Annotated in this window: 54 protein-coding genes and 3 pseudogenes; 27 read left to right on the top strand and 30 right to left on the bottom strand. The window is 62.8% G+C overall.

Features of this window, described 5'->3' with window-relative positions; all coding sequences use genetic code 11:
* Nucleotides 1-131 precede the first annotated feature (131 nt).
* Complete coding sequence (locus AC1DZU_RS29875) at nucleotides 132-2,228, top strand: EAL domain-containing protein (RefSeq protein ID WP_477290318.1); 2,097 nt, start codon at nucleotides 132-134, stop codon at nucleotides 2,226-2,228.
* Nucleotides 2,229-2,297: 69 nt separating this feature from the next.
* Here AC1DZU_RS29875 and AC1DZU_RS29870 read toward each other — a convergent pair whose 3' ends face one another.
* The gene (locus AC1DZU_RS29870; protein WP_246461984.1) at nucleotides 2,298-2,492 is read right to left on the bottom strand and encodes a hypothetical protein; all 195 of its coding nucleotides are present in this window, start codon (nucleotides 2,490-2,492) and stop codon (nucleotides 2,298-2,300) included.
* Nucleotides 2,493-2,675: 183 nt separating this feature from the next.
* Between AC1DZU_RS29870 and AC1DZU_RS29865 the strand changes: the two genes are divergently transcribed.
* Nucleotides 2,676-3,398 carry a 3-keto-5-aminohexanoate cleavage protein gene (locus tag AC1DZU_RS29865; RefSeq protein WP_477290349.1) on the top strand — a complete coding sequence of 241 codons (723 nt, stop codon included), beginning with the start codon at nucleotides 2,676-2,678 and terminating at the stop codon, nucleotides 3,396-3,398.
* A gap of 13 nt (nucleotides 3,399-3,411) precedes the next feature.
* Here the strand turns inward: AC1DZU_RS29865 and AC1DZU_RS29860 are convergent, their stop codons facing one another.
* Both AC1DZU_RS29860 and AC1DZU_RS29855 read right to left on the bottom strand, forming a co-directional pair.
* Nucleotides 3,412-4,932 (bottom strand): AMP-binding protein, encoded by a 1,521-nt coding sequence (locus tag AC1DZU_RS29860; protein WP_477290315.1) that lies wholly within the window; start codon nucleotides 4,930-4,932, stop codon nucleotides 3,412-3,414.
* A gap of 32 nt (nucleotides 4,933-4,964) precedes the next feature.
* The gene (locus AC1DZU_RS29855; protein WP_477290313.1) at nucleotides 4,965-5,780 is read right to left on the bottom strand and encodes a p-hydroxycinnamoyl CoA hydratase/lyase; all 816 of its coding nucleotides are present in this window, start codon (nucleotides 5,778-5,780) and stop codon (nucleotides 4,965-4,967) included.
* 125 nt (nucleotides 5,781-5,905) lie between these two features.
* On the opposite strand from AC1DZU_RS29855, the gene AC1DZU_RS29850 reads away from it, so the two are divergent.
* Nucleotides 5,906-6,376, top strand: a complete 471-nt coding sequence (locus AC1DZU_RS29850) for a MarR family winged helix-turn-helix transcriptional regulator (protein ID WP_477290311.1) — start codon at nucleotides 5,906-5,908, stop codon at nucleotides 6,374-6,376.
* Here the strand turns inward: AC1DZU_RS29850 and AC1DZU_RS29845 are convergent.
* Nucleotides 6,373-7,056 carry a YoaK family protein gene (locus tag AC1DZU_RS29845; RefSeq protein ID WP_477290309.1) on the bottom strand — a complete coding sequence of 228 codons (684 nt, stop codon included), beginning with the start codon at nucleotides 7,054-7,056 and terminating at the stop codon, nucleotides 6,373-6,375. The genes AC1DZU_RS29850 and AC1DZU_RS29845 overlap by 4 nt on opposite strands.
* A gap of 193 nt (nucleotides 7,057-7,249) precedes the next feature.
* Here AC1DZU_RS29845 and AC1DZU_RS29840 point away from each other — a divergent pair, with 193 nt between their 5' ends.
* Nucleotides 7,250-7,804 carry a cytochrome b gene (locus AC1DZU_RS29840; protein WP_477290307.1) on the top strand — a complete coding sequence of 185 codons (555 nt, stop codon included), beginning with the start codon at nucleotides 7,250-7,252 and terminating at the stop codon, nucleotides 7,802-7,804.
* A 74-nt stretch (nucleotides 7,805-7,878) separates the two neighbouring features.
* On the opposite strand, the gene AC1DZU_RS29835 is transcribed toward AC1DZU_RS29840, so the two are convergent.
* Nucleotides 7,879-8,874, bottom strand: coding sequence for an ornithine cyclodeaminase family protein (locus tag AC1DZU_RS29835; RefSeq protein WP_477290305.1), 996 nt, complete (start codon nucleotides 8,872-8,874; stop codon nucleotides 7,879-7,881).
* A 132-nt stretch (nucleotides 8,875-9,006) separates the two neighbouring features.
* Between AC1DZU_RS29835 and AC1DZU_RS29830 the strand changes: the two genes are divergently transcribed.
* The 4 genes from AC1DZU_RS29830 to AC1DZU_RS29815 all read left to right on the top strand — a co-directional run bounded on the left by AC1DZU_RS29830 (nucleotide 9,007) and on the right by AC1DZU_RS29815 (nucleotide 11,866).
* A complete protein-coding gene (locus AC1DZU_RS29830; protein ID WP_095091332.1) occupies nucleotides 9,007-9,468 on the top strand; it encodes an Lrp/AsnC ligand binding domain-containing protein in 462 nt (153 codons plus the stop codon).
* A 127-nt stretch (nucleotides 9,469-9,595) separates the two neighbouring features.
* On the top strand, nucleotides 9,596-10,300 hold the full coding sequence (locus tag AC1DZU_RS29825) for an SDR family oxidoreductase (RefSeq protein WP_477290303.1): 705 nt from the start codon (nucleotides 9,596-9,598) through the stop codon (nucleotides 10,298-10,300).
* A gap of 23 nt (nucleotides 10,301-10,323) precedes the next feature.
* Complete coding sequence (locus tag AC1DZU_RS29820; RefSeq protein WP_477290301.1) at nucleotides 10,324-10,773, top strand: hypothetical protein; 450 nt, start codon at nucleotides 10,324-10,326, stop codon at nucleotides 10,771-10,773.
* Nucleotides 10,774-10,807: 34 nt separating this feature from the next.
* A complete protein-coding gene (locus AC1DZU_RS29815) occupies nucleotides 10,808-11,866 on the top strand; it encodes a Gfo/Idh/MocA family protein (RefSeq protein WP_477290299.1) in 1,059 nt (352 codons plus the stop codon).
* Nucleotides 11,867-12,074: 208 nt separating this feature from the next.
* On the opposite strand, the gene AC1DZU_RS29810 is transcribed toward AC1DZU_RS29815, so the two are convergent.
* The gene (locus tag AC1DZU_RS29810) at nucleotides 12,075-14,486 is read right to left on the bottom strand and encodes a putative bifunctional diguanylate cyclase/phosphodiesterase (RefSeq protein ID WP_477290297.1); all 2,412 of its coding nucleotides are present in this window, start codon (nucleotides 14,484-14,486) and stop codon (nucleotides 12,075-12,077) included.
* Nucleotides 14,487-14,696: 210 nt separating this feature from the next.
* Complete coding sequence (locus AC1DZU_RS29805; RefSeq protein ID WP_477290347.1) at nucleotides 14,697-15,929, bottom strand: cytochrome-c peroxidase; 1,233 nt, start codon at nucleotides 15,927-15,929, stop codon at nucleotides 14,697-14,699.
* 252 nt (nucleotides 15,930-16,181) lie between these two features.
* Here AC1DZU_RS29805 and AC1DZU_RS29800 point away from each other — a divergent pair, with 252 nt between their 5' ends.
* The gene (locus tag AC1DZU_RS29800) at nucleotides 16,182-17,720 is read left to right on the top strand and encodes an acid phosphatase (RefSeq protein ID WP_477290295.1); all 1,539 of its coding nucleotides are present in this window, start codon (nucleotides 16,182-16,184) and stop codon (nucleotides 17,718-17,720) included.
* 38 nt (nucleotides 17,721-17,758) lie between these two features.
* Here AC1DZU_RS29800 and AC1DZU_RS29795 read toward each other — a convergent pair whose 3' ends face one another.
* On the bottom strand, nucleotides 17,759-18,238 hold the full coding sequence (locus AC1DZU_RS29795; protein ID WP_477290293.1) for an Lrp/AsnC family transcriptional regulator: 480 nt from the start codon (nucleotides 18,236-18,238) through the stop codon (nucleotides 17,759-17,761).
* A 108-nt stretch (nucleotides 18,239-18,346) separates the two neighbouring features.
* On the opposite strand from AC1DZU_RS29795, the gene AC1DZU_RS29790 reads away from it, so the two are divergent.
* Complete coding sequence (locus tag AC1DZU_RS29790; protein ID WP_477290291.1) at nucleotides 18,347-18,910, top strand: RBBP9/YdeN family alpha/beta hydrolase; 564 nt, start codon at nucleotides 18,347-18,349, stop codon at nucleotides 18,908-18,910.
* On the opposite strand, the gene AC1DZU_RS29785 is transcribed toward AC1DZU_RS29790, so the two are convergent.
* A complete protein-coding gene (locus AC1DZU_RS29785; protein ID WP_477290289.1) occupies nucleotides 18,882-19,478 on the bottom strand; it encodes a DUF922 domain-containing Zn-dependent protease in 597 nt (198 codons plus the stop codon). The two genes, AC1DZU_RS29790 and AC1DZU_RS29785, sit on opposite strands and share 29 nt — an antisense overlap.
* A 109-nt stretch (nucleotides 19,479-19,587) precedes the next feature.
* On the opposite strand from AC1DZU_RS29785, the gene AC1DZU_RS29780 reads away from it, so the two are divergent.
* From AC1DZU_RS29780 to AC1DZU_RS29765, 4 genes and pseudogenes are all read left to right on the top strand, one after another.
* Nucleotides 19,588-20,076 carry a hypothetical protein gene (locus tag AC1DZU_RS29780; RefSeq protein WP_477290287.1) on the top strand — a complete coding sequence of 163 codons (489 nt, stop codon included), beginning with the start codon at nucleotides 19,588-19,590 and terminating at the stop codon, nucleotides 20,074-20,076.
* A 189-nt stretch (nucleotides 20,077-20,265) separates the two neighbouring features.
* Nucleotides 20,266-20,553, top strand: a pseudogene (locus tag AC1DZU_RS29775) (GIY-YIG nuclease family protein).
* A gap of 169 nt (nucleotides 20,554-20,722) precedes the next feature.
* Complete coding sequence (locus tag AC1DZU_RS29770) at nucleotides 20,723-21,175, top strand: N-acetyltransferase family protein (protein ID WP_477290285.1); 453 nt, start codon at nucleotides 20,723-20,725, stop codon at nucleotides 21,173-21,175.
* A gap of 142 nt (nucleotides 21,176-21,317) precedes the next feature.
* Nucleotides 21,318-22,517, top strand: coding sequence for an aminotransferase-like domain-containing protein (locus tag AC1DZU_RS29765; protein WP_477290345.1), 1,200 nt, complete (start codon nucleotides 21,318-21,320; stop codon nucleotides 22,515-22,517).
* 18 nt (nucleotides 22,518-22,535) lie between these two features.
* Here the strand turns inward: AC1DZU_RS29765 and AC1DZU_RS29760 are convergent, their stop codons facing one another.
* On the bottom strand, nucleotides 22,536-22,790 hold the full coding sequence (locus AC1DZU_RS29760) for a hypothetical protein (RefSeq protein WP_477290283.1): 255 nt from the start codon (nucleotides 22,788-22,790) through the stop codon (nucleotides 22,536-22,538).
* A gap of 377 nt (nucleotides 22,791-23,167) precedes the next feature.
* Between AC1DZU_RS29760 and AC1DZU_RS29755 the strand changes: the two genes are divergently transcribed.
* The 3 genes and pseudogenes from AC1DZU_RS29755 to AC1DZU_RS29745 all read left to right on the top strand — a co-directional run bounded on the left by AC1DZU_RS29755 (nucleotide 23,168) and on the right by AC1DZU_RS29745 (nucleotide 25,487).
* On the top strand, nucleotides 23,168-23,587 hold the full coding sequence (locus AC1DZU_RS29755) for a VOC family protein (protein ID WP_477290281.1): 420 nt from the start codon (nucleotides 23,168-23,170) through the stop codon (nucleotides 23,585-23,587).
* Between the two features lie 198 nt (nucleotides 23,588-23,785).
* Nucleotides 23,786-24,393, top strand: a pseudogene (locus AC1DZU_RS29750) (C39 family peptidase).
* Nucleotides 24,394-24,416: 23 nt separating this feature from the next.
* The gene (locus AC1DZU_RS29745; RefSeq protein WP_477290279.1) at nucleotides 24,417-25,487 is read left to right on the top strand and encodes a D-alanine--D-alanine ligase family protein; all 1,071 of its coding nucleotides are present in this window, start codon (nucleotides 24,417-24,419) and stop codon (nucleotides 25,485-25,487) included.
* Between the two features lie 88 nt (nucleotides 25,488-25,575).
* Here AC1DZU_RS29745 and AC1DZU_RS29740 read toward each other — a convergent pair whose 3' ends face one another.
* The 3 genes from AC1DZU_RS29740 to AC1DZU_RS29730 form a co-directional block, all read right to left on the bottom strand.
* Nucleotides 25,576-25,809, bottom strand: coding sequence for a DUF378 domain-containing protein (locus AC1DZU_RS29740; protein WP_095091343.1), 234 nt, complete (start codon nucleotides 25,807-25,809; stop codon nucleotides 25,576-25,578).
* A 133-nt stretch (nucleotides 25,810-25,942) separates the two neighbouring features.
* Nucleotides 25,943-26,188: a DUF982 domain-containing protein gene (locus tag AC1DZU_RS29735; protein WP_095091344.1), complete on the bottom strand. Its 246-nt coding sequence runs from the start codon at nucleotides 26,186-26,188 to the stop codon at nucleotides 25,943-25,945.
* Between the two features lie 97 nt (nucleotides 26,189-26,285).
* Complete coding sequence (locus AC1DZU_RS29730) at nucleotides 26,286-26,639, bottom strand: hypothetical protein (RefSeq protein WP_477290276.1); 354 nt, start codon at nucleotides 26,637-26,639, stop codon at nucleotides 26,286-26,288.
* Nucleotides 26,640-26,983: 344 nt separating this feature from the next.
* On the opposite strand from AC1DZU_RS29730, the gene AC1DZU_RS29725 reads away from it, so the two are divergent.
* Nucleotides 26,984-28,972, top strand: coding sequence for an AI-2E family transporter (locus tag AC1DZU_RS29725; protein ID WP_477290274.1), 1,989 nt, complete (start codon nucleotides 26,984-26,986; stop codon nucleotides 28,970-28,972).
* Nucleotides 28,973-29,120: 148 nt separating this feature from the next.
* Here the strand turns inward: AC1DZU_RS29725 and AC1DZU_RS29720 are convergent, their stop codons facing one another.
* Nucleotides 29,121-29,498, bottom strand: coding sequence for a hypothetical protein (locus AC1DZU_RS29720; protein ID WP_477290272.1), 378 nt, complete (start codon nucleotides 29,496-29,498; stop codon nucleotides 29,121-29,123).
* Nucleotides 29,499-29,587: 89 nt separating this feature from the next.
* On the opposite strand from AC1DZU_RS29720, the gene AC1DZU_RS29715 reads away from it, so the two are divergent.
* Both AC1DZU_RS29715 and AC1DZU_RS29710 read left to right on the top strand, forming a co-directional pair.
* Nucleotides 29,588-31,261, top strand: coding sequence for a winged helix-turn-helix domain-containing tetratricopeptide repeat protein (locus AC1DZU_RS29715; RefSeq protein ID WP_477290270.1), 1,674 nt, complete (start codon nucleotides 29,588-29,590; stop codon nucleotides 31,259-31,261).
* Between the two features lie 336 nt (nucleotides 31,262-31,597).
* Entirely contained in the window at nucleotides 31,598-31,930 is a 333-nt protein-coding gene (locus AC1DZU_RS29710; RefSeq protein WP_143748947.1) for a hypothetical protein, read from the top strand.
* 79 nt (nucleotides 31,931-32,009) lie between these two features.
* On the opposite strand, the gene AC1DZU_RS29705 is transcribed toward AC1DZU_RS29710, so the two are convergent.
* From AC1DZU_RS29705 to AC1DZU_RS29660, 10 genes are all read right to left on the bottom strand, one after another.
* Nucleotides 32,010-35,213 carry an efflux RND transporter permease subunit gene (locus AC1DZU_RS29705; protein WP_477290268.1) on the bottom strand — a complete coding sequence of 1,068 codons (3,204 nt, stop codon included), beginning with the start codon at nucleotides 35,211-35,213 and terminating at the stop codon, nucleotides 32,010-32,012.
* The gene (locus AC1DZU_RS29700) at nucleotides 35,210-36,316 is read right to left on the bottom strand and encodes an efflux RND transporter periplasmic adaptor subunit (RefSeq protein WP_477290343.1); all 1,107 of its coding nucleotides are present in this window, start codon (nucleotides 36,314-36,316) and stop codon (nucleotides 35,210-35,212) included. Before AC1DZU_RS29700 ends, AC1DZU_RS29705 begins: the two co-directional genes overlap by 4 nt.
* Before the next feature lie 438 nt (nucleotides 36,317-36,754).
* A complete protein-coding gene (locus tag AC1DZU_RS29695) occupies nucleotides 36,755-37,714 on the bottom strand; it encodes a DMT family transporter (RefSeq protein WP_477290266.1) in 960 nt (319 codons plus the stop codon).
* Nucleotides 37,715-37,987: 273 nt separating this feature from the next.
* A complete protein-coding gene (locus AC1DZU_RS29690) occupies nucleotides 37,988-39,283 on the bottom strand; it encodes a patatin-like phospholipase family protein (RefSeq protein ID WP_477290264.1) in 1,296 nt (431 codons plus the stop codon).
* Nucleotides 39,284-39,301: 18 nt separating this feature from the next.
* Nucleotides 39,302-39,799, bottom strand: a complete 498-nt coding sequence (locus AC1DZU_RS29685; RefSeq protein WP_477290262.1) for a hypothetical protein — start codon at nucleotides 39,797-39,799, stop codon at nucleotides 39,302-39,304.
* Between the two features lie 240 nt (nucleotides 39,800-40,039).
* Complete coding sequence (locus AC1DZU_RS29680) at nucleotides 40,040-43,138, bottom strand: efflux RND transporter permease subunit (protein ID WP_477290260.1); 3,099 nt, start codon at nucleotides 43,136-43,138, stop codon at nucleotides 40,040-40,042.
* Nucleotides 43,138-44,103 (bottom strand): efflux RND transporter periplasmic adaptor subunit, encoded by a 966-nt coding sequence (locus AC1DZU_RS29675; protein WP_477290258.1) that lies wholly within the window; start codon nucleotides 44,101-44,103, stop codon nucleotides 43,138-43,140. The genes AC1DZU_RS29680 and AC1DZU_RS29675 overlap by 1 nt, the downstream gene beginning before the upstream one ends.
* Nucleotides 44,104-44,449: 346 nt before the next feature.
* The gene (locus AC1DZU_RS29670) at nucleotides 44,450-45,220 is read right to left on the bottom strand and encodes a 3-hydroxybutyrate dehydrogenase (RefSeq protein WP_477290256.1); all 771 of its coding nucleotides are present in this window, start codon (nucleotides 45,218-45,220) and stop codon (nucleotides 44,450-44,452) included.
* A 43-nt stretch (nucleotides 45,221-45,263) separates the two neighbouring features.
* The gene (locus AC1DZU_RS29665) at nucleotides 45,264-46,049 is read right to left on the bottom strand and encodes an acetoacetate decarboxylase (protein ID WP_477290254.1); all 786 of its coding nucleotides are present in this window, start codon (nucleotides 46,047-46,049) and stop codon (nucleotides 45,264-45,266) included.
* Between the two features lie 106 nt (nucleotides 46,050-46,155).
* Nucleotides 46,156-47,328 (bottom strand): patatin-like phospholipase family protein, encoded by a 1,173-nt coding sequence (locus AC1DZU_RS29660; RefSeq protein WP_477290252.1) that lies wholly within the window; start codon nucleotides 47,326-47,328, stop codon nucleotides 46,156-46,158.
* A gap of 149 nt (nucleotides 47,329-47,477) precedes the next feature.
* Here AC1DZU_RS29660 and AC1DZU_RS29655 point away from each other — a divergent pair, with 149 nt between their 5' ends.
* Complete coding sequence (locus AC1DZU_RS29655) at nucleotides 47,478-48,095, top strand: TetR/AcrR family transcriptional regulator (protein WP_477290250.1); 618 nt, start codon at nucleotides 47,478-47,480, stop codon at nucleotides 48,093-48,095.
* A pseudogene (locus tag AC1DZU_RS29650) lies at nucleotides 48,053-48,358 on the top strand (hypothetical protein); the annotation flags it as partial. The gene AC1DZU_RS29655 and the pseudogene AC1DZU_RS29650, both read left to right, overlap by 43 nt.
* A 140-nt stretch (nucleotides 48,359-48,498) precedes the next feature.
* Here the strand turns inward: AC1DZU_RS29650 and AC1DZU_RS29645 are convergent.
* The 3 genes from AC1DZU_RS29645 to AC1DZU_RS29635 all read right to left on the bottom strand — a co-directional run bounded on the left by AC1DZU_RS29645 (nucleotide 48,499) and on the right by AC1DZU_RS29635 (nucleotide 50,370).
* Complete coding sequence (locus tag AC1DZU_RS29645) at nucleotides 48,499-49,503, bottom strand: aldo/keto reductase (protein WP_457154401.1); 1,005 nt, start codon at nucleotides 49,501-49,503, stop codon at nucleotides 48,499-48,501.
* 81 nt (nucleotides 49,504-49,584) lie between these two features.
* Nucleotides 49,585-49,800, bottom strand: coding sequence for a hypothetical protein (locus AC1DZU_RS29640; protein ID WP_477290247.1), 216 nt, complete (start codon nucleotides 49,798-49,800; stop codon nucleotides 49,585-49,587).
* A 417-nt stretch (nucleotides 49,801-50,217) separates the two neighbouring features.
* Complete coding sequence (locus AC1DZU_RS29635; RefSeq protein ID WP_477226852.1) at nucleotides 50,218-50,370, bottom strand: hypothetical protein; 153 nt, start codon at nucleotides 50,368-50,370, stop codon at nucleotides 50,218-50,220.
* 389 nt (nucleotides 50,371-50,759) lie between these two features.
* Between AC1DZU_RS29635 and AC1DZU_RS29630 the strand changes: the two genes are divergently transcribed.
* From AC1DZU_RS29630 to AC1DZU_RS29610, 5 genes are all read left to right on the top strand, one after another.
* On the top strand, nucleotides 50,760-51,068 hold the full coding sequence (locus AC1DZU_RS29630) for a DUF1236 domain-containing protein (protein ID WP_477290245.1): 309 nt from the start codon (nucleotides 50,760-50,762) through the stop codon (nucleotides 51,066-51,068).
* 273 nt (nucleotides 51,069-51,341) lie between these two features.
* Entirely contained in the window at nucleotides 51,342-51,683 is a 342-nt protein-coding gene (locus AC1DZU_RS29625) for a low affinity iron permease family protein (RefSeq protein ID WP_477290243.1), read from the top strand.
* Nucleotides 51,684-51,750: 67 nt separating this feature from the next.
* The gene (locus AC1DZU_RS29620) at nucleotides 51,751-52,008 is read left to right on the top strand and encodes a PilZ domain-containing protein (RefSeq protein WP_477290241.1); all 258 of its coding nucleotides are present in this window, start codon (nucleotides 51,751-51,753) and stop codon (nucleotides 52,006-52,008) included.
* Between the two features lie 268 nt (nucleotides 52,009-52,276).
* Nucleotides 52,277-52,732, top strand: coding sequence for a hypothetical protein (locus AC1DZU_RS29615; protein ID WP_477290239.1), 456 nt, complete (start codon nucleotides 52,277-52,279; stop codon nucleotides 52,730-52,732).
* A 312-nt stretch (nucleotides 52,733-53,044) separates the two neighbouring features.
* Nucleotides 53,045-53,284 carry a hypothetical protein gene (locus AC1DZU_RS29610; RefSeq protein ID WP_477290237.1) on the top strand — a complete coding sequence of 80 codons (240 nt, stop codon included), beginning with the start codon at nucleotides 53,045-53,047 and terminating at the stop codon, nucleotides 53,282-53,284.
* A 78-nt stretch (nucleotides 53,285-53,362) separates the two neighbouring features.
* Here AC1DZU_RS29610 and AC1DZU_RS29605 read toward each other — a convergent pair whose 3' ends face one another.
* The 3 genes from AC1DZU_RS29605 to AC1DZU_RS29595 form a co-directional block, all read right to left on the bottom strand.
* A complete protein-coding gene (locus tag AC1DZU_RS29605) occupies nucleotides 53,363-53,569 on the bottom strand; it encodes a hypothetical protein (protein ID WP_477290235.1) in 207 nt (68 codons plus the stop codon).
* 279 nt (nucleotides 53,570-53,848) lie between these two features.
* Nucleotides 53,849-54,082 carry a hypothetical protein gene (locus AC1DZU_RS29600; protein WP_477290233.1) on the bottom strand — a complete coding sequence of 78 codons (234 nt, stop codon included), beginning with the start codon at nucleotides 54,080-54,082 and terminating at the stop codon, nucleotides 53,849-53,851.
* Between the two features lie 216 nt (nucleotides 54,083-54,298).
* Nucleotides 54,299-54,820: J domain-containing protein (locus AC1DZU_RS29595; protein ID WP_477290231.1), on the bottom strand; the 522-nt coding region annotated here is incomplete at its 5' end.

The following is a 54,820-nucleotide window of genomic DNA, read 5'->3' as shown; positions in this document are numbered from 1 at the left end:
GGGAGGTGCCGGCAACGCTCACGCAAGCTGGCAACGCAGGATCGCCGCCCTGGGCAGTCTTCCTTCGGTAACTGTTTCTTCTCTGGTTTTGCTGCAGATTGCCCCGCGGGTGGGGATGAGCGAAACAGACGATGGCGCGTCAGGACAAGAAAAGTCGCAATGGAACGTTCTGGGCCAAGGCCCTGGAACGCGCCCATCTTGGCGTCTGGGACTGGGATCTTGCGACCGGTGACTGCTTCTATTCCGCGACCTGGGCGCGGATGCTGGGCTATGATGAAAGCGAACTTGCCAACACCAGCGACCTGTGGCTGCAACTGACCCATCCCGACGATCGCGAGCGGGCGCTGGCCAGCGGCGACCGCCACATTGCCGGACAGACCGACGCCATCGAGACCGAACTCAGGCTGAAGCACAAGCAGGGGCACTGGGTGTGGGTGCTCGATCGCGGCGGCATCGTCGAGCGCGACGCGTCCGGAAAGCCGCTGCGGCTGATGGGCGTGCAGACCGACATCACCAAGCAGAAGGCGGCCGAAGCCGAGCTCGAAAAGGTCAATGTGCGCTTCCGCCTGGCGCTCGCCGCCAGCGGCACCGGCATCTGGCACTACGACATCGCCACCAACAAGAGCTATTGGGACACCCGCACCAGGGACATGTTCGGACTCGTCGCCGACACCGACGAGGTGACGGCCGACCTTTGGCACAGCTATCTGCATCCCGAAGACAAGGAAGCCACCGAGCGTGCGCACCGGGCACCCATGGGAACGGACGCCGTCATCGCCAATCAATACCGTATCATCAGGCGCGACGGCGAGATCCGCCACATCGAATCCCTGGTCCGCTTCGTCGCCGCCGCGGGTGCCGCGGGCCAAATCCTTGGCACGGTGCGCGACATCACCGAGGAAAAGCTGCGCGAGCAGGAGCTCGCCTATGCGGCCCGCCATGACGCGCTGACCGGGCTGTGGAACCGCTCCGCCTTCGACCGGCTGCTCGCCGACCATATCGCGGCGGGTGCGCCGCTCGCCGTGTTCTATGTCGATCTCGACTACTTCAAGGCGCTCAACGATTTTGCCGGCCATGCCGCCGGCGACCTGGCATTGAAGAGCGTTGCCGCCGGCATCCGCGCTTGTCTGCCGCCATCGGCGCAAGCGGCGCGGCTCGGTGGCGACGAATTCGCGCTGGTGGTGCCGCACTGCGATGCCGCGCAGGCCGAGCGGATCGCCACTGCGGTGCTTGGCGCGGTGCGCGAAGCCGATCTCGGCCCGGCCGCATCGACGCGCAAGCTGGCGGCCTCGATCGGTATCGCCTTCGTCGATGACGCCGGCACCACGGTGGCCGACGCGCTGGCGTGCGCGGACGATGCCTGCTACGCGGCCAAGGCTGCCGGGCGAAACCGTTTCGCGGTGTTCTCCGTCAAGACGGCATCGGGGTCGGGCGGGCTGAATGCGGCGCGGATCGCCGCCGACACCGTCGATGCCATGGAAGACGGACGGCTGAAACTGTTTGGCCAGGAAATCCATCTGCTGGGCAGGCCGTGGCAAGAGAGCCGCCATGTCGAAGTGTTGGCGAGGCTTGCCGCGCGCAATGGCCGCCTGGTGCCACCCGGCGAGTTCATTCCGGTGGCCGAGCGGTTCGGCATCGCTTCCAGGCTCGACCGCTGGATCATCCGCACCGCGCTGTCGCGGCACGGCGCGGCCTTGCGCTCGGGCGCGCTGACGCTCGGCTTCAACCTGTCGGCGCAGACGTTGAGCGATCCGCAATTGTGGGCGTTCGTCGACAGCGTCATCGAGGAGACCGGGGCGCCGCATTCGGGCATCGGCTTCGAGATTACCGAGACCGCCGCGGTCACGAATTTCGACGCCGCGGAACAATTCGTGCGCAAGGCGCGCGAGCGGCACTGCCGGGTCAGCCTCGACGATTTCGGCGCCGGCATGAGTTCGTTCGAATATCTCAGGCGGTTCCCCGTCGACACGATCAAGATCGACGGTTCCTTCATCGAACACATCACGCAAAGCCGCTTCGACCGCGAGATCGTGCTGGCTATCACCAGCATTGCCCGCAGCCTGGGCTGCGCTGTGGTGGGCGAGAAGATCGAACGGCAGGACACGTTGACGATGCTGAGCGACATGGGCGTCGCCTTCGGCCAGGGCTTCTTGCTGCACCGGCCGGAACCGCTGGAGGCGATTGTTTCGCGCGCGACCGAAGTGGTGGCAGCCCGAAAGGCATCGTGATCCAGGTATGTTGAGATTCAGGTGTGTTGAGATTCAGGCCGGGCCAGCCGGCCTGAGTCTCAAAACATCTTAGGCGGTTCGCCGCGCCGTCGATTGCGGAAATTCCAGCACTCCAGCCTCGGATGGCCTGTGCTGTGCCTCTGCCACCGTTTCGATCAACAGATCGAGGGCGTCACATGCCATGCGGCTCGTCTCGTCACTGCCTTGCAGATAGTGATAGGCGCGTTCGAGGTGGATGCGGGCCGCCGAAAAATCACTGGTCAATGGTCTCTCCATGATCCCGCCCTAATGTATTTTGCCGGGCCTGGCGGAATTCGGGGTAAATATCCACAGGCGGCTTTTATTCAAATGCCGTCGAATGCCGCGCGCGTTGTCAGGAGCGAGTCTCCAGCTCTTTGCCGCGTCTTGCTGCGCGGCTAGACTGCGACCTCCTTGTCCGAGGTGAGATTGATCGTCCAGGCCTGCATCAACGGCGCGCGTCCACGCGATTTCCACCCCAGGCTGCCGCTCGATGCACAGGCGATGGCCAAGGACGCCGCGGCTTGTGTCGCCGCCGGTGCGGCCGAACTGCACATCCATCCGCGCATTGACGAACGCGAAAGCCTGGCGGCGGTCGACGCCACCGTGCTGGCCGTGCGCCGGGCCTGCCCGGGCACGCTCATTGGCGTGTCGACCGGCGCCTGGATCGAGAACGATGTCGAGCGGACCCGCGCCGCGATCGGCGCGTGGAAGGAACTGCCCGACTATGCATCGGTCAATTTGTCGGAGGTCGATGCGCCCGCCGTAATGGAGCTGCTGCGCAATCGTGGCGTCGGCGTCGAGGCGGGGCTTGCCACAACACCCGACGCCGAGCGCTTCGTCGGTCTTGCCGACCAAAGTCGCGTGCTGCGCATCCTGATCGAGATCGACATCCAGGACCTGCCGGCAGCGCTGGACGAGGCGAATGGTATCGCCGCCGTGCTTGAGCGCGCCGGGGTGCGGCGGCCGATCCTGCTGCACGGCGTCGACGCCACGGTATGGCCATTCGTCGCGCTTGCGCATCGCAAGCGCTGGTCGACGCGGGTCGGCCTGGAGGACGGCAAGACGCTCGCCGATGGCAGCGTTGCGAGGGACAATGCGGACATCGTTGCGGCGGCCGTGGCGATTTTTCGGTCCGCGCCTGCGGGCTGAAAGGCGGTATGCCTCAGGCTTGCCCGCGGGCAGCTCCTATCCAGCCGCGTAAAATGTGTTTCTGGATCTTGCCGGACGCGGTGCGCGGCAGCGTATCGGTGAGCAAGAACTCCTTCGGCACCTTGTAGCGGGCGATGCGGGCGCCGCAGTGGCTTGCCAGATCGGCCGGGTCGACAACGCGACCCGGTTTGACCACCACGAAGGCGCGCCCGACTTCGCCCCAGCGCTGGTCGGCGACGCCGATCACTGCCGCTTCGGCAATATCGGGATGATCGAGCAGCGCCATCTCGACTTCGACCGGAAAGACGTTCTCGCCGCCGGAAATGAACATGTCCTTGCGGCGGTCGACGAGGGTGACGAAGCCTTCGTCGTCCTGCCGCGCGATGTCGCCGGTGCGAAACCAGCCATCGGCGGTGAAGGCGCGCGCCGTCTCTTCCGGCCGGTTCCAGTAGCCTGATGTGATGCCGGGGCCGGACAGCCAGATCTCGCCTGGTTCGCCGGCGGCGACGTCGCGGCCATCGTCGTCGACGATGCGCAGGCCGATTGCCGGCGCCGCAAGACCGGCCGAGCCCGCCTTGCGGGCGATCTGGGCGGTCTCGACCGGCATGCCGAGTACGGTGCCGGCTTCCGTCATGCCGAAGCCGTCTACCATGCACACACCTTGCGCCAGCCACCAGTTGATATCGGCGGCGGGGTTTGGCGCGCCGCCGGTGAAGATGGCGGTGAGCGAAGTCCAGTTCGCCGGCGCAAAATCCGGATGGTCGCGCAGCATTCTGGCCATCTGCGGCACACAGAAATAGTGGGTGACGCCAAGTGCGGGATCGGCCAGGCGACGGTTGGTGAGGCCGGCGTCGAAGCCGGGCGAGATCAGCACCGTGCCACCCTGAAGCAGAGGTGGCCGCAGGTTGGTGATGAGGCCGATGACATGGAACATGGGCGCGTCGCAGAGGAAGATGCTGGCGTTGCCGACCCGCCCCAGCACGCCGAAATTGACCGCGGTGGCCAGGGCATTGCGCTCGGTGACGATAACCCCTTTCGGCCGGCCCGACGTGCCGGATGTGTAGAGGATGATCGACGGCGTGGCGTCCGCCGGCAACGGGCGGCGCGCTGCCGGCGCATGCGCCTCGACCGCCGCCGCGAAGGCCGCGACTTCGACCGGCCTGCATCCTTTGAGCAGCGCCATATCGAGGGCCGAGTCATGCAACAGAAGTAACGGATCGCAATCCTCAAGGATCGTCTTCTGCTCGGCGCTGGCAAGCCGCCAGTTGAGCGGCACGAAGATGGCGCCGAGCCGCATCGTGGCCTGCTGCAGGATCAAGAGATCGGCGCTGTTACGGGCTATCGTCGCGATCCGTTGCCCGGCCGCGATGCCATGGCCGGCTTCGAGAACGCCGACGGCACGCTGGATGGCTTCGTCCAGCGCGAAATAGGTCCAGCGCCGGCCGGTCGCCAGGTCGACACAAGCGAGACGATCCGGCTGCGCCCTGGCGTGCAGGGCCACGGGGTCTGATGTCGTCCAGGCCGGCATCTGCATCTCCTCCCCAGGATTGCCTGTGCTTTGCGGGATCACCTTGCCTTGTCGTAGGCGCCGAGACCCGGCTTGTAGCTCTTTTCGTCGATGAACTGGCGAATGCCTTCCTTGCGGCCCTCATTGTCGTGGGAATTGGCCGCCTCCTGCGCCCGCACGAGATAGTCCTCGGCGTTGTCGTAGGTCATATCGGCGACGCGGCGGATGGCGTCCTTGGTCGCCTTCAGGGCAATCGGGTTCTTCTTCAGCAAGAGGGTGGCGACCTCGGTGACACGCGCCTTCAGATCCGCCAGTGGCAGGCTTTCATTGACCAGCTTCCAGGCGGCGGCCTTCCTGCCGTCGATGAGCTCGCCGGTCAGCGCGTGGTACATGGCGTCGCGCATCGACAAGAGGTCGACCACCACCTTGGTGGCGCCGCCGCCAGGCAGGATGCCCCAGTTGATCTCGGACAGGGCGAACTGCGCCTCGTCGGCGGCGAAGGCGAGGTCGCAAGCGAAGAGCGGGCCATAGCCGCCGCCGAAGCACCAGCCATTGACCATGGCGATGGTCGGCTTGCCGTACCAGCGCAGCCGCCGCCACCAGCCATAGGCTTCGGACTGCGCCTTGCGGATGGCGCCCAGGCCCTTGGCTTCGGTCTCGCGAAAATACTCCTTGAGGTCCATGCCCGCCGACCAGGCGCTGCCTTCGCCCGACAGCACCAGCACGCCGACGTCGTCGCGGAATTCCAACTCGTCGAGAACCTCCATCATTCGCCGGTTGAGCGCCGGGTTCATGCAATTGCGTTTGTCCGGACGGTTGAAGCGCACCCAGGCGATGCCGTTCTCGACGTCGAAGGCAACGGTCTCTTCGGTCATGGTCAGGTCCTCCCGTTTCGCTGCTGCATTGTTGAAAATTGCTATGCAGCATAGCGATCATATTTGCTATGTCGCATAGTCTTTTTCGCTTGACAAGGGTCTTGATCGCGGCGATCGGTTGCACCATGGACGAGGCTCACATCAGTAGCAGTGCGCCAGGCGCGGCACCCGAAGACGCGCTTGACGCGCAGATCGGCTACAATCTCAAACGCGCCTCGGCCGTTGCGCTCAACGATTTCGCGGTCGAGCTGGCCGAGGCGGCGCTGCGCCCGGTGACCTATGGCATGCTGGCGCTGATCGACGAGAGCCCCGGCATCCGCGCCGCCGAGCTCTGCCGCCGGCTCGGCATGAAGAGCGCCAACATGGCGCCGCTGCTTGCCGAACTGGAAGAGCGCGGGCTGGTCGAACGTGACGACCATGCCGGCGACAAGCGCGTGCAGATGCTCGCCCTGACCCCGGCCGCGAGGGAGGCCATGCCCGGATGGCGGCGGCAGGTTCGCCGGCATGAGGACCGGTTCCTGCAGCGGCTGACAAAAAAGGAGCGGGCAACGCTGCTGCGTCTGCTGCGCCTGATCTGGACGGACGAAGAGGGCTAGCTGGTTTCCCCGTCCTGCGCGCCAAGCCGCAGCAGCAGGGCGAAGAACGCAATCACCGGCGGCACGACGAAGCACCAGACATTGGCGAAGGCAAACCCGAGTGCGGCGGCGGCGCAGCCGGCCGCGAACACGGCGACCGCCACCGACATGCGCCGCAGGCGCGCAATGAGGGCAGGGCGGGCCTCTGGCTTCACGCCGCCCAGAAGATCGCTGACGTCGATCATGATCTGGGTGGTGGTGCCGGTCATCAGCGTGGAGGGTGGCGCTGCCGCGAGATGAACGCGGTGCACCGCGTTCTGGATCGCCATGGCGGCGACCAGCACCATGCCGGTGACGATCGCCGCCGCGCCGTCGCCACTGGCGAAGGGGCCAAAGCGGATTGCCAGCGCGGCACCCGCGATCAACAGCGCCAGCTTGGCCGCCAGAAGCGGCCCGAGCGCCGGCCGGCCCCGCCTGCGCAAGCGCTCGCCGGCCAGCCGGGTCAGGACGACGACGATGCAGAACACCGGCAACGCCAAAAGCTTTGCCAGCACGCCCGAGATGCCGAGCACCAGCGAGGCGCCCAGGGTGACGAAATTTCCCGTCACATGCGCCGTGAACAGGCCCTGCAGTGCCAGGAAGCCGGCCGTATCGACATAGCCGCCATTGAGGCTCAACAACAGCGGCAGTGTGGGTTTCATCGTTGCATCTCCTGGCCAGGCTTGGCGGTCAGCGTCTCATATCCCGGCGGAGCGTTCCACCTCCGCGCGGCCGCCGCCCGTGCGGCCCTTTGCCGTCGCCAGCGCGGCATCTTTGCCGTCGCGGGGTCGCCGCCACATGAACGGCAAACTCGGATGTTCACTTGACGACAATTGTGTCCAACGGAGCTTTTGCATGTCGCTGTCCGGTACGACAACACGCTACGGAAGCCTTGCCCAGGCATTTCACTGGCTGACGGCACTGCTTGTGCTGATCGCCTTCCTGGTCTCCGAAGGTGGCCCGCCGGCGCGCGTCTATTCCGAGGCCCGCGCTTCGACCCTGTTGCTTCACGAGTCGCTCGGGTTCACCGTCTTCTGGCTGCTGATCGCTCGTCTGATCTGGCGCGTGTTCGACCGCGTTCCCGATGCACCGCCGATGCCCGCATGGATGGCCGTCACCTCCAAGGTGACGCACTGGGCGCTCTATGCGCTTCTGTTCGCGGTTCCGGTGACCGCCATGCTCGGCGCATGGTTCGGCGGCCACCCGGTGACGGTCTACGGTGTCGGTGCCATCGGTCCGTTTTTCGAACCGTGGGGCGCTGGCGCATCGCTGGCGGACATCCACGGCACGCTTGGCGATATCATCCTCTGGCTCGCCGGCCTGCACGCCGCCGCGGCCATCTTCCATCACGTCTTCCTTGGCGATCGCGTGCTAAGCCAGATGCTGCCTGGCTTGCCCAAGGCGCGTTGATATCCAACCCGCCTGCCCATCGTACGGGCTATGAGGGGCAGCGCCCGACCTAAACGATGAGCCCGGCCAACTCGCTACAACGCAACAGCCCGCCCCAATCCCCGTCGAACCGCTTCGCGATAGGCGAGGTCGGCCGCCACCATGTCTTCCATGGCAACGCCCATCGCCTTGTAGACGGTGATCTGGTCGGCGCTGGCGCGTCCCGGTCGCAGCCCGAGCAGCATTTCGCCGAGTTCGGTTCCGGTTTGCGGATCGAGACCGGCGAGTTCGCACGAGCCGACCGGGGACGGGGCGAAGGCTTCGCTTGTCTCGACGAACAGGCTGGCCCGCCTGATGAGGTCGACCGGCAGTTCGCCGCCGGGCGGTGCGACGCCCACCGAAGAGACATGGGTGCCGGGCCGCACCCAGTCGGTCGAGATCACCGGTGCGTAGGAATGCGTCGCCAGGCAGACGACATCCGACGAGCGTACCGCGGCTTCGAGATCGCTGACGGCGACGACACCGGGATGCTGCGCGGCAAGCGCCTGCGCATCGGCGAATTCCTTCGAGACGACGCGGATCTCAGCGAAATCGCGCACCAGCGGCAGAAGGTGCAAGTGCTGGCCGGCCTGCACGCCGGCGCCCACCACCGTCACTACCTTGGCGTCGCGCCGGGCGAGTTCGCGAACCGACAGCACGGCCGAGCCGGAGGTGCGCACGGCGGTGATGTAGGTGCCGTCCATGACGCTGACCGGCATGCCGGTCTGCGGGTCGAACAGATGGATGGTGGCGAGGTGGCTGGGGATGCCTTTGGCGATGTTGCCCTCGAACACGTTGACGATCTTCACCGTCAGATGCATGCCCGCCATCCAGGCCGGCATCGCCAGCGAATAGCCTGCATCAGGGATATCGAGCTGCGGCCGCGCCGGATTGATGACCTTGCCATCGGACAGCGCCTTGAAGCCGCCGGCCAGCGCGTCGAGAAGCTGGCGAAGGTCGATGCAGGTTTTCACCTCGGCTTCGCTCAAGAAGAGCACTGGTGTATCGCCCTTGACCTGGGCGCTGCGGGAGATCGATAGGGCTGTTGTCATGGGATCCGCTTTCGTTGTCGGCTGGAGTGCACGGCAACGGTATTGCGATCTGACGGCGTGATGAAATATGCTGTTTTCGCGATTTCGGCGTGACTATCACGCTTACTCCGGCTCAAAAGTGTGAATCCTGAAATGGATGATCTCGACCGCATCGACCGCTCGCTGCTGCGCTTGTTGCAGGAGGATGGCCGCCGCACGACGCTCGATCTGGCGCGGCGGGTTGGGTTGTCGCCGACAGGGGCGGCGCAGCGCGTCAAGCGGCTGTTCGCCGAAGGGTTCATCCGCGCGGTGCGCGCCATTCTCGACCCGGCCAGGATCGGGCAGGCACAGCTCGTCTTCATCGAGGTGCGGCTCGACCATACGGCGCCGCAAGTCTTTGACCGCTTCGCCGAGGCGGTGTTGCGGGCGCCGGAGATCATCGAATGCCACATGGTGGTCGGCGGTTTCGACTATCTGGTCAAGGCGCGCATCGCCGACATGGCGGTGTTCCAGGATTTCCTGCAGCGGGTCATCCTGCCGCTGCCCGGCGTCAGGGAAACGCACACCTACGCCTCAATCGCCAATGTGAAGCCCGACGCCCTGTTGCCCGTCTGAATCGCAGCGACATAGGAGAGTTTTTCTGCATGCTGGTTCAGGCTTTCTGGTTCGAACTGGCTGACGAAACCGGCTATACACCGCCAACTGCCAAGGCCCGTCCGCCAACCCAAGAAGGAAAAATCAGATGAGTTCAGAAAAAACAGCTGTCGTCGTGGCTGGCGGCAGCGGCATGGGTGCGGCGGCAGCGAAGCGCCTGGCGGCGGATGGCTTCAAGGTCGCCATCCTGTCCTCGTCCGGCAAGGGCGAGGCGCTGGCGAAAGAGCTTGGCGGGCTCGGCGTCACCGGCTCCAACCAGTCGAATGACGATCTGCAACGCCTCGTCGACCTGACGCTGGAGCGCTATGGCCGCATCGACGTGCTGGTCAACAGCGGCGGCCACGGGCCGCGCGCGCCGATCCTCGAGATCACGGACGAGCAGTGGCACATCGGCATGGACGTCTATCTGCTGAACGTCATCCGGCCGGTGCGCATCGTGGCACCGCAGATGGTCAAGCAGAAGGGCGGCGCCATCATCAACATCTCGACCGCCTGGGTGGTCGAGCCAAGCCCGATGTTCCCGACCTCGGCGGTGTTCCGCGCCGGGCTTGCCGCCTACACCAAGATCTTCGCCAACACCTATGCATCAGACAATGTGCGCATGAACAACGTGCTTCCCGGCTGGATCGACAGCATTGCCCCTACCGAGGAGCGCCGCGACAGCGTTCCGATGCAGCGCTACGGCACCTCGGAAGAGATCGCCGCGACCATCGCCTTCCTGGCATCCGAAGGCGCCGGTTACATCACCGGCCAGAACATCCGCGTCGACGGCGGCATCATCCGCGCTATCTGAGGCGCCCACCGGGAGGAGGAGCCATGTCCGACACTTATCTGCGCCTGGTGCCTCATGATCCGCACTGGCACCCTGATGAGCCGGCTGCCGCTGCTGCCGTGAATGTTGCGCGCGGACTGTTCCCGCAGGCCGAGCATGTCGCAATCGAATACGAAGAAAGCGTGACGTTCTTCGACGCAGGAGCAAATACGGAAAGCATCCATTGCCCGCTTTGCGACAGCGATCTGGAGGAATGGTGGGGCGACGCGATGGACCAGGCCGCCGCGTCACGCTTCGAGGACCTGTCTGTCACCACGCCGTGCTGCCATAAGCCCACATCGCTGAACGACCTGCGCTATGTCTGGCCGGCGGCGTTCGGTGTCTGCGCGTTGACGGTCGTCAATCCGGGTGTGACCTCCTTGGCCGGTGAGCAATTGCGGGCGATCGAGCAAGCCATGCGCTCGCCGCTGAAGGCGATCTGGCAGCGCCTCTGAGACCACGGATTCTGAATATTCCAAGGAGTAAGAAATGCGGCTTTTGATACTCGGCACCGGCTGGATGGCGCAGGAACATGCAAGGCGGTTCGGTGCCATCGAAGGCGTCGACATCGTCGGTGCCGTCGATGTCGATGCGGCGCGCGTCGGCGAATTCGCCGATGGCTTCAACATCCCCAACCGCTTCACCTCGCTGGAGGAGGCGCTGCAATGGGGCGGCTTCGACGCGGTGGCCAATGTCACGCCGGACCGCATTCATCATCCGACCACCATGGCGCTGATCGCCGCCGGCAAGCCGGTGCTGTGCGAGAAGCCGCTGGCCGAGAATTTTGGCAAGGCCACCGAGATGGCCGATGCCGCCGAGGCGGCCGGCATCGTCAACATGGTGAACCTCACCTATCGCAATGTCGCGGCGCTGCAGAAGGCTCGCCAGATGGTGCAGGCGGGCGAAATCGGCACGGTCAGGCATGTCGAGGCGTCCTATCTGCAAAGCTGGCTGGTGTCGAAATTCTGGGGCGACTGGCACACCGATCCGAAATGGCTCTGGCGCCTGTCGCGCGGCCACGGCTCGAATGGCGTGCTCGGCGATGTCGGCATCCACATCCTCGATTTCGCCAGCTATGGTGCGGCTCTCGACATCGACCATGTCTTCTGCCGGCTGCGCGCCTTCGACAAGGCGCCCGGCAACCGCATCGGCGACTACGAACTCGACGCCAATGACAGCTTCGCCATGACGCTGGATTTCTCCAACGGCGCCTTCGGTGTGGTGCATGCCAGCCGCTGGGCGACCGGCCATCTCAACGAACTGCGCCTGCGCATCTATGGCAACAAGGGTGGCATCGAGGTGGTGCACAATCTCGACGGCTCGGCGCTCAAGGCCTGCGTCGGTGAGAATGTCGAGAACGCCAAATGGGAAGAGCTCGACCCCGGCACGGTGCCAACCAACTACCAGCGTTTCGTCGACGCCGTCACCAGCGGCGTGCAGAGCGAACCCAGCTTTCGCCACGCCGCTGGTCTGCAGAAGGTGCTCGACCTAGCCGTGGTGTCGGACGAGAAGCGGGCGGAGTTGAGGGCGCACGCGGACACGCAGTAGGGGTGTGTTGATATTCAGGTGATGCCGGCCTGCAATCGACGGTTCCCTGCGCTTCCCGTGCTTACGTACTTTAAGTACGCTCCGCTCCGGTTCTCGGAAACCACCTTGTTTGGTCGCTTCGCGCCCGTCTTCGACTCCGGCTCAGCCTAATCTGAATCTCAACACACCCCTAGAACCGGTTGGCGCTTCACGGCCCCGCTGGTGCTGCCTACGCGGTCAAGGCGCCTCGCTGTTCCGGCTGTTCGAAAAGCGTATGAAGCTCGGATGCCGGCATTGGACGGCCAAAGAACCAGCCCTGGACATCCGTGCAGCCATTCTCCCTGACCAGCCTGAACTGGTCCTCGGTCTCGACGCCTTCCGCGGTCGTGGTCATGCCGAGCGTTGCGCCGAGTTCGGCAACGGCCTTGACGATTGCCCGGCTTTCGCCGCTCTCGCACATCAGGCTGACGAAGCTGCGATCGATCTTGATGCGGTTGAACGGGAACGACCTGAGATAGCTCAGCGAGGAATAGCCGGTGCCGAAATCGTCCATGGCGATGCTGATGCCGAGGTCGCGCAGACTGTACAGCGTCTTTATGGTGTTTTCATTGTGCGCCAGCAGCACCGATTCGGTGATTTCCAGCTCGAGCCGTGACGGCAGCAGGTTCGAAGCCGCGAGCGCCGCGGCAACCTGAAGCGGCAGCCCCTGCTGTTTGAACTGGGCGGGCGAGAGATTGACCGCGACCTTGACGGGCAGGGGCCATTTGGCGGCGTCGGCGCAAGCACGCTGCATGATCCACTCACCAAGCGTGTCGATGACGCCCGTCTCCTCGGCCATGGGGATGAATTCCGACGGCGGCAGCAGGCCGAGGCGCGGATGGTTCCATCGCACCAGGGCTTCGAAGCCGGTGAGTTTCGAGGTCTTTGCGTCGTGCAGCGGTTGATAATACACGACGAACTGCTCGTTTGTGACGCCGAGAGCCAGTTCGGATTCGAGTTGGCGCCGCTCCTGCAGCCTTGCGTCCATTCCCGGCTCGAACGACCTGCAGGTCCCGCGGCCTTCCATCTTGGCTTTGTACAAGGCAAGGTCGGCATTGCGGATGAGGATTTCCGAACTTTGTCCGTCGTCCGGGAAGACAGCGATGCCGATGCTGCTGCCGATGTTGATCTTGTGGCCCTGGATCAAAAACTCGCCGGCCAAAGCGTGAATGACCCGGCTCGCCAGCACACCCGCCTCTTCGTCGCCATCGATCAGGAGCTGGAGGATGACGAACTCGTCGCCCCCGGTTCTCGCGACCATGGCGGTTTCACCCGCCTGCTGCTTCAGGCGCCTCGCCACCGCACCGAGAACCTCATCGCCGATCGGATGGCCGAGCGTGTCATTGACCGGTTTGAAACGGTCGAGATCGACGCAATGGACGGCCAGCTTCTCGCCGTCCCTGAGGCTTCTCAGCGCCTCGTCCATCGTGTCGGCCAGGAGGCCCCGGTTGGGCAGCCCGGTGAGAATGTCATGCGTGGCAAGGTGCTGGATCTCGGCGGTGCGTTCCTCGACCCGCCGCTCCAAAGTCTCGGCGGCATTGGTCTGCATCATCATCGTGCGTCCGATCGCATACCAGCAGGCCAGCGCCAGCAGCGTGACTACCGCGACCGCCGCATAACCGGCCAGTTCGAATTGCCGCACGGACAGGGTGTCCATGTTGCTGTCGTATCTGCCGTTGGGAAAACCGGCCCAGAGGCGCCAGGCGCTTCTGGGATCGTTGAGCGAGAGCGGGATGACTTCGGAATAGATCAGATTGGGATCGGCCGCCGTGAAGGCACGGGAATCCGCCGCCAGGGCCGTCGACATCTTGTGCTGGTCGGATTCAAATCCGTAGCCTGAATTGACGATGACATAGTCGCTGCTCGGCAACAGTTTCCTCAGCGCCGAGGTGAGCATGATTGCCGAGACGGAGCCGCGCAGGCTGCCATCCTGGCCGAAGACCGGGACCGAAAGGATGAAACCGGAGCGGTCCGCGTCATTGCCGGTGTGGATGAAATCGGTGTTGTCGCAGGTGATGAGCTCCTTCGTGCCGATGATCGGCACATTCAGCCCGTCAATGGCGCTCGAATTCGGATAGTTCGCCTTCAGCCAGGCGAGCTGTTTGGCCAGTTCCTGGTACTCATAGGTCTCGACCTCTTCGGCGGGCCGGGTCAGGGTGTTCTGGTCAAGCTTTGCGGACTTTGCGCCTGCGGCGGCATCGGACCTCGCCCTGGCATTCACGATCAGCTGGTCGAACTGGAGGATCGGCTCCTCGAGCTTTCCTGTCACGGCATCAAAGCGGTCGGGGTCGAAATCCAGCGGCAGGAAGTAGACTTCGGAAATGGAGACGTTGTTGGCGAGGTTGTTGTAGATCTGCTGGATTGTCGCGCGGCCCTCGTCGCCGAGGTTGGTGCCATGCCGGTCGAGGTTTCGGACGCTTGGCAGATAGCTCAGCGTGCGCACATTCTCGTAGACGGCCCGCAAGGCGTCTTCGACGGTCTTGGCGGTTGTCCTGGCTGCCGCCTGGGAGTTCTCGATATAGCGTTCCCTGGCAAGCGCGAAGTTTCGCTGGGCGTCGATATGCAAGGCCGCCAGCATCGCTGCGCCGGTCACAAGGATCACAACAAATCCGACTGCTCGCCAGAATGCGTTCATCGGCGTCCCACCATCAATTGGTAAGGGATACCCCAGAGCAGTTTAGGAAGCGCTAATGAGGAAGCGCCATTGCAAATGTCGGTCCTTGCTGCCCCAGCGCCGCCGCACACCAAATCCGGCAAGATCCAGAAACCTGTTTTGCGGGTGCGAGACTGGCCTGCGCAAGGCCCGGGGGGATCATTTCGCCGGCACAGCCCCGCCCTGCTGATCCGCATCGGTCAGCGTTTGCAGGAAGGCGACGATGTCGTCGATTTCGGGGTCGGTCAGCGCCGGCTTGTCGCCCGGCTTCTTGCCAAAGGGCGGGTCCTGGTTGAGGTTGGCCCAATAAGCCTTTGGCAAATCGTCATTTTTCCTGATCGTACCGTCGGCATTCTTGGGATACCAGTGGCCTGGATCGCTGTCGCGGCTGGCATAGAAGGCGACCGCGTCGCGCAGCGTGTGGAAATAGCCATTGTGGAAGAAGCTTTTGCGGAGCGCGACATTGCGCAGCGTCGGCGTGCGAAACAGGCCGCAATAATCAGCCCGGCCATGGAAGTCGGTGCGCAGCGGCCCGCAGAGGCCGAGATCGAAATAGGCGGGGTCGGCATTGGCCGGGATGGCCAGGTTGCGCGGTACGGCGACGGCGATCAGGCCGAAATCGGTGAACTGCGGCGGCTCGCCGTCATTGGCGGGTTCGCTCAGGTGGCAGCTGGCGCAATTGCCCTTGGCCTCGCCCTCGAACAGCGCGCGGCCGCGCAATTCCTGCGCCGACAGCGTCGCCTTGCCGGCGAGAAAGGCGTCGTAACGGCTGGAGTAGGGATAGAAGTCGGCGGCGCTCTGTTCAAAGGTGCCGAGCGCCTCGGCGGCGGCGTCGAAGGCGTCGTCTGGATGATCGAACACGGTGTCGCCGAAGGCTGCCCTGAATTCATCGGCATATGCCGACCTGCGCAATCCGGCGGTGACGGCGGCGGCATCCTTGTTGGCCATCTCGAATGGCGACAGCAGCGGGATCTTGGCCTGGTCGCGGCCACGGTCTGCGCGGCCGTCCCAGGTCAGGCCGCCGGTCGAGCCGTTGTCGACGCTTTCGTCGCCTTCATCCTCGGAATCGTAGAAGTGCTCGGTGAAGGCGGGCACCGCCTGGAGGTAACGTAGCGACGGTACGGCGCGCAATCCGGGCTGGTTCAGCTTCGGCCCGCCCATCTCGACCGGTGCGGCCGAGATCGGGCCGAAGGCATGGTGCGGATCATGGCAGGACGAGCAGGATTGTTTGCCTGAAGCCGACAGCGACGGGTCGAAGAACATCTTGCGGCCAAGCGCTGTCAGCGCTTGCGCCCGCGCGAAGGCATCCGCGCGCGACATCGGTCCGGGGTGGACGCTGCCGCTTCCGGCGCTGACGGCGTTGCCGGGCAGGATCGTGGCGAGGCCAAACATCGATGCCGCGGCGGCCGCGGTCATCAGGCCTTTCCATCGTCTTGCCGTCATAAGGTTCAGCCCGGTTTGTTCCGGAATTAGGTCCGCACTGCAACGGATTGATGACCGGTCCACCCGCTCACGCAACCGTGTTCGGATGGGCGATAAATGTCACAAAGGTGACAAGGCATCGACCTAGCGTCTGCAGCCATGGCTCGTCGCCCCGAGCCATGCACTGCCCTCTAGCCATCACCCTAGCCATGAGGACCTCCCATGACGCGGTTCACGCTTTTCACCTCGCTTTGCCTGACCGGCACGGCGCTGGCCTCGATTCCGGCTACAGCCATCGCCGCCCCTCCCGGCTATGACAAGATCGACACGGTCGTCGTCATCTATGCCGAAAACCGCAGCTTCGATAATCTCTATGGCGGCTTCCCCGGCGCCAACGGCCTGGCCAACCTTTCGGCCGGCCAGGTGCGCCAGCTCGACCGCGACGGCAAGCCGCTGACCGAACTGCCGCCGGCCTGGGGCGGCCTGACCGCCAAAGGGGTAACGCCGCCGGTGACCGAGGCGCAGTCGGCGCATCTCAGCAATGCCAGCTTCGCCATCGACGACGCCAGCGGCTTCAACGAGAAGACCTCCGTCATCACGCGCGACCTCTGGCACCGCTTCTATCAGGAGCAGATGCAGATCGACGGCGGGAAGAACGACAAGTTCGTCGCTTGGGCCGATTCCGGCGGCCTGGTGATGGGCCATTATGACGGCTCGGTGCTGCCGATGTGGGCGGTGGCGAAGAAATACGTTTTGGCCGACAATTTCTTCCAGGGCGCCTTCGGCGGCTCCTTCCTCAACCACATCATGCTCGCCTGCGCCTGCGTGCCGGTCTATCCCAACGCCGACACCAGCCCGGTCAAGGGGCAGATCGCCGTGGTCGAGGCCGATGGCACGACGCTGAAGGTTGCCGACAATTCGCCGGCCTCGGCGCTCGGCGGCGCGCCGAAATTCGTCAATGACGGCGCCATCACCCCAGACTTTTACGCCGTCAATACAATGCAGCCGCCTTACCAGCCGAGCGCCAACAAGCCGGCCGAAGGCGGCGACAAGGCACTTGCCGATCCGGCGCAGCCGACCACGCTGCCGCCGCAGCACGACATCACCATCGGCGACCTGTTGTCGCTGAAGGGCGTCAGCTGGGCCTGGTACTCCGGCGCCTGGCAGGCAGCGCTCGACGGCAAGAACGCGACGCCGGTGCCGAACTTCCAGTTCCATCACCAGCCATTCAACTATTTCGCGGCTTACGCGCCCGGCACGGCCGCGCGGGCCGAACATCTTAGGGATGGCGGCCTCGACGGGGCCGAATTCATCAAGGCGATCGACGACGGCAAGCTGCCGGCGGTGAGTTTCTACAAGCCGCAAGGCAATCTCAACGAGCATGGCGGCTACGCCGATGTGGCGAGCGGCGACCAGCATCTCGCCGACGTCGTCTCGCACCTGGAGAAAAGCCCGCAATGGAGCCATATGCTGGTGGTCGTCACCTATGACGAGAATGGCGGGTTCTGGGACCATGTCGCGCCACCGAAGGCCGACCGCTGGGGGCCGGGCAACCGCATCCCGGCCTTCATCATCTCGCCGTATGCGAAGATGGGCACGGTCGACCACACCCAATACGACACGACGTCGATCCTGCGCTTCATCACTGCGCGCTACGATTTGCCGGTTCTGCCCGGCATCGTCGCCCGCGACAAGGCGCTGCGCAACAACGACCAGCCGCCGATGGGCGATTTGAGCGCGGCTCTCGATCTCAGCCGCTAGGGCAGCTCAGGACCTCGGTGCGGCGCGATCTCATTGCTCTAGCCGCCTGATCTCCGGATCAGGTCGCGGCCGATCGGCTTTGGCGCCTCGCTGCGCAGCACCAGCGCCGTGGTGACAGCGCCGTGGCGGGCCACCGCGTCGACGATGGTTTCAAGCTGCGCCGGCGAGGGAACGACCACTTTCAGGATGAAGCAATCCTCGCCGGTCAGCCGGTGCACCTCGGTGATCTGCGGCATCTCGGCGAACTGCTTCAGGCAGGGCCGGATGTGCTCATGCGTGGTGCGCACCCGGATGATCGCCATCATGCCAAGGCCAAGTGCGACGGGATCGATCACCGCGGTGTAACCGGCTATGATGCCGCGCTCCTCCAGCCGTTTCACCCGCTCGGAGGTCGCCGGCTGCGACAGGCCGACCCGGCGGCCAAGCTCGGACATGCCGATGCGGCCGTTTTCCTGCATGGCTTCGACAATGGCGATATCGGTCGGGTCGAGCGGCGCGCGCTCATCGTTGTTTTTCATGGCCACCTTGAATCCATCGGAAATGCCGCGACTTTTCCGATGTTTTCCCATTCCCGGGATTGTGGCAAGACACCACCATGCTCCTTCAAAAGATAGGAGCAAGGCGACATGACGCATTTCATCATCCTGCCAGGCAGCGGCGGTTCGGGCCCGGCGCACTGGCAATCCCGTTGGGAAAGCGCCAATCCAGCGATGCGGCGGTTCCAGCCGTCGAGCTGGGACCTGCCGGATTTCACCGACTGGCTGGCGGCGCTGGAGGCTGCCGTGATCGAGGCGCCCGAGCCGCCGGTGCTGGTCGCGCACAGCCTGTCCTGCCTGCTGATCGCGCATTGGCAAAAGATCTCGCGGCGCCCGGTCAAGGCGGCGTTGCTGGTCGGTGTTCCCGATCCGGCGACGGCCGTGTTCCCGGCCTACGGCATGGCCTTTGCCAAAATTCCCGAGGGCCGGCTGCGCTTTGCCTCGCTGGTGGTGACGAGCACCAACGATCCCTATGGCGCGCCGGACTATGCCGAGGCGAGGGCGAAGCAGTGGGGCAGCGGCATGGCCATCATTGGCGCGTTCGGCCACATCAATGCGCAGAGTGACCTGGGCGACTGGCCGGAAGGTTTTGCGCTTCTCGACGGTCTGGTTTCTGAGGCTAGCGTCAGCCGCCATTCACCAGGGCAAGGATGAGTTTTTGCAGATTGCCGCCCTGGCCGAGTTCGATGCGGTCGAAATCGCGGCTGGCCTGCCGCTGTGCCTGAGACAGTTCGGACAGGCGCTTCGTCATCTCGGTGCGGATCTTGCTGCATTTGGGATCATCGGCGACGCTGAGGCCGACGGTCGCCGCCTCGATCTTGCGCACCATGTCGACGATGGTGGCGCCATGCACTTTTTCGTGGGCGCTGACGCCGGCGATGAAAACCTCCCAGTTCTTCTGGATTGCTGGCGGCAGCGGCGAGGAGGGGCTGGGCAAGGTGTAGGTGATGATGAGCTTCGGCCGTGCCGAGACCAGCACGCAGGCTCCGGCCCGCGCCTGATAGTCCCTGGTCCAGGTCAGCTTGAAATTGGTATGGGCGATGGCGCGGGCAATGCCGACCTTCGGTCCGTTGTCGCCGATTGCGCGATAGAGTTCCGGCCCGGACTGGCCTGATATGGCGTAGGTCTCGACCTTCTCGACCGGCTTCCAGTCGGCATGGGCGGCGAGCGGCAAGGCCAGCAGGGCGGCCAGCGACAGACACAGACGAACACAGGCTCTCAACACCGCTCTCCGCACAATCAGGACTGGACGCCGCGACGGGCGATGCCACGGAACCGCTTTTCCTATAGAATGCCGATGGGTGCGGCCGCAAATGCCTGAGGGGGAAGTCATGAGATATCTGATCGTCGCGGGTATGGTGGCGGCCTTGCAGGCCGTACAGCCGGCGTTGGCCGCGTCCTGCGGCGGCTGGAGCGCTGAGATGGAGGAGGACGAGGGCGGCAGCGTGCTGACCGCCTCGGTCTGCGGCGGGCCGAAAGGCGATGCGCATCTGATGCTGGCCTGTTTCGACACGCCGGTGCTGAGCTACGACCTCGGCGCCACCGGCCAGCAGCTGGAGCCCGGCATTAGCGGCCCGTTCGACTTCAAGGCCGACGGCAAGACGGTAACCAAGACGCTGCAGCTCGAAGCCATGTACAACTACTTCGTGGTGAACCTGGCCAAAGCCGATCCGCTGCTCGACCTGCTGCGCGGGAAAGGCGATGTGCTGGTCAGCGCCGCCAAATACGGCCAGACCAGTTTCCCGCTGAAGGGCTCGAGCGCGGCAATAGGCAAGGTGCTGGCGCAGTGCGGCAAGGCTAAGCCTGGGGATGCGGATTGAGGCTGATGCTGGCGGCGCATTGGCTCCGACATCTGCGATTGGCCTTCAGACCCCCAAACCTTCGTCATCCTAGGGCGGAGCAGGAGCGAAGCGACGTCGCGGAGACCCTAGGATCCATGCCGTGACGCCGGCCGAAGAATGCAACGGATCAGGATGTTCGGCTGAAGAATTGCCCGGTAGCCTTGGCCTATGACCGGCTATGTCTACATGACTGCAAGCCAGAAGGGCGGCACCATCTATATCGGTGTTACCAACGATCTCGGCCGCCGCATGCCAGAACACAAATCCGGCGAGGGTTCGCGTTTCACCAGCCGCTACGGCGTGCAGCGGCTGGTCTGGTACGAAGAATATTTCGATATCACCGATGCCATCCAGCGCGAGAAATCGCTGAAGCGCTAGTCTCGTCAATGGAAGATCGAACTGATCAAAAAGCCCAATCCGGAGTGGTTCGAGCTGTTTCGTGGCACGGGGTGGTAGGGCGCTCGATCTTGGACCGCTTTGGTCCATCGCAGGCGTCACGGTATGGATCCTAGGGTCTCCGCGACGTCGCTTCGCTCCTGCTCCGCCCTAGGATGACGAAGGCCTTCTCCCAGGGGGAGAAGGAGAGCCCGCTTGCCGCTGCCGGCAGCTCGCGATATCTCGACGCATGATCGAATTCCGCCGAGCGCAAGCGTCAGACGTCCCCGCGATCGTCGCCATGCTGGCCGACGATCCGCTGGGCGCCGGCCGCGAGGACGCCTCGCTGCCGTTGGCGCGGGGCTATGTCGATGCCTTCAATGCCATTGACGCCGATTCCAATCAGCTGCTGGCGGTGGCCGTGGACGGCAGCGAGGTGATCGGCACGTTGCAGATCACCTTTCTTGCCGGCCTCTCGCGCAGGGGCGCCTGGCGTGGGCAGATCGAGGCGGTCCGCATCGCCGGCCACAGGCGCTCGGGCGGCATCGGCAGGCAGATGTTCGAATGGGCGATCGGAGAATGCCGGGCGCGCGGCTGCAGTCTGGTCCAGCTCACCACCGACAGGTCGCGCTCGGACGCGCACCGCTTCTACGAGGATCTCGGCTTTACCGGCAGCCATCTCGGCTACAAGAAGACCTTGTGATGCCCGGCGTGGTTCCGGGCCGGCGCCAACTGGCGTATAGCGGAAGGCTGTCAGGCTCTATTCAAATTGCCGGGGAGGAGTGATATAGGTCAGTCAGGTTGACCTATATAAAAAATGTCGCGGGAGGCGCGCCTTGACCTTGATGAATCTGCTGGCTTCGCGCTCGTCGCGCATGAAGGCGTCCGAAATCCGCGAACTGCTGAAGCTCCTCGACCAGCCCGACATCATCTCGTTTGCCGGCGGCATTCCCGATCCGGCGCTGTTTCCGGCCGAAGCGATCCGCGACGCCTATGCCTCGGTGCTCGGCGGCGGCGAGGCGGCTGCGGCGCTGCAGTATCAGGTCTCGGAAGGCTATCTGCCGTTGCGGCGCTGGCTGGCCGGGCAGATGGGCAAGCTCGGCGTTGCCTGCGACGAGGCCAATATCTTCATCACCTCCGGCTCGCAGCAGGCGCTCGACTATCTCGGCAAACTGTTCCTGTCGCCGGGCGATACCGCGCTGGTGACATGGCCGACCTATCTCGGCGCGCTGCAGGCGTTCAACGCCTACGAGCCGCGCTACGACCGGCTGACGGTCGAAGGCGGCAACATGACGCCGGCGGCCTATCACGCGGCCGCCGCCGCGAATGGCGGCAAGGTCAAGTTCGCCTATCTGGTGCCGGATTTCGCCAACCCGACCGGCCAAACCTTGAACCGCCAGCAGCGCGAAGCGGTGCTCGACCTCGCCGGCGAACTCGACATCGCCGTCATCGAGGATGCCGCCTATCGCGCGCTGCGCTATGACGGCGAGGGCGTGCCGCCGATCCTGGCGCTCGACTGTGCTCGCTCCGGCGGCATCGACACGGCGCGCACGCTCTATTGCGGCTCGTTCTCGAAGATCCTCTCGCCGGGCATGCGTGTCGGCTGGGTCTGCGCGCCGCGCCATATCGTCGAGAAGCTGGTGCTGATGAAGCAGGCCTCCGACCTGCACAGCCCGTCGATCAACCAGGTTGTGATGCACCGCGTCGCCGAAGCCGTGTTCGACGGCCAGGTGGAAAAGCTCATCGGCGCCTACCGCGAGCGCCGCGACGGCCTGCTCGCGGCACTTGAAGCCAACATGCCTGAAGGCGTGAGCTGGAGCCGTCCGGAAGGCGGCATGTTCGTCTGGGTGACGCTGCCAGAGGGGGCCGACGCCACGGCACTTCTGGCGCGGGCGGTGAAGGAGGCGCGCGTCGCCTTCGTGCCCGGCAGCGCGTTTTTCGCCGACGCAACCGGACGCAACACGCTGCGGCTCTCCTTCACGCTCGCCGACCGGCGCGCGGTGAGCGAGGGCATACCGCGGCTGGCGGCCATCCTGAAGGGGTGAGCCCACGCAGGGCACACCCTACGCCGCCACGATCACCATGTGGTTGAGCTTGGAAAGCCGGCTGCGAGCCAGCTTGCGGATTGGTTTTTCGAACTCTTCCTCGCCGGTTTCGACGACGAAAACCAGTGTCATGAAATCGAGCATGAACTCGTCGATGGCCGCCGTGATCTTCTGCGATCTGCCCTTGAAGCGATGCAGCAAGGCGTTTGCTTCTTCGACGTCGTCGACACCGGCGCTGTCGACCAGCGCCTCAAGCCTCTGAAAACTGTCCAATTTGATTCCTCCCAGCCGCGCCTCAAAACTTGCCTTGGCAGAGAAAGTTCCAGCGGAGAGGGTTTTTGCGAAAAGAAATCGCCTCCACCGCTTGAATTTGCGTGAATTCGACGACCCGTTGGCAATTTTTTTGTTCGAATGGAACCTCTGCGGCACATAAAAGTTCTCACCGTGTCTGACCCCCGTCAGACATCTGAAAGCTCGGTACCAGCTTTCCAAAGGCCCGTCGGATCCCCCTCCCGGCGGGCTTTTCTGTTTGAAGGATCGACGGAGGGCTCCATGGCCGGACGTGTGGTGGGACCTGGCGGTCGGCAAGCACCTGTGTTGACGCCGCCCTGTGCTGACCTAAGTTCGCAAGCTCACAAGGAGGAATTTTCATGGAGCTGCATCGCGGCCGGCTTATCGATCATATCCAGCTCGTGGTGAGGGACCTCGCCGCCAGCCGGCGTTTCTACGAGGCGGTCCTGCAGGTACTCGATGTACCGATCGGCGGTGTCGGCGACGACTATTTCTGGGCCGACGAACTGTTCGTTTCCAGCGCCGACAGCCGGGCGGCGCAGGGAAAGCTCACCGGCCGTCATCATCTCGCTTTCCAGGCAAGGGACCACGCCATGGTCGATGCGTTCTACAAGGCCGGGCTCGCAGCCGGCGGCACGGACAATGGCGCGCCGGGCGAGCGGCCCTATCATCCCGGCTACTACGCCGCCTTCCTGCTCGATCCGGACGGCAACAACATCGAGGCGGTGCATCACGGCCCGGCAAAGCGCAGCGCCGCGTCCGTGACAATCACGTTCTGAGAGACTATTGGGAAATTCTACTCCGGCGGCCATCTAACGGCGTTTTTTGCGCTTCCGGTGCTCACAGACCCAAATGTCCGCGGCGCTCCGGTTCTCGAAGCCTCAACCGCCAGACAGAATTTCGAAACGGTCTCTGAGTGGCTTTCCAATCGCCGTGTATCCTCGTTTATGAGAATCCGAATCTGATCGAGGAAGCGCATGAGTCCACTGCCTGAAACCGTGCCGTTTTTCAGCCAGTGGGAAACGCCGGACATGACCATGGAGGTGCTGGCCGAAGGTGCTGAAGTCGCGCTGCGGCGCGATCCGTTGTGGCAGAATTCGGGGGCTGAGACACCGGACGAATACGCGGTCTGGGCCGCCAATATCTGCGGCATGGCGTGCCTGAAGATGATCCTGGCGACGCGCGGCGAGATCGTGCCGACTGTCGAGCTCGCCAGGCGCTGCACTAGATATGGCGGCTATGTCGTCAACGAGGGCTCGATCAAGGGGCTGATCTATGCACCCTTCGTCAAATTCCTTCGGCATGGGGGCCGAAGTGATGACCAATGTCGCGACATCGGACATTCCGGCGATCCTGGCGCGGTCGCGGTTTTTCATCGCTTCGGTCAGCAGCTGGATCCGCTGGCCCGAGCGCGAGCCGCCGGCGAAGGGAGGCCATCTGGTGCTGGTCACCGCGGCGTCGGACAAGGGGTTTCCGCTTTCACAATCCGTCCGGCCATGCCAGCGCCACACAGGAGAACGCAGTGTTGGCGGCGGTCGATTTCGACCGCTTCTTCGCCAATCGCGGCATTGCGGTTGCCATTTGATTTCTATCAGTTGAGGGATTTCGATGACGGACAAGACGAGGGTGGCCATCCTCTATGGCGGGCGTTCGGCCGAACATGACGTGTCGCGCCTTTCGGCCGCCAATGTGCTGAAGGCAATCGACCGGAGGCGCTACGAGATCGTGCCGATCGCCATTTCCAGGGATGGTAGGTGGCTGCTGCAAGCTTCGTCCGTCGGCGATGCGGCAGGGGCTCCAGTATCCGCGGACGGCGTGGAGGTCGCGCTATTGCCCGGCGGCAAGGGCAGGCTGGTCGCCGTGTCGCGGGATGGAACGCAGCCCGGCCCCGTCGATGTCGTCTTTCCCGTGCTGCACGGGCCGTTCGGTGAGGACGGCTCGGTGCAGGGCTATGCGGAAGTCGCCGATGTCGCCTATGTCGGCTGTGGCATCCTCGCCTCGGCCGCCGCCATGGACAAGGATGTCGCCAAGCGGCTGATGGGCGAGGCCGGCCTTGCCGTCGCCCGCTCCGTCACGGTCCGCGGCGAGCCTGTCTCCTTCGAAGACGCCAGGGCAAGGCTGGGTCTGCCGGTCTTTGTCAAGCCGGCGCGCCAGGGCTCGTCCTTCGGGGTGAGCAGGGCGGCCGACGGCACCAGCTTCGCCGCAGCCGTCGAGGCGGCTTTCCAACATGATAACAAGGTTTTGGTGGAAGAATTTGTCGAGGGACGCGAGATCGAGTGCTCGGTGCTGGAACGAGCCGACGGCACGCTGACGGTGTCGCTGCCCGGCGAGATCATTCCGGCCGGCAAGCACGGCTTCTACACCTATGAGGCCAAATATCTCGATGCCGACGGTGCGGTGGTCAAGGTGCCCGCCGATGTCCCGGCCACGGTTGCCGACAGGGCGCGCGACATGGCACGGCAGGCCTTCCAGGCGCTCGGCTGCGAAGCCATGGCGCGCGTCGATTTCTTCCTGCGCGCCGACGGTTCGCTGCTCGTCAACGAGGTCAACACTATTCCCGGCTTCACCGACATCTCGATGTATGCCAAGGCGCTGGCGGCATCAGGCATAGGCTACAGCCAGACCATCGACGTGCTGATCGAGCACGCGCTGGCAAGGCATGGGGCGCGAACGGTCTAAGCCTCGCCAGAGAACGCTGATGGCGGCCGCCTGATCGGCCTTTACGGGATATGGGGCGGCGGATTTCCGCCGCCCCATATCTTACCGGTCATGGATGATGATGGAGATGCCTTTCGGCATCGACTTCGCCAACCGTAAAGCTCTGGAAGCCTGGCATGAGCTGCCATATGGCCGCAAGGCCGATGATCAGATAGGCCAGGCGGGCCAGCATGGCGCCGCCGAGGACAGTGCCGATTACGTCATAGCCCGTTACACCCATGGACAGGAAGTTGAGACCGCCAAGGATGATCAGGGCGAGGGTGACGAGGTTCATGTTACGCATAAACGCCTCCTAAGGTTGCCTGACAAAAAGACGTCTGCAAAAAAAACGCCTTCCGTTTCAAACGGTTCCTTCGATCACGAAATTGTGAACGGGCGCCATTGTCCGTGAATGCAACCAGCTTACCCGACCCGACTTACTCGACCAGGATATGCGCTTCGCGCGCGGCCTCGACAAACGCCTCCCTGGCGATATCGGGGGACACCTCGCCGCTCGTGGCCCGGCGGCAGGCGCGTAGTGCGGACTGATGTTTCAGGCTGCCGGCATCGCGCCAATGTGTCGTCAGCAATTCAATGGCCTGCTCGGTGTTGGACAGGTTGCGGGTGGACCCGGTTACGCCGACCGAAACCACCACGGGTTTGGAGAACCATGCGGTTTGCATTGGAACCTCGACTGCGTTGCAGTCGTAAACGCTTCTGGCGGCGCGAGGTTGCATCGCCGCCAATCACTGTAGCGTGAGGATCGTCGCGCAACTTGGCTTATGGATACTTTGTCGTGGCCGGAGGGCTCGGCTCGCCCTCCAGTTCCTTCGGCAGCGGCAAACTTGAGCACCGCAAATGGATTTCGCGGGCGAAGATCTTTCGCTCCTTTTGCTCGTGCTCCTTGATGGCTGCTGCCAGCCCTAGTCCGTAGGGGCCAAGGAACACACCAGTCCCCCAACCGGGATGCTCTTTTTCGCGAGCATCATAGTTCGAAGCGTCGACACGGGCCTGTTGACATTCCGGCGATACCCATTTCGGGTCTTGCGTCGAAAGCGACGCTCCATATTCGACAGGAGAGCTCACACATCCAGTTGCTGCCGTGGCCAACGCGACTAACACTGTAAGTCTCATACAGGGTGCTCTCCAGGATTTTTTTCGAGAAGTACACAGAAGCCTCCTAGCGACAAGGGGACGCTGCGATGAGACTTGGGGAATACAGTTCTCGGCGCCGTTGATTTACCGAGAGGCATGACTGTCTGTTTCCAGCGCAACGTGCTCGTTCTACCGGTCGACCATCGCCATGGCGCGGGCCGATAGCTCGGGCCGGAGATTTCCGGCGCCATTGCTTCGTCGCGCGGCCATCTCGCGCCATCCCGATCATCGACCTGCAGCCGGTGACGAGCAGTTCGTCACCGGCGAAAGTTGCACGCCGGCTCAATATGCCCGATCATGACCGTTGGCAGGGGAGAGACCAAGTGGCGACCAATCGTCGAAACGGCATGGCGTCTCCGGCGCATGGATTGGAGGACATTCTTTCGGCCGCCGCGCCCCACCCGCGAACGTCATTGCCCAATGTGGCGACCACCGTCACGACGGTGGCGGCACTGTATTTCGGGCGCGAGGTTTTCCTGCCGATCGCCATCGCGCTGCTGCTGACCTTTGCGCTCGCGCCGCTGGTCGCAGCGCTGAAACGCATCGGCATCCCCAGGATCGCGGCTGTCATCGTCAGCGTGCTGGGCGCTTTCGCGGCACTCGCCCTGTTCAGCTTCGTTGTCGCTACGCAGGTCAGCGAACTGGCGCAGAACATCCCGACCTACCAGATCAACATCCTGACCAAGATCCGCTCGCTCAAGGAAACCGGCGTCGGGGGAGGCATCATTGCCAGGTTGAGCGACGTGGTCGAGCGTGTCGGACAGGAGATCGACAGGCAGGACGCTTCGCTGCCGGCGGCCACTCCAGACAAGCCGGCGCGCGAGCCGGTGCCGGTCGAGATCGTCGCGCGCCAAAGGCCGCTCGAAGTCCTGCAGAGCATCGTCGGCCCGCTGATCAGCCCGCTCGGATCGGCCGGACTGATCATCGTCGTGGTTATTTTCATGCTGCTCGAACGGGAGGATCTGCGCGACCGCTTCATCCGGCTTGTCGGTTATGGCGACCTTCACCGAACCACCGAGGCGCTTCAGGATGCCGCCAAGCGGGTCGGCCGCTATCTGCTCATGCAGTTGGTCGTCAACATCGTCTACGCCATACCGATTGCGGCTGGACTGTGGATCCTCGGCATTCCCAATGCGCTGTTGTGGGGTCTGCTGGCGCTGGCGCTGCGTTTCGTTCCCTATATCGGCCCGGCCATCGGCATGCTGCTGCCGCTGTTCCTGGCGCTGGCCGTGGCGCCCGGCTGGTCGCTCGTCCTGTGGACGGCCGCCCTGTTCGTGGTGATGGAACTGGTCACCGGCAACGTCGTCGAACCCTGGCTTTACGGCTCGCGAACGGGGCTGTCGTCGCTGGCGATCATCGTCGCGGCCATCTTCTGGACCTGGCTCTGGGGGCCGCTCGGGCTGGTCCTGTCGACGCCGCTCACCGTCTGCCTGGTGGTGCTGGGCAGACATGTGCCGCAGTTCGAATTCCTCGACGTGCTGTTCGGCAACGAGCCCGTGCTCGAGCCCCATGCGCGCCTCTACCAGCGGCTGCTGGCTGGCGATCCGGAGGAAGCCACCGACCACGCCGAGGAGATGCTGGAAGAGAAATATCTTTTCGAATTCTACGACAAGGTGGCCATTCCGGCACTTCTGCTGGGCGAGCGCGACCGCGCGCGCGGCGTCATGGGCGACCTGCAAAGACGGCAGGTGGCGGCCAGTGCCCTGACGCTGGTGGCCAACCTCGACGACGAAGCGCAACAGGAAGCGGCCGAGGAGGATGACTCGCCCGAGGCCGGGGACCCCGGCGACCATGGCGATGGCGCCGGCGAGGACGAGCCCGACCTGCCCGATGGCACAGATATGTCGGTGCTTTGCGCCGGCGGACGTGGCGAGCTCGACGATGCCGCCGCCGCGATGCTGGCGCAGGTGCTGGAAGTGCAGGGTGCGACCGCATCGAAAGCGGGCTTCGCCGAGATGGAACCGGCGAGCATTCGCCGCCTCGAGCTCGATGCCGTCGACACCGTCGTGGTCGGCTTCCTGAACCGGGATTCCGTCAAGCACGCGCGTTTCCTGGTTCGCCGGCTGAAGCGTGCGAAGGCGGCGCTGCGGGTGGGTATCGTGTTCTGGTCGGAAACCGGCAATGACGATAAGGAGGCGACCGCCAGGCTGGCCCAGGACATGAACGCGGATTTCGTCGCCCATGGCATGGTCGACGCCGTGGTCGGCGCGCTGTCAACCGAGCCGCCGGTTGCCCTCAAGCTCATCGCCAAACGCCGCATGCGCCGGCAGCGGGCCGCGCCCAAAAAGGTCCAGGCAGCAACCGTGAGCTAGGGGCGTCTTGGCACCGGGCGCACCGACCCGATTTGCGCGCAGCAAATACGCGCTCGCCCTGACCGGCGGGACGGGGTCCGATCTCGACGACCTTGGTCGCGCCGGTGCCATCCTTCGGTCCAAGCGTGAACAGCCAAGACCTGCAAGGTCATGGTTTTGATGCCTCCGATGCGTAATCGCAGTAATGGAAGCTGGCGAGATAGCCGGGGAGTACGCGCATGAACTCCTGTTGATGGGTCCAAGCTCTGCACTCGGCCATGGAGGTCATGGGTTTCACTTGGGGGACCCTGATTAGCTCCCCCTGGTTGGTCAGAAGGATTGTGACAGCGATGGCGGTGAACATGCAGTCATCCATCGACTTAAGGCTGGCGACATAATAACCGCCGGGGTTGGGACGGACGTCGGCTGAGGCTGCCTCGTTGACATGGTCAGAGCCGCAGAGTTTCGCGATGCGGGTATCCGCTTTCGCAGCCGTTTGCGCTGTCACGAGCACGGCGAGAGCGATGATGAGCTTGGCGCGTTTCATGTCATCCTCCCGTCCAATCCGGCACTGGTGGGATCACTTGGAAGCGAAGGCCGAAAGGGATAAGCTAGGGAGCGCGCCAAGAGGGTGAAATGTCCCGAAAGGCCTCTGAAATTGACCCGAAACCTGCTGAAACGATCACATTCGGCGGTTTTTTCTCGCTGACGAAAAGCAAGCAACTCCGAACCGTCGACGGTAAAGCGGTCGATCTTCGCAGCCAGTCCACCGAGGTGCTCTGCATGCTCGCGGCGCGACCGGGCGAGATCGTGTCCAAGGACGCGCTGATGCGGGCGGTCTGGCCCGATACCTTCGTGACCGACGACAGCCTTACCCAATGCATTGCCGATATTCGCCGCGCATTGAGGGACGACGCGCATGCGATCGTGGAAACCCTGCCCAAGAGAGGCTACCGACTGAATGCCGATCCATCGGACGCGGCGGACCCAAACACCGCGGCCGGCACGGAACGTGCCAAGACACGATTCTCGCAGCGCGGCTTCATTCTGGTTGCAGTCGTTCTCGTCGCGGCAGCGATCGGGGCATACTACGGCGCGGAAACATGGCGAGCCGCTCCAGTTCGTTCGAGCGACATGCCGAGGATTGCAATCCTTGCCTTCGACGACTTCAGTGCTGGCGGGGACAAGGGATATCTCAGTGATGCCGTCGCCGAGGGGATCATCACCGAGCTGGCGCGGAGCAAGACCTATGCCGTCATCGCCCGGAACTCGAGCTTCAGGTACCGCGGCCAGCCGGTTGACATCAGGCAGATTGGCGAAGAACTCGGCGTCGACTACCTGCTCGAAGGCAGCCAGCAGAAGGCCGGAGACCGGCTGAAAGTGACCGCGCAGTTGCTGAATGCGCATGACGGATCGCATGTCTGGGCCAACACCTACAACCGGGAGATCGGCGATCTTTTCGTCGTCCAGGAGGAGATCATCCGCACGCTTGCGGCTCGGGTCGGGCAAAGGATCGAGCGACCCTTGCCACAGAGCGACGCGGCCCGGGTTAGCGCGCTCATTTATCTCCTGATGGGGTCTGCCGCGAACGAAAAGGATTTTTCTGCCGCGGGGAACGAACTGCTGCGGCAGTTCAGCCTCAAGGCGATTGAAGCGGATCCGAACTCCCAATTCGGCTATATCGGGCTGGCCTGGTCCTATCGCTTTGACTCGGTATTCTGGCACAAGCAGGAAAACAACCCCGACGAGGCGTTGAAGCGGGCCGCAGAGTACGCCGACAAGGCCATCCAGCTCGCTCCGGACGATGCCAACGCGCATCAAATCCGAGCCCAAATCCATACTGAAGCCGGCGAGATCGAGCAGGCCATTGCGCAGTTCGATCAGGGGATCGCCCTGAACCCCAGCGCCTCGAATATCCTCGAGGGCAGTGCGGCCCCGCTGCTCTTTGCCGGCCGCATCGACGAAGCGATCGATCGGATCGAGCAGGCCAAAGGCATCGATCCCTTCTACCCCGACTGGTACAACTGGGACATGGGCTGGGCGCTCTATGAAAAGAACGATTGCGGGGCTGCGCTAACGGCGATGCGGAAAATGTCCCCAATCCCGATCGGCGCACACCGAATGCTTGCGGGGATCTACGCTTGTCTGGGAAACCAGCGGGAGGCAAAGGAAGCGCTTGCGGTTTTCCTCAAAGACTCGCCCGGCGACTCCATTAGCAAACAACGCAAGCAGTGGGAGAAGAATTGGACCGCCCCTGGCCCCCTCGAGCGCTGGATCGGACACATGCGGATCGCGGGGTTGCCGGAGTGACTGCCGACCGTGTGCGGTCCGGCAGAGCCAATTGGCCGCATAAAAACCGTTGAAGCCTTTGTGTTGCGGGCGGTGGTTGCCCTCAAAGCAAGATCATCCTTCAACTGAGTGCAAACGTCGGAAATTGGCGCGACTCCGACTTGCTCATCCGCGATGTCTGCTTCTGGGCGGAGACAAAATTTGCCTCTATGGCGGACATGCGGCGCGTTACAGTCGTTCAGTTGCGAGCCTCGCTTGCTGGCGTTGGGCAGTTGGGAGCCAATGGCATTTCTAATGGAACGCTAATATACATGGACGCTCGAAGGAGCAGCGCCTGCCAGATAGTTGAGGAAGGCCATGCGAAGGTTCATCGTCACGGCGGTGTGTATCGCCGCCGCAACAGTCGCCAGCGCCCATGATTGGTACGAAAACAAGTTCGATCCGCAGACGAAATTCAAGTGTTGCGGTGGTTCTGATTGCCGCGCCATACCTCGTTCTTCGGTGCGGATGAGGGTCGACGGCGGTTACATTTACTTGCCGCATAACTTCATCATCCCGCGGGACCGCGTTCAGGAATCCCCGGACGACCAGTACCATATCTGCGAGAATACCTACGTCGTTACCAATCAGTTGTATTTGCGTTGTTTTTTCGCGCCGCGCGTGAAGATCTCCCTACTCCTCCCAGGTTAAGGTCAATACTGCGCGTCGCTACCGGGATCGTTGCCGCGCCGCGCCGATAAAGCCGCGCCAGGCGCGGCGAATTCGTAACCTACTTGGCGGCCGTCTCCGATGGCGCCTCTGCCGGCCCCGAAGGCGCGGCCTCGGCACGGGGCTTGCGCCGTGAAAACAGCGACCTGAGCGTGACGTAGAACACCGGCGTCAGGAACAGGCCGACGAAGGTGACGCCGAGCATGCCGGAGAACACCGCGGTGCCGAGCGACTGGCGCATTTCCGCGCCCGGGCCTGTTGCGATCATCAGCGGCACGACGCCGAGGATGAACGAGAAGGCGGTCATCAGGATCGGCCGCAGCCTGAGCCGGCAGGCTTCGACGGCAGCCTCGGCGGCCGACAGGCCGCGTTCCTGCGCCTGCCGCGCGAATTCGACGATCAGGATCGCGTTCTTGGCGGCAAGCCCGATCAGCACGATGAGGCCGATCTGCACGAGGATGTTGTTGTCCAGCCCTCGGAAAGACACGCCGAGCAACGCCGCGAGCACGCCGAGCGGCACCACCAGCACAATGGCGAACGGCAGCACCCAGCTTTCATATTGCGCCGCCAGCGCCAGGAACACGAACAGCACCGATAGTCCGAAGATATAGACAGCGGCATTGCCGGTGTTGCGCTCCTGATAGGCGAGCTCGGTCCATTCGTAGGAGGTACCGGCCGGCAGCGTCTTTGCCGTGATCCCTTCCATCAATGCCAGCGCGTCGCCCGTGGAAACGCCGGGCGCGGCGTTGCCCTGCAGCGGCACCGAGACGTACATGTTGTAGCGCTGGACCAGCGCCGGGCCGGTGACGTCGCGGATCTCGATCAACGTGCCGAGCGGAACCAGCGCGCCGGTCGCCGAGCGCACCTTCAGTTTCAAGATGTCGGCGCGATCGAGGCGGAACGCCTGGTCGGCCTGCGCCCGCACCTGGTACACGCGCCCGAAAGCGTTGAAGTCGTTGACGTAGGCGGTGCCCAAATTGATCGACAGCGTCTCAAAGATGTTGGGGATCGGCACGTTCAGGATGCGCGCCTTGTCGCGATCGATCGCCAGGAAGAATTGCGGGCTCGACGCGGAGAACGTCGTGAACACGCCCGTCAGCCCCGGCGTCTTGTTGGCCTTGCCGGCGATGTCGTTGGCGAGCGCCAGGACCTGCCGCATGTCGGCGCTGTTGCGCTCCTGGATCAGCAGCTTGAAGCCGCCGGCATTGCCGACACCGCGGATCGGCGGCGGCGGCAGTGCGATAATGAAGGCTTCCTTGATGCTTTGCAGGCTGCCGAACAGATTGCCGATGACCTTGGTCGCCGACTGGCCGGCTTTCAGTCGCTCGTCAAACGGCTTGAACCTGGCGAAGATCACGCCCGCGTTGCTGGCGTTGGTGAAGGTCGCGCCGGAGAAGCCGGCGAAGGCGACTGCGTAGTCGACGCCTGGCGTTTTCTGGATGATCTGCGACGCCTGCTGGATGACCGCATCGGTCCTCGACAGCGAGGCGCCGTCCGGCAACTGGACAACGACGATCGCATAGCCCTGGTCGAGCGACGGAATGAAACCGCGCGGCACCGCCTGCACCATGTAGACCGTGGCGCAGATGAGGGCCGCGAAAACGGCCAGCATAGCGGCGATCGTTATCCACGAGCCGACCAGCACGCGGATGATGCTCGAATACCAATGGGCGACCCTGTCGAAGCCGCGATTGAAGCCGTCGGCGAGCGCCCGTGCGAACCGCGCCGGGAAAAAGCGCGGCGGCGCCGCCGCAGCCTGGTGCGGCTTGAACAGCAGTGCGGCGAGCGCCGGCGAAAGCGTCAGCGAATTGAATGCCGAGATCGCCGTCGACACCGCGATGGTGATCGCAAACTGCAGGTAGAACTGCCCAGAAATGCCGGGTATGAAGGCTGTCGGCACGAACACGGCTATCAGCACCAGCGAGATCGCGATGACCGCCGTTCCGACTTCGTCCATGGTCAGGTGCGACGCCGGATTGGGCGCCAGCCCTCTGGCGATATTGCGCTCGACGTTCTCGACCACCACGATCGCATCGTCGACGACGATGCCGATCGCCAGAACGAGGCCGAACAGCGTCAGCATGTTGAGCGAGAAGCCGGCGGCGTAAAGCACCGCCAGCGTGCCGATCAGCGACACGGGGATCGCCACGATCGGCACGATCGCCATGCGCCACGATTGCAGGAAGACGATGATGACGATGATGACCAGCAGCATGGCTTCGAGGATCGTCTTGTAGACCTCCCGGATCGACTCGGCGACGAACTCGGTCGGATTGTAGACGATGTCGTAGCTCAACCCCTTCGGGAAGTCGCGGGAAAGCTCCTTCATCTTGTCCTGGATCTCCGCGGCTGCGGCGAGCGCATTGGTGCCCGGCCGCTGGAAGATGGCGAGCGCCACCGCCGGTTTGCCGTTGAGATAGGAGTTGGTGATGTAATCCTTGGCGCCGAGCTCGATGCGCGCCACGTCCTGCAGCGAGATCAGGCGGCCGTCGTCGGTCGACTTGACGATCACGTATCGGAAGTCGCGTGCGTCGTTGAAGCGGCCTTGCGTGGTGACCGTGTACTGGAACGCCGTGCCGGTGTTGGTCGGCGGCGCGCCGATAGAGCCGCCCGACACCTGGACGTTCTGGTCGCGCAGCGCCTGCACCACATCGCCCGATGTCATCCCCAGGGCGGACAGTTTTTCCGGATCGAGCCAGATGCGAAGCGAATATTCGCGTTCGCCGAAGATGGTGAGGTCGCCGACGCCGTCGAGTCTGAGCAGTATGTCGCGCACCTGCGAGCGGGCGTAGTTCGAGACGTAGAGCTGGTCGTAGGTATTGTCGGGCGACAGCATGTGCACGACCATCATCAGGTCGGGCGAGCTCTTGGTGGTGGTGATGCCGAGGCGGCGGACTTCTTCGGGCAGGCGCGGCTCGGCGATCGACACGCGATTCTGCACCAGCACCTGCGCCTGGTCGAGATCGGTGCCCAGCTTGAAGGTGATGGTCAGCCCCATCGCCCCGTCGCCCGACGAATAGGACGACATGTAGAGCATGCCCTCGACGCCGTTGATCTCCTGCTCGATCGGCGTTGCCACCGTCGCTGCGACCGTCTCGGCGTCGGCGCCCGGATACTGCGCGCGAACGACGATGGTCGGCGGCGCGATCTCGGGATATTGGGCGACCGGCAGCTGGGTATAAGCAATCCCGCCAAGGATCAGCAGGACGATCGAAACGACCGATGCGAAGATCGGACGGTCGACGAAGAAATGTGCGAACCTCATTGCTGCAACCCGGCGGTCTCGGCCTTGGGCGGCAACGTCACCATCTCGACCTTCACCTTGGTGCCGGGCCTGGCGTGCATCAGCCCGTTGACGATGATCGTCTCGTCGCCGGTCAGGCCCTGGCGGATCACCCGGTAGCCGTCGAGAAGCGGGCCGGTGCGCACGGGCTTCGCCGTCACCATCCCGGCCTCATCCACCAGGAACACGATGCGGCGATCCTGATCGGCGCCGATCGCCTCGTCGGGCACCAGCATGCCGCTATGAGGCAGCGACCCCGGCACGTTGATGCGCCCGAACATGCCTGGCTGGAGAATGCCGTCGGCGTTGGGAAACGTTGCACGCACCCGCATGGTGCCGGTCGCGTTGTCGATCCGGTTCTCGGCAAAATCGAGCTTGCCTTTGAAAACTGCCTCCGCGCGGTCGGCGACGCGAACCACCACCTCGAGCCCGCCAGCGCCTTCCTGCATGCTGCCGCCGCGCTCCTTCGCGTCGCGGGCGTAGCTGAAATACAGGCGCTCATCGACGTCGAAATAGAAGTCGATCGGATCGCGCGTAACGATGGTCGTCAGCAAGGTGGAATCCGGCTGCACGAGGTTGCCGACCGACACCAGCCGGCGGTCGATGCGGCCGGACAAGGGCGCCTTGATCTCGGTGAATTCCATGTTCAGGCTGGCCGTCGTCAGCGCCGCCGTCGCGCCCTGCATCTGCGCCTGCGCCGAAAGGTATTCCCGCCGGCGGTCATCGACCGTCGCGGTTGAGATATTGCCGGTCTTGGCGAGTTCGTCGGCGCGATCCAGCTGCATCTTGGAGAATTCGAGCAGACTCTTGGCGACGTCCACTTGCGATTTGGCGGCATCATAGGCCGCCTGGTACGGACGCTGGTCGATGGTGAAGAGCAGGTCGCCCTTGTTGACCAGTGCGCCGTCCTGGAAGCTGACCTTGTCCAGATAGCCGCTGACGCGCGAACGGATGGCGACCTCGTCGACGGCTTCGAAGCGCCCGACGAACTCGTCGTCTTCGACGATTTCACGGACCACCGGCTTGGCCGCCGTGACCACGGGTAGCTGCTGGTCCTGCGCAAACGCGGTGCTGCTGAAAGCCATGCCGAGCAGGAATGCCGCCGACACGGCGGCGCGGGCAAGCCAGCCGGCCGGTCGACGGGTTCGCCCGCCCGCGTCGCGATCCTCAGGGGTGTCCATTTGCGTCCTCGCTCGCTGGACCCGGAGGTCGGTTGATCCGCTTCTACGCTCAGGCTTTTCGTCGAGATCAGAGCACTGCAGTGTTGTGCATGGCAACATGATCATTTTCCATGTGGGCTGAAATGTCCACCCTGTGGCTGCCCCGCACCGGGCTAAAGCCGATCGAAAGCGTGCGCAGAGGCGCGGCGCTTAGATCTTCGCGCTCCCGGTTGGTATTTCTGGATGATTGGAATGGCTCAGACTTCCGCCGGTTACTATGAAGGAGCTATTGCAGCCTTAAGCCGGGACGGGTTCGAGGGAGCACCTGATTGCCGCGCTTCCTCGCCGTCACTCGCAAGATTTCTACGCCACGCGTGGTTGAGCCGGCCTGGGTTTGACCACGGTGGCGAGTACGATGCCGGCGACGATGAGGGCCGCACCGACCAGATCGTAATCGTGCAAGTCCTCGCCGAGCAGCAGATAGGCGAGTATGGCGACGAACACCGTCTGCAGATAGAGCAACATGCTTGCCCGGCTCGCGCCGAGCGTTTCCACGCTTTTGTTGTAGAGATAGTACATCAAGGCGCCGCCGGGACCTGCCAGATAGGCGAGCGCGAGGATGCTGTGGACGTCCAAGGCGGAGCGTTCGTCGTTGAACAATTCCCACAAATGGAAAGGCAATGCGACCAGCGCGCCGGCGCCGAGCAGCAGCACGACCATCGGCAGGAGTTCGATGCCAAATTTGGCACGACGCAAAAGCACGGTGTACAGGCCCCAGCAGAACGCGCTGCCGACGATCCACAGTTCGCCGGCGTTGAACTTGAGTTGCAGCAGCGCCGTCAGGTTCCCGTGGGCAACGATGAAAATCATCCCGGCGAGCGCAACCAGCGCGCCAAGCGACTTCCACAGGCCGAGCGGCTCGCCAAGCACGAAACGGGCGAGCACCATCGTCATGACAGGTGACAGCGCCATGATGATGCCGGCCGTGGTGGCGTCGGTGTCGTTGAGGCCATGGTAGATCATACCCTGGCACAGCGTGAGGCCGATCGCCCCCACGGCGACGACCTCCAAGGCGCGAGTTCGCAAAAGCCCGATCATCGCGTCGTGATGATGGTGCACAATCGGTAGCAGGATTGCGCAAGCGAGTGTCAGCCGCCAGAAGCACAGGCCCCAGGGCGGCATTTCGGGCGCCACCCATTTGGCCGCAATATAGACCCCAGCCGAAAGCAGCCAGCACAGGACGGCGGTCGGATAGCCGGTCAAGGAGGATATGGGCCCGACCACGGGTTGCGCGGCTTGATGCGCTATCGGCATTGCCTGCATGTCATGCCCTCCCTTCGATGACGTCGGCCCGAGGGGCAATATAGCCTGCGTCGTTGGGTCGTGCATTCGTTTTGAAATGATGAGGTCGAAAAGGAATCAGAGCTCGGCCGGGCCAGCTCTTCGCGCCGGGCGGCGGGCATGGTGATGCCGAGCGGGTTGTGCAGGACAGGCTGCACATAGAGCGCGGACAGGCGCGCCTCGGCTTCGGGTATGTCCGGCCCTCGGTTGGGTCAGGCCGGCCAAATTCGACATCGTCTACCGGCCCGAACCTGCTCATTTCGAAAATCCGGGTGGCACCGTTTTCCACGGTACGCCGTCGCGGGCCATTTCGTAGCCTTTTTCGTACAGTGCACGCATGAACTTGCTGTCGAACGGGCTTTTTGCTTCGACCGTGAAGTCGGTCGGGATATCTATGTAGTTGTAGTTGATGCCGTCTCGCTTGGCGACAGCGTAGAGCCGGTAGAGATCGCCAATCCCTTGCGTCTTGATGAGGGAAGAGACGGCTTTTTCGGCAATGTCGGGCAGTGTGGCCTTGACGATGCTGGGTTCCGGCGTCGTCCGGCCGTTGCGGATGATATAAAGCTGCGCCTTGACCCGAGCGTGGAACGTCTGGTCGAGCTCGCGCAGGCTCAGCCCAGCGGGCATGAGAAAGACCTCGTTGCTGGTGCCACCGTCGACATGCATTTCGTGATAGGTCTTGCCGGCCGCGGTCACTTCCAGTTCGACCGGTGGAAAAATGCCGGGAATGGATGTGGAAGCCAGGATGACTTGCTTGAAGAGCTTCAACCGGTCCGGCCGATTGCTCGCAGCAATAGCACCCATGTCCCAGATTACCGCTCGGTCCGCATCGAGGTTGGTTGTTCCGATGAAGAGGCGCCGTCCCTTCGCTGATTCCTGGGCGATCTGATCGAGCATATCCTGGGTTATGTATTCGTCGAGCATCTTGGCGAGCGGGGCATTGCTTGTGAAGGAGGCGCTCGACAGCACGCCGAGGATGCTATGCTTGGTATAGATGTTGGCATCCTTGACTGTGGCGAAGCTTTGCTTGAGTTGATCGTCGTATGCAGGCCCAAGGAACGCAAATGGCGCGATCAAAGATCCAGTACTAATGCCGGTGACAATGTCGAACTTGGGCCTGGTCCCGGCCTTGGTCCATCCGGTGAGAATTCCTGCTCCGAAGGCGCCGCTGCTGCCCCCGCCGGAAAGCGTCAGCACATTGAGCTCTCGCGGATCTATGGATGTGTCGGTCTTTGCTGCCTCTAACCGCTCGTTGCGAAATAGGACGAGACGATCGGCCGGGACACTTGCATAGGAATCGCCCCAGGCACGTATGTCACCGGAGAAGCCATTCACTTCGGCTGTGGCCATGTGTTTTGTCGGCACGCCATCGCGGGGATAGGCTGCAATGCAGCCTGCGAGCTGGGTTGCGCACAGGCCAAGGAGGGAGAATCTAAGGAGAGCTTCCAGTGGCCTGAGGTTGCGCATTACCTCGCTCACCCGCAACAGAATGCACGGGATGGCTGCCAATCCAACGTGGCGCACGTGCGGACCCTCATAGGTAACCGGCATGGAAAGTTCCTTTGGATGTCATCTTAGGTGAGCCAACTCTATCCGGCAGGACTCCGCGAATGAGCGCAGGATGTCATGGGCGGCGACATGCGTGTTCCGCGCCTCCGGAGCGGTCGAAGGCGACTCGTACGTCTCTATGATGCGTTCGAGTACCGCCTCGGCGGCACCGATCGTGTTGGGCGCGGCAAAGAGGCGTAGCTTGTTGATGGTGGCATACATGGGAACAAGCTTGGCTGGGTCATCCAGGCGCTCCTGGACGATGCCATCTGCATAGGTTTTGGATGCCTGGTCGATCAACTCGCCGAACAGCCGCTCGCGATGCGAGCCTTTCTGTTCGAGCCGCTGCATATGATCCTTTTGATACTGGGTGAGCCAGGTCGTGGCGACGGATGACAAGGCACCGATGGCCGAGCCGGCCAATGCCGGTAGGGCCGAGATGGTCGCGGGATCCAAAGTCATGGAGTTGCTCTTGAAGTTTCCGGTCGACGCCGGCTTGATGAAGTGGATCCTCGCCAATCCGAAACTCCCTCCGATCTTGAAATGTTCAGGCGTATTGCTGACGATGTCACGCTTCCGGCCCGAACCACTGTGATGGTGTCGTATGAGCGCGCCACGGATTGCGCCTCATGCAACGCCGTGAGCAGCATCTTGCCGACATAGTCGTGGGAGATGTCCCCTGGTCCGGCGAACATCGCGGCACAAGATCGAAGAAAGCGGTCAACGAGAGATAATGTCTCCGGCATTGCTATCGCCTTCTTAGTGCTGGAGCGCGAGAATGGGGATTGCCGGAACGTCAGGCACTGCTGTCGTTTCGTCCTTTTCCCGTATGCCGTTTACAGCGACATAGAGCGCCGGGAGGAAGACCAGCGTCAGCACGGTCGCGACGGCGAGCCCTCCGACGATGGCGAAAGCCATCGGTCCCCAGAACACGTCGTGCATGATCGGGATCATGCCGAGGATCGCTGCGGCCGCCGTCAGCATGATCGGCCGGAACCTGTGGGTGGTCGCGTCGATCACCGCCTTCCAGGGTTCGATACCCTGTGCCCGCTCGTGCTCGATTTGGTGGACCAGGATCACCGAGTTGCGGATGATCATACCGGCTAGCGCAATGATGCCGAGAGTCGCGATGAAGCCCATTGGTGTATTTGTGGTGAGCAACGCGGCGGCGACGCCGATGAGGCCGAGCGGGGCCACGCTGATCACCATCGCCAGCTGGCGGAAGCTTCCGAGCTGCACCATAAGCACGGTGAGCATCAGGGTGATCATGAGCGGAAACTGGGCCAGCAGAGCGGCGTTGCTCTGCGCACTCTTTTCGACCGTGCCGCCCGTCTCAAGCAACGTGCCAGCCGGCATCGACTTGCGCAGCCCCTCGATTGCACCAGCGATCCGCCCGTGAACGGATGCTGGTTGCAGCCCCGGCAGCGGCTCCGCCTGCACGGTGATGGTGGGCAAGCGGCCGCGGCGCCAGACATAGCCGTCATCGAGATCAAACTGGAACTGTGCCAGCTCGCGCAGCGGAACTGAGGCACCAGTGGGCGTCGTGATCTGTAGATTGCGCAAGGCTTCGACGCTCGACCGCTCGTCGCTCTCGGCCCGCGCCACGACGTCGACGAGGTATATCGAGTCGCGGATCTGTGTAACGGCCGAACCGCTGATCACACGGTTGAGCGCCTGGGCAAGCTGCTCGGAGCTCAGGCCTGCCTGCCGAACCCGGTCCTGGTCGACAACGATGCGCAGCGCCTTGTTCTTCTCTGCCCAGTCGTAGTTGACATTACGCACGAGGCCCGATGCTCGCAGAGTTTGCGCGACCTGCTCGGCATACTGCCTCGCCTCCTCAGTGGTCGGGGCGCTCACACGATATTGCACAGGCCAACCGACGGGCGGTCCAAGCTCAAGGCGCGAGATACGAACAGTCACGTCCGGAAAGCTGCTAGCGAACAGGGTCGCCAGCCTAGCCTGGACCCGGTCACGCGCCTCGAGGTCCTTGGTGACAACCACGCTCTCGGCCATGAAGTCGTTGTCGAGCTGCACGTCGAGAGGCAGGTAGAAGCGGATGGCGCCGCCTCCGACATAGGAGGAGAAGCGGGCGATGTCGGGGTCGCCGGCAAGCGCCTTCTCCAGTCTCTCCGTCTGCGCTTCGGTCGCAGCGATCGAGGCATTCTTCGGCAGGGTCATCGTCACGAGGAGCTCGGGCCGGTTGGACGTCGGGAAGAACTGCTGCTGCACGAAGCCCATGCCATAAAGGGAGACGCCGAAGAGGATGAGCGCCGCGGAGATGGTAGGCCAGCGGTGCCGCATGGCGAAGCCAAGCAGGCGTTCGAAAGCGCGCATGAAGCGGCCCGGCTCGGCGGTCCCGTGCACCTTCTTCGTGTGCGACGGCAGAAGAGAGAGACCGATCACCGGCGCGAAGACGACGGCCACGAACCATGAGGCAACAAGCGCCACCGCGATCACGACAAACAGCGAGAAGCAGTATTGTCCTGTGTTGCTGTCGGCGAAGCCTATCGGCAGGAAGCCGAGGATCGTGATCAGCGTTCCAGTCAGCATCGGGAAGGCGGTGGAGGTGTAAGCGAAGGTTGCCGCCTTGATCTTCTCCATACCTTCTTCGATCTTTGAGATCATCATCTCGATGGTGATCATGGCATCATCGACGAGAAGCCCGAGCGCGATGATCAGGGCGCCGAGGGAGATGCGCTGCAGGCTGATGCCCAGCGCATTCATGGCCACAAAAACGATGGCAAGCACCAGGGGGATGGAGAGAGCGACCACAAGCCCGGCCCTGAAGCCGAGACTGAGGAAGCTGACGACCAGCACGATGACGATCGCCTCTAAAAGTGCTTCGGTGAATCCGCCGATCGCTTCGTGCACGACCTCGGGCTGGTCCGACACCAGGTTGAGCTCAATGCCGACGGGAAAGCGCTGTTTCAAGCGTTCGGCCGCCTCGTGCAGGCCCTTGCCGAAGTCGAGATTGTTGCCGCCCTCTCGCATGTTGACGCCGATGCCGATCGCCGGCTTGCCGTTGACGCGGAACATCTTGCTGGGCGGGTCGCTGTAGCCGCGTTGGACCTGGGCGATGTCGGTCAGTTTGTAGAAGCGCCCGTCTATCCAGAGGTTGAGGTTGGCAATGCCGTCCGGCGACAGCAGGGAACCTGTGACGTCGACGAGCATGTTCTCCTGAGGCGTGTTGATGATGCCCGAAGGCGCCACAGCATTCTGCCGGGCGATCGCCGCCAGCACGTCGTCCAGACTGAGCTTGAGGTTCGCGAGCTTTTGCGGCGAGAAGTTCAGATAGACCTTCTCATCCTGGTCGCCATAGATGTCGACCTTGCCGACGTCGGGCGCACGCAGGAACTCGCCCCGCGCGGTCTCAGCGAAGTCGCGCGCTTCGCGTGCGGTGAAGCCGTCATAGGTGATGCCGTAAATGGTGCCGAAGACGTCGCCGAATTCGTCGTTGAAGAAGGGCCCGACCACGCCTTGCGGCAGCGTCGCCCTTATGTCGCTGACCTTCTTGCGGACCTGGTACCAGATGTCGCTAAGGTCGCGTTTGGGCGTCGATTCCTTGAGGTAGATGAAGATCGTCGCTTGACCGGGTTTTGTGTAACTCTTGATGTAATCGAGGTTCGGGGTCTCCTCGAGCTTCTTTTCGATCCTGTCCGTCACTTGCTTGAGCGTGTCAGCAGTGGTGGCCCCCGGCCAGTTTGCCTGGACCACCATGGTCTGAACGGTGAAATCCGGATCTTCCTGGCGGCCGAGCCGCTCATAGGCGCTCACTCCGCCAATGACGCAGATGAGCATGAGGAAGACGACGAGGGCGCGGTTGTGGACGGCCCATTCGGAGAGATTGAAGCGTGACATCACTTGACCTCCGTCTCTGGCTTCACAAGGTCACCGTCGGCGAGCGAATTGACGCCGGCGGTCACCACCTTCTCCCCAGCGGACAGTCCGTGGCTCACCACGATCGAGTCAGCATCGAATTCGACAAGCTTGACCTCGCGGCGCTGCACCTTGTCGTCTTGGCCGACCACCCAGACTTGCGGCTGGCCTCCGGACTGCAACAGCGCGCTCGGCGGCAATGTCGTAACCTCCTGACCTCCTTCGCTTTCGACGCGACCGACAACGACGGCCCCGAGGCGCATCTCCGCCGGCGGCGAAGCCAGCGCCACCTTCACCTGATAGGTGCCTGTCGCGCTGTCGGCCTCTGGCGAAATCTCGCGGATCGTGCCGGTGACGGCGATGTCGAGACGGCCCTGCAGCGATACGTTCACTGCCATGCCGAGCTTTGCCCGCGTGACATCATCGGTGGCCACCGCGAACACCGCCTCGCGTGCGTCATTGCCGGAAATCTCGACGACCATCTGGCCCGCAGCCACGACCTGACCCGGGTCGGCTCCGGTCGCCGTCACCACGCCGTCATCGGGCGCAAGGAGCTGGGTGTAGCTTAGTTGGTTCCGCGCGATACGCAGATTGGCTTCGGTCGCCTGGACCTCCGCTCGTGCGCTCTGCAGCGACTTGAGCGCGTCATCGTACTGGGAATGTGTGGCGAAGCCCTTGCCGAGCAGGATTCTGAAGCGTTCCTCCTGGGCGGATGCCTGGGCGAGCGCTGCCTTTGCTGCATCGACGTCGGCCTCGGCCGCAGCCACCTTGTTCTGGTAGTCGACGGCACTGATCTCCGCGAGCTTCTGGCCTTTCTTGACCACAGCGCCCATGTCGACCTCGCGCGAGAGCATTCGACCGCCGACCTCGAAGCCGACCGCGCTCACATAACGCGATCTGATGCGGCCGGCGCCCTGCGCCACCAGGGCGAGCTTGTGAGGCGTCACCACGGCGACCCGTGTCGGCCGTGGCGCAGATGGTGCGGCAGTTTCTTCTTCAGAACAGCCGGAAAGACAAAGGCACGCGATACAGGCAGAAAGGAACAGACCTGATGGCAGGCGCATGAGAGCCTCCGTTGGAACGGTGGGTTGAAGGGGATCGGCGGTTTTGCGAGCGCGGCGATCTCGCCGCTGTTCAATTTTGACTTTGAACTTCTAAGTCAAATCGACTATATAGTCAATATGAGATTTGCGCATTTGTGCTGTGCAAAAAAGTTAGGGGGATTGCAAAGAGTGATCCGAAAGGCAGGACAGGGAGCCAGAGAGACGGGCGAAGGCACGCCTCTCTGACGGTCTACTGCATGAACCACCCGTGACTCACCACGATCGACTGGCCGGTCAGTGCGTTCGACGGGAACGCCGCCAGGAACAGCGCTGCTTCCGCCACGTCCTGCACGGTCGTGAACTCACCATCGACCGTTTCCTTCAGCATCACGGTCTTGACCACGTCCGCTGCGGAGATTCCGAGCTCGCGCGCCTGCTCTGGGATCTGTTTTTCCACCAGCGGCGTGCGGACGAATCCAGGGCAGATCACGTTGGCGCGGACGCCATGGGCGGCCCCTTCCTTGGCCACGACCTTGGCTAGGCCGATCAGGCCGTGCTTGGCGGTGACATATGGAGCCTTGAAAGGAGACGCCTCCTTGGAGTGGACGGATCCCATGTAGATGATGCTGCCGCTGTTCTGGCGGTACATCTGCCGCAAGGCGGCACGGGTGGTTAGGAAGGCTCCATCCAGGTGGATGGAAAGCAACTTCCTCCATTTCTCGAAATCGAACTCGACGAGCGGCGCGACGACCTGGACGCCGGCGTTGCTGACAAGGACGTCGAGGCGACCAAAGGTTTCGATAGCCCGCGCCATTCCGCTCTCGACCTGCTCCTCGTTGCTAACGTCCATGCCAACCCCGAGCGCCCGCTGGGCGGCCGGATCGATCTCAAGGGCCGTCTCCTGGGCCGCCTTCAGGTCAAGATCCGCGATGACCACCTTTGCCCCCTCCCGGGCGAAGGTAAGGGCAATCTCCTTGCCGATGCCGCTCGCAGCTCCGGTGATTGCCACGACCTTGTCCATGAGCCGACCGCCGGCGTCCCCTGCCCAATTGTTAGATAGACCTTCATTCTGCGAACGCATGGATTCTTCCTTTCAGATCGCGAGGCTCGGATTTCGCGAGGTAGTCATGAACGACTTTGCCGAGTGCCAGTGTGAGATCGGCGACGATGTGCATCGCCGAAACCACCTCCAGCACCGGCAGCTCGGCGACCGGAGCCAGCGCATGCGACCAGAGGTTCAGGGATGCCGGGCCGGTCCAGGCGCCTCTCAGATCGACGTCCTCCAGGTGATACTCCACGAGTTCGCAGATGCGCGGCGTGCCGTCGACATGGGGAATGATCTTGAGGAGGAAGTTCGGCTCCGCGAGGGAACTCTTCACTGCCGAGAGGTCGGCACCTCCGTGTTTGTAACCCATGGTGGCCGTAGCAACGCGGACCGGGCCGTAATCAAGCGTACCCACCAAGGTGTCAGTCTCAGTGCGCAGTGTCGGACTCGCAAGCTTCTTGGGAAATCCCCACAGCTCGCGCCCACCGGCAATCGGTGGGTGATCGTTAAGAAACATGCAGTGAGTGTAGCTGCCTTTGCGGCCGCGGAACGTGACAGGTATGACCTGTCCGCTTTCCGTGTAGTCGCCGAAGCCCGTCGAGTCCGGCATGCGAATGAACTCGAATTTCACGAGGGGTTCGGATAGTTCGAGTGGCTCCGGAACAAGACCGCGCAGCTTTTTCGGATCGGTCCGATACGTGATGATCAGATATTCGCGGTTTCGGAAGCGATACGGACCGATCGGATAGGCCGGGCTGGTCAGGGGCATGGCGAAGGCCGTTGCCCGGACGGTGTCTTGATGCATGGCTGAAGAATTCCTTTAATTGTTGAAGTGGACAGCTTGCGTTGCGGAGGAGTCGCACAGGCTTGCGATTGGACTGAGCACGTCAGGCATCTCCCATTGCAGGCGCCTATTCCCGCCCGTCCTCGGCAAGATCGTAGGTGCTCACCCCTTCCAGATTGTCGGGCCGTTGCAATGCCTCGGGATGGCGTAACGTGCGCACGGCGTCGAAGTAGCCGGCGCGCCAATGCTCCTCCATGGACAGCCTCGAAAACTCATAATCCTTCGAGTGCCCCTCATGCTGTTTTGAGCGATATATCAGGTGAACGAGTTTGTAGACCTTGTGGTCCGCGATCGAGCTCAGCGCGGTTGCTTCCTCGCTGTCGAGCAACTCGGGCGGCAGTTTTGAAAGAAGGCTCGCGAGGGTGTGTCGGGCACGCTGATATTGCTTGAACTGATCGGTATGCGCGCGTGTCCGGCTCGAATACTGTATTTCCTTCTGCCGCGTCGCGACCTCGGACAGATTGCGAGGAAACTCGCCGCGCGCGCTCCAGAGATCCACCTGGAAGGCGAGGGTGTCCTGCCGTGCCCCATGTTCGACCACCCATTGCAGCGGCGTGTTCGAGATTAGGCCGCCGTCCCAGTAGAATTCGCCGTCGATCTCGACGGCGGGGAAGCCAGGCGGAAGCGATCCGCTGGCCATCACGTGTTCGGGGCGGATTGTATGCTGATCATTGTCGAAATAGACGAAATTTCCGGAGCGCACGTTTACGGCGCCGACGCTGAAGCGCATGCGGCCGGCATTGATCCGGTCGAAGTCGACGAGCCGCTCAAGCGTGCTCTTCAGATGTTTGGTTTCGTAGAAGCTCGTTCCTTCGAGGGAGCCGTCCGCTTGCAACCAGGGAAAGGGCTGCCGCAGGCTGAAAAAGCCAGGGGCACCGGCGACTAGTGCGCAGGCCGCACTGAACTGATTGAAGAGCGAGCGGGGCAGGTTCCCTATCGGAGCGAGTGTGGGCGCGGCGGCAGCCCAGTCGAGAAGTGGGTTCGCCGTGATCTCGCGCCAGAAGGCCTGCAGCTTCGAAACCCGTTCGGCGGGTTCATTCCCGGCTATTATGGCCGAGTTGATGGCACCGATTGAGACCCCGGCGACCCAGTCTGGATGGATATCGGCCTCGGCGAGAGCCTCGTAGACTCCGGCTTGATAGGCTCCGAGCGCGCCGCCACCCTGCAACACCAGCGCAACGCATTCGAACGGGAGAGGCCGTTTTGTCGTTCTAAAGTCTTTTCGGGACAGTACATTCATGGGGATGCTGTTCCTTCTCATCTGAAAGCGATAGGGCTGCAGAGAACCAGAGTGGGGCCGGTCGAAAATCGCCGGCTCAATTTCGATTTGCATCTTTAGGTCAAATCGACTATATCGTCAATATGAGATTTTGCAAAAAGGCATGACGGATGGCAAAGGTTGATTTGGCGCGCAGGGCGGAAATCGGACGCGAGAAGCGGGAAAGGACACGCACGCTGATCGTGGACGCAGGGGCGATGCTGCTGGCGGAGCGGCTTCGCGAGGCCCTCACGGTGGATGCCGTGGTAGAGGCAGCAGGTGTCGCGAAGGGCACGTTCTACTATCACTTCCAAAGCATCGATGAATTGGCCTCAGCCGTGGGGGAGAAACTCGGGGAGAGCTTTGACGCCATGCTGACGCCTGTGCGCCTGGAACTACAGGATCCGATCGAACGCCTGTCCTTCGCCTTCACGCAATTCTTGGAAAAAGCGATCTCGGACTCCAACTGGGCCCGGCTGGTCGTTCAGAGTTCTCACTCACCGACGGAATTTGCGCGAGGGATCCGGAATAACCTCAAGGCGGATATTGCCGAGGCGATTGTTCAGGGCCGCCTCAGCGTTCGGGACGCAGAGTTGGCAGTCGACATCGTGATCGGCATATGGCTGCAGGTGACGCGCGGCATACTTGAACGAGGCGCCCGGCCCGAATTGACAGGCCAGACTGTTGAGGCGGTGCTACGCGCGCTTGGTTCATCGCAGTCGGAGCAACGCAAGGCCGCGAAAAAATGATAGCGGGGTCGCCGATCATGCTGACGGCAGCCGCCGCGAGCCTCGGTCTGGTGTCCATCGCCCGCGAGGTGTTCTGGGGGCCGATGGCCTACTCGATGATGGGCGGCATCATCGCCGGCACGCTGATCACGCTGCTGTTCCTGCCGGCGCTCTACGTCGCCTGGTTCCGCATCAAGGCGCCGGCCGCGACGGAGGCGACGCGACAGGGCGGGGAGGCGCCGGCACTGCCGTCGCCGGAGATCCTGCCACTCGCGGCCGAATGAGGTGAGATGGGGCGGCCTCGAGACCCGGCCCGCTGACCCAACGGCTCCGATAAGAGCTTCACCGTCCCATCCTGATGGAATCGGGATGGCTATCCCTTTGTTTTGAGCCTGACCTTTCCGGATCATGCTCCCGATCGGCTCTACCGATCGACCATCGCCAACCCGCGCTGGCCGTAGCGCGGGCCGGAGATTTTGCCCGGCGCCAGCGCTTCGTCGAGGGCGGCCATCTCGGCGGCATCGAGCTTGATTGCGACGGCGGCGATATTCTCCTCCAGGTATTTCCTCCGCTTGGTGCCGGGGATCGGCACGATGTCGATGCCAAAACCGGTGCCCTTGTGCAGCAGCCAGGCCAGCGCGACCTGGCCGGGCTTGACGCCTTTGGCCGCAGCGATGTCGCGCACCTTGGCCGCTGCCTCGACATTGGCGTCGTAGTTCTCGCCCTGGTAGCGCGGGTCGTTGCGGCGGTAATCGCCCTCGGGATAGTTTTCCGCACGGCTAACCTCGCCGGTGAGGAAACCACGGCCGAGCGGCGAGAACGGCACCAGGCCGATGCCGAGTTCGCCGAGCAGCGGGATGATCTGCGGTTCCAGATTGCGCTCCCACAGCGAATACTCGCTCTGCACCGCCGACACCGGATAAACGGCATGCGCGCGGCGGATGTTGGCCGCACCCGCCTCGGACAGGCCGAAGAACCGCACCTTGCCTTGGGCGACCAATTCGCCGACCGCGCCGGCGACATCCTCGATCGGCACTGCCGGGTCGACGCGGTGCTGGTAGAGCAGGTCGATATGGTCGGTGGCGAGCCGGCCGAGCGAGCCTTCCACAGCCGCGCGGATATGCTCGGGCCGGCTGTCGGTTCCATCGAGCTGCTTGCCGTTTTCGATGCGGAAGCCGAATTTCGTGGCGATGGTCACCTGGTCGCGCTTGCCCTTCAGCGCCCGGCCGAGCAGGGCCTCGTTGGTATGAGGGCCATAGACCTCGGCGGTGTCGAGGAAGGTGCAGCCGAGTTCGATGGCGCGGTGCAGGGTGGCGATGGATTCGGCCTCGTCGGCCGGACCGTAGGACTGGCTCATGCCCATGCAGCCAAGGCCGATGGCCGAGACCTGCAGCCCTTGGCTGCCGAGCTTGTGGGTTTTCAGGGTCATGGCTGGCGTTCTCCGGTGGGGGGATCACCAGACTATAGCGGCCGCTCGCTCATTTCCCACAGCCTTTCTGCCGCGCTGTCTTCACATGTTCGAGGCCACGTCGCGGGAAGACAGTGGCTTGGACTTGTGGGCCGGACGCTGCCTTGTCTTGTGTTCAGCTTTGCGGGGCGCGGCTTTGACCGTGTTCAAGGTCTTGGGGGTCGCGGTCTTAAGGTCGGCGGTTTGCGGCGCTTGCGCCTTGCGGCGCCTGAGCCAGCTCAAAGACAATTCGGCAAGGAGACTGCGCAGACCTTTCACAACGTCCTCCTCCTGTTGGGCGACGGGATAATTTCCGATGGCGCGACTTGTTCCACCCGCGGATGTTCCCGGGTTGGGCTTGGGTCGAGCGGCGCATGCGACCTAAGTCCGATCACAAACCGCAATGGTCTTGCCGGTGGCGCCGCCGGGAACAGTCAGCTCTCACGGTCGTTGTCCGCTGCAGATTTGCTGGAGGAAGCTATGGATAGGAGTGTTGGCCAGGCACGCTGGTTGCTCGCACCGATCTTCGCGGTTGCCATCACTTTTATGGTGATTGGTATTACCTTCGGCTGACCGACCTCCAAGGATCGACCTCGAACTTTTCCGATCGGCGCAGCCACGTCCCTTCCTGCGCTGATAGGGTTTGCTCGCCGCACCTGTGCGGCGAGCGAACCCTCAAGTCTCAGCCCTTGCGTGTCAGTGAGAGTAGTAGGCCAGGGTAAGATAGACTGCCGGTGCGGAGATCAAGCAAATCGCCATTCCGATGACCAACGCCATCGCAAGGCGTTCTGTGCGCCTGACAATATCAGCAATCTCGTGGTCGTCGGGAGAGGGGATGAGATCAAGCACGGAAAGCACCTCCGGGACACGAGCATGGTTGTCATTTGCGGGTCGGGTGTCGTCATCATGTATGCTCGGTCTCTGGATACAGGTCACTGTTCGCCTCGCTGTGGGAAACGCCACGCCGCCGCTGCGGGGACGCTAGAGGTGGTACCCCGCTGTGTGGGGGAATGGTGGACTCTCGGTTGATGCCGAGGAAATGGGCTCGTGCTCGGGGCCCCAGTTCTCGCGCGGTTCTAACGTATCGACCAGGCATAGGTTGCCCGCTAAGACTTCAGTCGTACCACCCCCGGACCTTAGCCTGAGCGGCGGAACGCAATGCTGTGGGGCTCGTTGCTGACTCGTGATTGGCAGTCAAACCTGGCTGCCAAATTGGCGCAAGAAGGAAAGATTTTGTCATGCAGAAATATCTTGTCAGTGCAGTCGCAGGCCTCGCGCTCGTCGCTGGAATTGGTGCTGCCTTCGCGGAAAGCGTCGTAATTCTCAAGCCGGAACAGCAGACGGTGGTTCGCGAATACATCCACAAGCAGAAGCTCGCATCCGTCAGCCTGCTGGGTGTCGAACTCAACGTCGGCACGGCCCTTCCGGACACGGTGGAGCTTCACGCCATCGAGGTGCCCGACGTCAAATACAAGTACACGGTCATCGGCGACCACGCCGTTCTCGTGGATCCTGATACACGCAAGGTCGTGCAGATCATCGAGTAGATCTGCCGCAGCCGGCGAGCCCGCTTCGCGATCTATTTCGGGAAGCGGGCTCCGTGCATTTCTCCGTTGCAGTCATATGAGGAATCACTAATGTTCACAGACAAAGAGACCCGGTTTCTGGAGGCGGGCATGCTCCTGGCAGTGCCTGTCTGCGTGGCGGTGACCGCGCTGATCGCTGTCTTCGCCTTGGCCAGGCTATGATGCACACTAGCTGGGATGGCACGCTCCGATGCATTCTCGAGGCTTGGCAGGTCGGGAACGAGGACGGCTAGAATGAACCGCTTGCTGTTCGTCGCGGCCGACTTTCTTTCCCGGCCCCCAGGCTTCTATGTGATGCTCGTGGCCATGGTAGTTTGCACTGCGCTTGTGCCTTTCGGCCTGACAAATGCGGTTACCTATGCCCTCTCGGTCGCGGCCATCGTGATCACCGGTGTCGTCCTCATACAGGGCTATCGCGACACCGCCGCCATCCACGCCAAACTCAATGAGATCATCATTGCCCTTGACGAAACCCGAAACGACGTTGTCGGGTTGGAGCATGCCGAGCCGGAAGAGATCCGTGCAAAGCTTGTGAAACTCGAAGAAGAAGCGGCCCGAACAATTGGGCCGGCATGAATCCCCCATTGCTTGACAACGAAGATCTGCGGCACGCTGCCTTGCAGGGTTCCAGGAGGAATGAACGATGAGCCCCACGGATCCGCCAGTAGAACGACGCTCTCATGCACGGGGGATTGTTCTGAAGGATGCGATCATCGTCACGGATGATACCAAGATCAGTTGCTCGGTCAGAAATCAGCACGTTCACGGCGCGGAGTTGCGGGTGGACCCAGGCGTAACAATCCCCGACCGTTTCGTCCTTCATGTGCCTGCGGATGACGCCAGCTATCGCGCCGTAGTGCGATGGAGACGCAACGAGCGGCTTGGCGTGCAGATCTATTGACCCAGGATCCCTGGCCGTGCGGCCAGTGGGTGGCTGGGGCTGGTCGGGTCGAGACGCGCTATCCCAGACGAGAATGCGTTATCCCTGATATGCGAGCGGCAACCGCATCCAGTCCGTTGTCATAGATCCGCGTCAGCACGCCTTCCGCGGCATTGGCTCGCTGGGATGTGCAACCAATCAGGTCCCGCCCTCCCAAGCTCGCCGGCGCATTGGTAGCGCGATCCCAAACCGCCCAGGTTCCGTCTGTCTCGATGTGACAGTAAAATCGATGCTGGTGATTTTCCATAATGGGAAACGTTCAACACCTGCTTTGGGGTCCATGCTGATGGCAACGTGGTTAATGTCGCAGCCGTTTCGACTGAAAGCCGCCTCAGGTGCACAGCGCCGCAAGCATGGAGCAGGCCGGCAGCGTCCTGCGTCCGGTCGAATGGCGCAGCGCTTACAGGCAGCCCGCGGTTTTGGCTGCCTATTGGAGCGCAGTCGAGTGAGGCAGGCCGAGTGGGACGATCGTGTGTTCTTCATCTTCGCCTGCTCCAAGCAGAGCCAAGCCATTGCTCAATCCATCGAATTCGATAGCCGCGCCAATGAGCTGTGCCGCCTGCAAGACGAGATGTTGAATATCCTCGAGGGCGACGTTTTCCGCCAGATTCCTGACCCTGATCTGTTCAGAGAGCGCCGTGATGTTGACAATGCCAGCTCTTTTGACAGCCGTCTGGACCGCTGAATTGACGTCATCGCGCAGGCGCGCCGAGTAATCATACCGCATCGAAACCTCCCAAAGGGACCGGTTTTCTGTTCAGGTTGCACTATGCGCCGGACGTAAACTCATGGCAAGTAAAATCTACAAAATATTCAATTAAATCAGCTAGTTAGCATAGTTACACAAACGCGCGGCCAGCGTTCGATTCTCATCATGTGTGGGATGCGCCGTTCACCCATCGCAGGGTCTTGACGCATTATGCGGGCTATCCTAATTATAAGCCGAGTGAGGTAAATACTAACTCGACGTATTCTTGGTCCTGAGCGAGGAAGCGCCATGGCTGAACTGGAACGCCCCGAACGACTGCAGATCATGCTGACGACCGATGAACTGGCCGCGCTGGAAAACTGGCGATATGACAAGCGTATGCCGAGCCGCTCGGCCGCGGTCAGGGAACTGCTGCGGCGCGGTCTGGCCTCGGACGGGTTCCTGACTGCGGAGCAGGGGGTGAAGTCGCAAGACTACGGAATCCTGCCAGCCGACGGTAACGGGATCGCCGAGGGCGGCAAGGAGTAGGTCACAACCGCGTTGATCAGCCGTCGCAATCTGCAACGGGCGGCCGGCTAAAAGGCCGGGATCCGACTGCTCGCAACTCTACAGGATGTTGGTTGTCACTTCGACGACGATCGCCGCACCTTCCAGCGTGCCATTCGTCACATGCACCATACGCGATACCCGCAGGTCCTGCGCATTTCCGTTGATCGACAGCGACACGCTTTCGCCGATCCGGGGAACCGCCTGGAAAACGGCATCGGTGGCTTCCGGCCGGTTGTCGATCGAGATGCGGCAGTTGACGGTCATGGGATATCTCCTGTGTCTGACGGGCGCGCCCGGTCGTCAACGCAGGGTCTACAAAATGGTTTCAGGATGGCTGGAGGTGAAACTTCATGGCGCCTGGATTCGTATAAGGCAGCAGTTGCTCCATTTCTCGTTCTACGCGGAGCAACTGGCTCGCTGGGGAGGGCGTTGGGGCTGCCCCGGCGAGTTGCCTCGTCATCGATGATGCTGCTTGCCAAGTTTTGCCTTTGAAAGATTGCCTTAAGCGCGGCCGCTGGCCACGGGCTTCCGGCCCTGCCGCTTTCATTTCGTCTCGCGTGGCACGAGATAGCTCGTCACCGTGCCTTGCCCAATTCCTCGCTTGACCACGACGGTCGTGTATTGCGCCGGTAGCGATGCGGTGACGTTAGGGTCGATCGACTTGCACCTTCCGACGATTTCGCCGTTGGGAGAGCTTGCCAGCCGCTGCACCAGTGAAGCCCGGCACTGATCGAGCGATGCGTACATCGTCGGCGCCGTATCGATGGGTTTGCACACGGAAGCTTCTCCCCCCGGGCTGCACGAAAGCAAAAGCATCACTGCCGCGGTTGCCGCATCCATTCGCCGAGCTCCATGTTGGATGAGCTTCAACGCGGAAGTGCGACCTTGGTTTCGCGGTCGCTAAAAAACCAATCCGCATTGCCCCACCCTGGCGAGCGGAGAAGTGCCAGGGATGCGCGAGGCACTTCGGCGGCGTGACGGCGAGCTGCCGCTTCAGCTTGTATGATCCAGCAGTCTGGTGGTGGGATCACGACGATGTTCGGTATGGGTGCGATCGATGCCTTCCACGGTGATCGCGAACGTCCCGTTTTCGATCCTTCCTATCCAGCCTTTGGCTTTTAGATACCAAAGATGAAACTCCAGATGTTCACGCGGGCAGTCGGCCAGGCGTTCGAGTTCTGTATCGCCAATGCCGGGATTGTTGACGTCTTGTCGGCGCTTGACATAGAGCAACGAAAGCACTTTGGCCTGAATGACGGCATCCCGTTCTATGCCTTTGGCGTTGCTGGCTTCCGCGCTCAACTCGCGGCGAATGTTCAAATGCTCTTTATATTCGATGTCGTACTGCGCGCGCTTGACCGGATCCTTGAGCGTATTGTGGGCATCTATGATTTCACTGAAGCGGGATTCGTCGCCAGTATCCCGGTTGTCGGGATGGTAGCGCATGGCAAAATAACGAAATATCCGTTCTATCGTTTCCGAGTTGGCGTTCGGACTGATTTCCAGAAGTTCATA

This window comes from Mesorhizobium sp. P2_A12, assembly GCF_056405075.1.
This window is presented reverse-complemented; position numbering and strand designations above follow the sequence as displayed.

What these genes read in the sequence shown, in the direction of transcription:
- AC1DZU_RS29875 (WP_477290318.1), top strand. Translation starts at nt 132, where the DNA reads ATGGCGCGTCAGGACAAGAAAAGTCGCAATGGAACGTTCTGGGCCAAG.
- AC1DZU_RS29860 (WP_477290315.1), bottom strand. Translation starts at nt 4,932, where the DNA reads ATGCAGATGCCGGCCTGGACGACATCAGACCCCGTGGCCCTGCACGCC.
- AC1DZU_RS29855 (WP_477290313.1), bottom strand. Translation starts at nt 5,780, where the DNA reads ATGACCGAAGAGACCGTTGCCTTCGACGTCGAGAACGGCATCGCCTGG.
- AC1DZU_RS29850 (WP_477290311.1), top strand. Translation starts at nt 5,906, where the DNA reads ATGGACGAGGCTCACATCAGTAGCAGTGCGCCAGGCGCGGCACCCGAA.
- AC1DZU_RS29845 (WP_477290309.1), bottom strand. Translation starts at nt 7,056, where the DNA reads ATGAAACCCACACTGCCGCTGTTGTTGAGCCTCAATGGCGGCTATGTC.
- AC1DZU_RS29840 (WP_477290307.1), top strand. Translation starts at nt 7,250, where the DNA reads ATGTCGCTGTCCGGTACGACAACACGCTACGGAAGCCTTGCCCAGGCA.
- AC1DZU_RS29835 (WP_477290305.1), bottom strand. Translation starts at nt 8,874, where the DNA reads ATGACAACAGCCCTATCGATCTCCCGCAGCGCCCAGGTCAAGGGCGAT.
- AC1DZU_RS29830 (WP_095091332.1), top strand. Translation starts at nt 9,007, where the DNA reads ATGGATGATCTCGACCGCATCGACCGCTCGCTGCTGCGCTTGTTGCAG.
- AC1DZU_RS29825 (WP_477290303.1), top strand. Translation starts at nt 9,596, where the DNA reads ATGAGTTCAGAAAAAACAGCTGTCGTCGTGGCTGGCGGCAGCGGCATG.
- AC1DZU_RS29820 (WP_477290301.1), top strand. Translation starts at nt 10,324, where the DNA reads ATGTCCGACACTTATCTGCGCCTGGTGCCTCATGATCCGCACTGGCAC.
- AC1DZU_RS29815 (WP_477290299.1), top strand. Translation starts at nt 10,808, where the DNA reads ATGCGGCTTTTGATACTCGGCACCGGCTGGATGGCGCAGGAACATGCA.
- AC1DZU_RS29805 (WP_477290347.1), bottom strand. Translation starts at nt 15,929, where the DNA reads ATGTTTGGCCTCGCCACGATCCTGCCCGGCAACGCCGTCAGCGCCGGA.
- AC1DZU_RS29800 (WP_477290295.1), top strand. Translation starts at nt 16,182, where the DNA reads ATGACGCGGTTCACGCTTTTCACCTCGCTTTGCCTGACCGGCACGGCG.
- AC1DZU_RS29795 (WP_477290293.1), bottom strand. Translation starts at nt 18,238, where the DNA reads ATGAAAAACAACGATGAGCGCGCGCCGCTCGACCCGACCGATATCGCC.
- AC1DZU_RS29790 (WP_477290291.1), top strand. Translation starts at nt 18,347, where the DNA reads ATGACGCATTTCATCATCCTGCCAGGCAGCGGCGGTTCGGGCCCGGCG.
- AC1DZU_RS29780 (WP_477290287.1), top strand. Translation starts at nt 19,588, where the DNA reads ATGAGATATCTGATCGTCGCGGGTATGGTGGCGGCCTTGCAGGCCGTA.
- AC1DZU_RS29770 (WP_477290285.1), top strand. Translation starts at nt 20,723, where the DNA reads ATGATCGAATTCCGCCGAGCGCAAGCGTCAGACGTCCCCGCGATCGTC.
- AC1DZU_RS29765 (WP_477290345.1), top strand. Translation starts at nt 21,318, where the DNA reads ATGAATCTGCTGGCTTCGCGCTCGTCGCGCATGAAGGCGTCCGAAATC.
- AC1DZU_RS29755 (WP_477290281.1), top strand. Translation starts at nt 23,168, where the DNA reads ATGGAGCTGCATCGCGGCCGGCTTATCGATCATATCCAGCTCGTGGTG.
- AC1DZU_RS29745 (WP_477290279.1), top strand. Translation starts at nt 24,417, where the DNA reads ATGACGGACAAGACGAGGGTGGCCATCCTCTATGGCGGGCGTTCGGCC.
- AC1DZU_RS29740 (WP_095091343.1), bottom strand. Translation starts at nt 25,809, where the DNA reads ATGCGTAACATGAACCTCGTCACCCTCGCCCTGATCATCCTTGGCGGT.
- AC1DZU_RS29735 (WP_095091344.1), bottom strand. Translation starts at nt 26,188, where the DNA reads ATGCAAACCGCATGGTTCTCCAAACCCGTGGTGGTTTCGGTCGGCGTA.
- AC1DZU_RS29730 (WP_477290276.1), bottom strand. Translation starts at nt 26,639, where the DNA reads ATGAGACTTACAGTGTTAGTCGCGTTGGCCACGGCAGCAACTGGATGT.
- AC1DZU_RS29720 (WP_477290272.1), bottom strand. Translation starts at nt 29,498, where the DNA reads ATGAAACGCGCCAAGCTCATCATCGCTCTCGCCGTGCTCGTGACAGCG.
- AC1DZU_RS29715 (WP_477290270.1), top strand. Translation starts at nt 29,588, where the DNA reads ATGTCCCGAAAGGCCTCTGAAATTGACCCGAAACCTGCTGAAACGATC.
- AC1DZU_RS29710 (WP_143748947.1), top strand. Translation starts at nt 31,598, where the DNA reads ATGCGAAGGTTCATCGTCACGGCGGTGTGTATCGCCGCCGCAACAGTC.
- AC1DZU_RS29705 (WP_477290268.1), bottom strand. Translation starts at nt 35,213, where the DNA reads ATGAGGTTCGCACATTTCTTCGTCGACCGTCCGATCTTCGCATCGGTC.
- AC1DZU_RS29700 (WP_477290343.1), bottom strand. Translation starts at nt 36,316, where the DNA reads ATGGCTTTCAGCAGCACCGCGTTTGCGCAGGACCAGCAGCTACCCGTG.
- AC1DZU_RS29695 (WP_477290266.1), bottom strand. Translation starts at nt 37,714, where the DNA reads ATGCAGGCAATGCCGATAGCGCATCAAGCCGCGCAACCCGTGGTCGGG.
- AC1DZU_RS29690 (WP_477290264.1), bottom strand. Translation starts at nt 39,283, where the DNA reads ATGCCGGTTACCTATGAGGGTCCGCACGTGCGCCACGTTGGATTGGCA.
- AC1DZU_RS29680 (WP_477290260.1), bottom strand. Translation starts at nt 43,138, where the DNA reads ATGTCACGCTTCAATCTCTCCGAATGGGCCGTCCACAACCGCGCCCTC.
- AC1DZU_RS29670 (WP_477290256.1), bottom strand. Translation starts at nt 45,220, where the DNA reads ATGGACAAGGTCGTGGCAATCACCGGAGCTGCGAGCGGCATCGGCAAG.
- AC1DZU_RS29665 (WP_477290254.1), bottom strand. Translation starts at nt 46,049, where the DNA reads ATGCATCAAGACACCGTCCGGGCAACGGCCTTCGCCATGCCCCTGACC.
- AC1DZU_RS29660 (WP_477290252.1), bottom strand. Translation starts at nt 47,328, where the DNA reads ATGAATGTACTGTCCCGAAAAGACTTTAGAACGACAAAACGGCCTCTC.
- AC1DZU_RS29655 (WP_477290250.1), top strand. Translation starts at nt 47,478, where the DNA reads ATGGCAAAGGTTGATTTGGCGCGCAGGGCGGAAATCGGACGCGAGAAG.
- AC1DZU_RS29645 (WP_457154401.1), bottom strand. Translation starts at nt 49,503, where the DNA reads ATGACCCTGAAAACCCACAAGCTCGGCAGCCAAGGGCTGCAGGTCTCG.
- AC1DZU_RS29630 (WP_477290245.1), top strand. Translation starts at nt 50,760, where the DNA reads ATGCAGAAATATCTTGTCAGTGCAGTCGCAGGCCTCGCGCTCGTCGCT.
- AC1DZU_RS29625 (WP_477290243.1), top strand. Translation starts at nt 51,342, where the DNA reads ATGAACCGCTTGCTGTTCGTCGCGGCCGACTTTCTTTCCCGGCCCCCA.
- AC1DZU_RS29620 (WP_477290241.1), top strand. Translation starts at nt 51,751, where the DNA reads ATGAGCCCCACGGATCCGCCAGTAGAACGACGCTCTCATGCACGGGGG.
- AC1DZU_RS29615 (WP_477290239.1), top strand. Translation starts at nt 52,277, where the DNA reads ATGCTGGTGATTTTCCATAATGGGAAACGTTCAACACCTGCTTTGGGG.
- AC1DZU_RS29610 (WP_477290237.1), top strand. Translation starts at nt 53,045, where the DNA reads ATGGCTGAACTGGAACGCCCCGAACGACTGCAGATCATGCTGACGACC.
- AC1DZU_RS29605 (WP_477290235.1), bottom strand. Translation starts at nt 53,569, where the DNA reads ATGACCGTCAACTGCCGCATCTCGATCGACAACCGGCCGGAAGCCACC.